The organism is Streptomyces sp. NPDC001709, assembly GCF_053596375.1.
The window spans coordinates 1-55,970 of the sequence record NZ_JBSFGB010000016.1 but is presented as its reverse complement, the minus strand read 5'-3'; the positions used below and the strand labels follow the sequence as shown (position 1 = coordinate 55,970).

The window sequence follows — 55,970 nt, the reverse complement described above, 5'->3', positions numbered from 1 at the left end:
GGCGCAAGCTGAGGAGTACAGGCATGTTCGGATACCGCGTTCCCGCTCCCGACGAGGCGATGCTGATCTCGGGCGGCAGGCGGGGACTGGGGGGCGCTCCGTTCCGCGTGGTCACGGGCCACGGGAAGTTCGTGCTTCCGGTCTTTCGCAAGGTCCGCTTCCTCACCCTGTCGATGTGTGAGGCCGAGGTCACCGAGACCTGCGTGACCAAGCAGGGCATCTCGCTGCACGTCCGCGCGGTCATCGCGTTCAAGGTCGGCAACGACCACGAGAGCATCATCAACGCCGGTCAGCGCTTCCTCTCCGACCAGGAGCAGATGTCGGTGCTCACCGGCCGGATCTTCGCCGGCCACCTGCGGGCCATCATCGGCTCGATGACGGTCGAGGAGATCGTCACCGAGCGGCAGAAGCTCGCCGCCGAGGTCCTCGACACCTCGAAGGTGGAGATGGCCAAGATCGGCCTGATCGTCGACTCGCTCCAGATCCAGTCGATCGACGACGGCGACACCGGCTACATCGCCGCGATGTCCGCCCCGCACAAGGCGGCCATCCAGCGCCAGGCCCAGATCGCCCAGGCACAGGCCACCCAGGCCGCGGTCGAGAAGGAGCAGGAGGCGGCCCGTAAGCAGGCCGAGTACGCCCGGCAGACCGCCATCGTCAAGGCCGAGTACTCCGCCGAGGTGGACCGCGCCCAGGCGCAGGCCGCGCAGGCCGGTCCGCTGGCGCAGGCCCACGCCCAGAAGGAGGTGCTGGCCGCCCAGACGGAGCTGGCCCAGCGCCAGGCCGAACTGCGTCAGAAGCAGCTGGTGGCCGAGGTCGTGAAGCCCGCCGAGGCCGAGGCCGAGCGGGTGCGGATCCTCGCCGCCGCCGAGGCCCAGCGGATGAAGATCCAGGCGGAGGCCGCGGCCTCCTACGACCGGGTCGCGCTCGACCGGATGCTGATCGACCAGCTCCCGCAGATCGTGAAGGAGGCCGCGGGCGGCCTGTCCGGCGCCAACGTCAACGTCCTGAACGGCGCGGACGGCCTCGGCGAGATCGCCGCCGGCCTGGTCTCCCAGGGCCTGACGATCCTCGACTCGGTCCGGCAGAACCTGGGCGGCCAGGACAAGGACACCAAGGACGGCGACAGGGGGCTGCTCCAGCTGCACCCGGGCAGCAAGGACGGGAAGTCGGACGACGGTCCCGTCGACCTGGACTAGTCGCTCCGCGGGCTCGGCAGGGGGTGCCGCGGCCGGCTTTCGTCCGCGGCTCCGTCGTGGCTGGTCACGCCGTTCCCCGCGCCCCTTCGGGGCGCTGGTGTACGACCGTGATGTGAGGGTCAGGGCCGGGACGCTCCAGCTCGTCCAGCGCCGCGGCTGCCAGGTCCTCGGCGCTGATCCATGACCGGCCGTCGGCATCCGTCAGCAAAGTGTCGGTGCCGCGCCGGTAGCGGCCGGTCCGTGCGCCGGGTTCCAGTACGGCCGGTGGGCTCAGGTAGACCCAGTCGGCAGCGGCGTGGGCCCGGCAGGCACGGAGCTGGGCGACGCCGGCGGTCGCCACGGCCCGGTGTTCGGCCGGTACGTAGACGGGGTTGTAGGCGACCGGCAGGTCCGGGTCGCCGGGGCTGCGCAGGGCGCCGGCGCCGCCGATCACGAGGACGCGGATCCCGAGCCGGGCGGCGGCGTCCAGCACGGTGCGGGTGGCGGTGACCAGGAACTCATGGTCGGCCGGGACGGTCCGCACGGTCAGGACGACGGCGTCGGAGCCGGTCAGCGCCTCCGGTACGGCGTGCGGGTCGGTCACGTCCACAGCGACCGGCGTCACCTCAGGGTCGTCGCTCGCCGGTGGCTTCCGGGACAGCGCCAGCACGCGGTGTCCGCGCACTCTCGCCTCGCCGGCCACCCGGGCGCCGACCATCCCGGTGGCCCCGAGCACGGCGATCGTCATCGATCCTGTCCTCATCGAGATTCGCTTCCTTCGTTAGGGGTCCCGTGGGACCGAGTTGCGCCGCCACCAGCGCGGTCAGCGCCAGGGCGAAGCCCAGGGTCTGCGGCAGGCTCAGCGACTCGCCCTGGGCGGTGCCGATGACGGTCGCGACCAGCGGGGACAGCAGCACCAGCGGTGCGGTCGCGGCGACCGGCAGCCTGCCGATCCCGCGGAACCACAGCGTGTAGGCGATCAGCCCGCCCATGCTGCCGAGCCACAGATAGCCGCCGGCGGCGCCCGCGTCGATCCGCTGCGGCACCCCCTCGGCCGCCAGGGTGAGCGGGAGCAACAGCAGCCCGCCGACGGTCAGTTGCCAGCCCGCCAGGGTCAGCGGGCCCACGCCCGCCGGGCGGCCCCAGCGCTTGGTGAGGACGACCCCGGCGGCCATGGTGACCGTGTGACCGAGGCCTGCCAGCACGCCGACGGCGTCCAGCCGGGCCCGCGGTCCGAGGACGACGAGGCCGACGCCGAGTACGCCGAGCGTGCCCCAGGCCAGCCGCCAGGCCGTGGGCCGGTCGTGGAGCAGGGCCAGGCCGAGCACGGCGACGAGCAGCGGCTGGGTGGCGCCGAGGGTGCCGGCGACACCGCCGGGGAGCCGTTCGGCGGCCACGAACAGCAGGGGCATGGCGCCGATGTTGAGGACGCCGAGGACCACGGTCTTCCACCACCACTCCCCGCGCGGCAGCACCCGGGTGATCGCCAGCGCGAGCAGCCCGGCGGGCAGGGCACGCATCAGGCCCGCGAACATCGGGTGCCCGGGCGGGAGCAGCCGCGTGGTGACCACGTAGGTGGTGCCCCAGGACGCGGGGGCGAGGGCAGTCAGCAGGACGGTGGTCGCCTGCGCCTTGTACCGATGCATGAGGGAAGTCTCGGCCGGGCGCATGCATGATTCCAAAGCATGGTTGTCATCACAGCGATGACGGATCACGATGGATCGATGGACCTTCAGCAGCTGCGCTACGTCGTCGCCGTCGCCGACACCCTCAACTTCACCCGTGCCGCGGAGCGCTGTCAGGTGGTGCAGTCCGCGCTGAGCCACCGGATCGCCGCGCTGGAGCGGGAGTTGGGGGTCCGGCTGTTCGCCAGGTCGAGCCGCCGGGTCGAACTGACCGGCGCCGGTGCGGCGTTCCTCGCCGGGGCGCGCGAGTGCCTGGCCGCCGCCGACCGTGCGGTGGCCGACGCCGCCGCCGCGACCGGCGTGGTGCGCGGGCGGCTCGCCGTCGGCGTGATCGTGACCACGGCCGCCGTGGACGTACCCGAACTGCTGCAGCGGTACCGGGCGCAGCACCCGGACGTCCGGGTCGTGCTGCGGTCCGGGCGCAGTGACGAGCTGGCGGCGGCGATCCGCGCCGGGGAGCTGGACATCGCCTTCCTCGGCCTGCCGGAGGGTGAGCGGCCGGCCGGTCTGGAGACCGTCGTGCTCGATCACGACGAACACGTACTGGTGGTACCGGCCGGGCACCGGCTGGCAGGCGCCTCGCGGGTCACGCTGGCGGAGATCGCCGGGGAGACGTTCGTGGACTTCGTGGCCGGGACGCCCGCCCGCGCCCAGTCCGACCGGGCGTTCGCCGCCGCGGGTCTGGCCCGCGACGTCGCGTACGAGGCGGGTGTCGTGGAGCTGATCACCCGGCTGATCGCGCGGGGTCTCGGTGTCGCGCTGCTGCCGTCGGCGTTCATCCGGCCGCTCGCCGCCGGCGATCCCGGCCTGGCCCTGGTCCCGGTGGTCGACGGGCCGCGCCGGCTGGAGTACCTGGCGTGGAGCCGGTTCAACCCGAGCCCGGCCACCCGGGCGATGCTCGACGTCCTCGGGGTCAGAGAGCCCTCGACACGGTCCTGAGGTCCGCCGTACTGGCCGCCAGCAGGCGCAGGGCGGCGTCGGACGGGGAGCCGGGCTCGGCCGTGTAGGCGATCAGGCGCTGGCCCGAGGTTCCGGGCAGGTCGAGGTTCTCGAAGCTCAGCTCCAGGGCGCCGACCGCCGGGTGGTGCAGGGACTTGGCCCCCGAGGTGCAGGTGCGGACCGGGTGCCGGGCCCAGAGGGCGCTGAACTCGCCGCTGTGGATGGAGAGTTGGCCGATCAGTTCGGCCAGGGCGCGGTCGTCGGGGTGGCGGCCGGCGACCAGCCGCAGGGAGGCGACCGCGAGCAGGGCCTCCTCCTTCCGGTCGGCGTACAGGTCCTGGTACCGCTCGTCCAGGAACAGCATCCGGATCAGGTTGGGGCGCTGTCCGGGCGTGTCCGGGGCCTGCCGGGGCAGGTGGGCGGCGAGCAGCGCGTGGCCGAGCGGGTTCCAGGCGAGGACGTCGCCGCGCCGGTCCAGGATGAGCGCGGGTACGTCGGCCATGGCCGCGAGCAGCTGGCGGGCCGACGCGGTCGCCCGTTCCGCGCGGGGTACGGCGGTGCGGCGGGCGCCGACGGGGCGGGCCAGGTCCTTGAGGTGGGCGGTCTCGTCCTCGGTGAGCCGCAGGGTGCGGGCGATCGCCTCCAGCACGGAGTCCGAGACACCGGCCGCGCGGCCCTGTTCGAGGCGGGTGTAGTGGGTGATGCTCACGCCGGCGAGCAGGGCCAGCTCCTCGCGGCGCAGGCCGGCGACCCGGCGGCGGGTCGGCGGGGCCGCGAGCCCGACGTCCTCGGGCCGCAGCGCGGCCCGCCGGGACTTGAGGAAGTCTCCCAGTTCGGACGGGGCGTCCATCGGTGCCTCCTGGATGTCGGGTGTCCCTGGTCGCGGGGCGGCCGTCGTCCATCATGCCCGCCGGGCCGTACGACCGGGAGCCGTGAGGGTGGTCATGCGATGACCACCCTCACGGCGGCCCGTCAGCGGACGGTTCTGGCTGGGCCGCCCGGACCGGACGAGCCTCTTTCTCCACAACCCCCTGCCGGAGAAAGGAACCACCGTCATGTCCATCCTCGCCGAGCGGCAAGCCGGCACCACCCTCACGCCCCGCCTCCGCCTGGTGCTGCTGGTACTGCTCGCGGCCCAGTTCATGCTGGCCGTGGACTTCTCGATCCTGAACGTGGCGCTGCCGGTGATCGGCGCCGGCCTGGGCTTCTCACTGGCCCACCTGCAGTGGATCGGCACCGCGTTCGCGCTGTGCGCGGCCGGGTTCACCCTGCTGTTCGGGCGGGTCGCCGACCTGTTCGGCCGCCGTCGGCTGTTCCTCGGCGGGCTGGTGGTCCTCGGCGCGGCCTCGCTGGCGGGCGGGCTGGCGCAGAGCCCGGAGCTGCTGATCGCCGCCCGCGTGTTCCAGGGCCTGGCCACCGCCGCCGTGACCCCCGCGGGCCTGTCCCTGCTGACGACCTCCTTCCCCGAGGGGCCGCTCAGGGAGAAGGCGCTCGGTCTCAACGGGGCACTGATGTCGGCCGGGTTCACCACCGGCGCGATCCTCGGCGGCCTGCTGACGGACCTGCTGTCCTGGCGGTGGTCGTTCTTCATCAACGTGCCGGTCGCCCTGGCCGTCCTGTTCGTCGCGCCCGCCGTCGTCGCCGAGTCCCGGCCCGAGGAGCGGCCGAAGCTGGACGTGCCGGGCGCGGTCACCGTCACGCTCGGCCTGCTGGCCGTCGTCCTCGGTCTCACCCAGGCCGGCGAACACGGCTGGGACTCGCCCGCGGCCCTGCTGCCGCTGGCCGCCGGAGTCCTGCTGCTCCTCGCCTTCCGGGCCGTCGAACGCCGGGTGGCGGAGCCGCTGGTGCCGCTCGGCGTGCTCGGGCGGCGGACGGTGGCCTGGGGCAATCTCGCCGGTCTGATCGCCTTCGTCACCGAGACGTCCCTGGTGTTCCTGCTGACCCTCTACCTCCAGGAGGTGCTCGGCTTCTCCCCACTGGCCGCCGGGCTGTCCTTCGGGGTGCTGGGCATCGGCACGGTCGTCGGCGGCACGATCGCCCCGCGGGTCATCGGCCGCGCCGGTGCCACGCCGGCCCTCGTCGCCGGCGGTCTCGTCCAGACCGTGTTCACGGCGGCCCTGCTCGGCCTCGGCACCGGCCACGCCTCACTCTGGCTGCTGCTCGGCGCCACCTTCGCCGGGGGCGTGGGCAACATGCTGGTGATCGTCGGCTTCATGGTCACCGCGACGTCCGGCCTGGCCGACGGTGAGCAGGGTCTGGCCACCGGGTTGGCCACGATGACCCAGCAGATCGGGATCACCATGGGTACGCCGGTGATGAGTGCGGTCGCTACGGCGGCGATGACCGGTGCCGGCGCGGCGGGGGTCCTGGCCGGACTGAAGACGGCGATCGGGGTGAACGCGGCGCTGGTACTGCTCGGTACGTTCGCCAGTGCGGTGTTCCTTGGGCGGCAGCCGTCTCGGGGGGTGCGGCAGTAGCCCGGCTGCGGGTGCGTCGTGGCTGGTCGCGCAGTTCCCCGCGCCCCTGGGGAACTGCAGTGCCCCGCCCGCCACAGAACCCCGCTCAGTCCAGCTCGAGCCGGTCCGCCAGGCCCGCCTTCTCGAACGCCGTCACCACGTCCTGCCGCGTCTCGGTGAAGTGGGCCCAGCTGTCGCAGTGGGCCGGGATCACCCGGCGGGCGGCGAGGAGGCGGGCGGCGGTGGCCGTGCCCTCACCGTCGAGGACGAGGAGGGCGTCGTCGAGGACGGGCATCCGGGGCGCGCCGGCGAAGAGGACGGCGGTGTCGACGGGGCCGTACCGGTCGGCGATCTCCTGGACCAGTTCCAGGGAGGCGTTGTCGCCGCTGACGTAGACGCTGGGCAGGTCGGCGGAGGTCAGCAGAAAGCCGGTGACCTCGCCGACGAGCGGCTCGGAGCCCTCGGGGCCGTGCAGGGCCGGCGCGGCGGTGACGGTGACCGTGCCGCCGTCGGGACGGGCCAGCTCGACGGACTGCCACGGGGTGAGCGGCTCGGTGGTGCCGCCGAGCCGGCCCGCCGCGGCCGGTGTGGTGAGGGTGCGCGGGGCCGCCTCGAGCAGGGCCCGACCGGAGTGGTCGAGGTTGTCGGCGTGCTGGTCGTGCGAGAGCAGGACGACGTCCACCGGGCCGAGTTCGGCGGCGCTCGTGCGGGGCGGGGCGGTCTTGGTCAGGATGCGGCCGCTGGGCGAGGGGTAGTCGCCGGGGTCGTCGAAGGTGGGGTCGGTGAGGAAGCGGAGTCCGCCGTACTCGATGAGGACGGTGGGGCCGCCGAGGACGCGGACCGGCACGCGCTCTTCGGCCTTGGCAATGGGGGACGGCGTTGCGGTCATGTGGGCTCACCTCACGGATAGAAGGAGTTCATCCGTGAGAGACAGTAGAGCCTTCTCACGGATGCGCGCAAGACGTACCATGAGACTCGTGACAGAGAGCGTGCGCGGGAGCGGCCGGCCCGCCCCGTACCCCCCGGCGCCGGGCGCGGAGCAGTACCCCGCCCTGGACCTCGCCAACAGCGCTGTCGCCCTGCCCGGCGGACAGCGCGTCGACCTGCTCGACACGCCCGCCGCCGCCCAGGACTGGCTCGTGCACCACAGCCTCGCCCCCGCCGACGCCGATCTGCGCGAGACCTGCGCGACCCGGCTGCGCTCCCTGCGCGAACAGATCCGCGCCCTGCTCGCCGCCCGGGTCGAGGCCCGCCCCGCCCCCGCCGACGCGCTGGACGCGGTCAACACCGCCCTCACCCGCGCCCCCGCCGCCTCCCTGCTGCACTGGTCCGCCGACCGCGGCCTGTACCGGGCGGCGACCCACCCGACCACCCAGATCGTCGAACACGCCCTGGCCGCCCTCGCCGCCGACGCCGCCGACCTGCTCACCGGCCCCGACGCCGACCGCCTCACCGCCTGCGGCTCCACCCCCTGCAACCGCTACCTGCTGCGCCACGGCCGCCGCCACTGGTGCTCCACCCGCTGCGGCGACCGCGCCCGAGCGGCCCGCGCCTATGCCCGCCGCACGACACGGGCAGGGGGCGACTGAGCCCGACGCGTCCCATGCCGTCAGCTCCGCGCACACCGCGTCGTCACCCGGAAGTGACAGCCGACACACAGCGCGACGTCGGCCGGCGGGGCCTGCCGCCAGCGCGCCCGTACGGCCGCGTTCGCGTCCTCGGCCATCATGGAGCGTCCGCGCTCGCAGTCCCGGCCGCCCGGCCGGGCGGGCGTCCTCGGCGCCGGTCCAGCCGACCCTACGTATTGTAGGTTCCCAACCGCCAGCGGCCGCAGGGCTGTTCATTCGTCTGTTCACCGGGGGATCCATGCAGGACACGGAAACGGAGGCCGGCGGGGAGCTCTGTGCGCGCACCCTGGCGCCGACACTGGCCCTGCTGGTCGTCAGCCTCCTCATCGCCGCCGTCGGCGTGTACGAGCTGTGCGGCTTCGGGCTGCACAGCCTCGACCGGCGCCCACACCTGTTCAGCGACGGCCTCGCGACCGGCGGGGTGATCGTCGCCGCGGTCGCGGCCGGTGCGGCGGTCGGCAACCTGGCCTGGCACCTGGTGACGGCCCGGCGTGGCGGGGAAAGACCGGGTAAGGCCGGATAAGGCCAGGTAAGAGGCGCGGCACAGAAAGCACTCAGGAAGACCGGATGCCGGTACGCTCCTCTCCCGAAGACCAGCCAGTCGCACTACCCTACAGACTGTAGGGTCAGGATGCCTCGTCCGGGATCACACCGTCCGGGGCTGCCCCGTCCCCCTCTCTCAAGGTGACCAGTCACCATGCCCGCACAGCAGTCGACCGTTACCTCCCCGCAGGTCCCCGCCCAGCGCGGCCCGCGCCGCGCACCGCAGCTGCCGCTGCCCGGCCCCCGCCTGCGTGCGCGGGCGGCCGCGGCCACCGTGTGGTACCTCCGGCTGATCGCAGTCTTCAACATCATCGCGGTGATGTCGCTGCCGTTCCGCAAAGAAGTCCAGGAGCACAACGACGGCAAGCTCTTCACCGCCCGCCACGTACACGCGCACGTCCACCACGCCGGCCAGTTCTTCACCCCGTACCTGGCCACCGCGGGCCTGGCCTCGGCCGCCGCGGCGATCTTCCTGGCGCTGGTGATGCGGCGCGGCAAGCGAGCCGCGTGGCTGGTCAACATGCTGCTCGCCGGGCCCCTGTTCGCGCTCTACGTCCTCGCGCTCACCCAGCACCCGTTCCGCGACCACGCCTTCAACTGGGTCTCCACCGCCCTCACCGGCCTCTTCGTGGCCGCGCTGCTGATCGGCCGCCGTGAGTTCAACGCCATCGGCGACCCCGCCAACCCGAAGCTCGCGCTGGCCGTCGGCGCCGGCGGCGTCCTGCTGACCGGCGGTCTCGGCACCCTGCTCGTGCACGCCACGAACAAGCTGACCGGCGCCACCTGGTACGACGAGCTGGCCTACAGCCTGCTGCGCGGCATCAGCGTCGGCCCGCTGGCCGACCGGGTCGACTCCGTGCACGCGCCCCGCTGGGTCGACATCATCATCAACATCCTGCTCGCCGCCGCCTTCTGCCTGGTCCTGTACGCCTGCTTCCGCTCCCCGCGCGGCCGCCGCCTGCTCACCCCGGACGACGAGGAGCAACTGCGCGCACTGCTCGACAAGCACGGCGCCCGCGACTCCCTCGGCTACTTCGCGCTGCGCCGCGACAAGGCCGCCATCTTCTCCCCCACCGGCAAGGCGGCCGTCACCTACCGTGTCGTCGGCGCCGTCTCCCTCGCCTCCGGCGACCCGATCGGCGACCCCGAGGCCTGGCCCGGCGCCATCGACGCCTGGCTCACCGAGGCCCGGCGGCACGCCTGGACCCCGGCCGTCATGGGCGCGAGCGAGGAGGCCGGCACGATCTACGCCCGCCACGGCCTGGACGCCCTCGAACTGGGCGACGAGGCGATCGTCGACATCGCCGACTTCACCCTCGACGGCCGCGCCATGCGCGTGGTCCGCCAGGCCCACAACCGGGTCAAGCGGGCCGGCTACACCGTCCGCATCCGCCGCCACGAGGACATCCCCGCCGACGAGATGGCCCTGCTCATCGACCGCGCCGACCACTGGCGCGACGGGGCCACCGAACGCGGCTTCTCCATGGCCCTCGGTCGCCTCGGCGACCCGGCGGACAGCCGCTGCGTCATGCTGGAATGCCGCGACGCGAACGACGAACCGCGCGCCCTGCTCAGCTTCGTCCCCTGGGGCGAGCACGGCCTCTCCCTGGACCTGATGCGCCGCGACCGGGACTGCGAGAACGGCCTGATGGAGTACATGGTCGTGGAACTCCTCCTGCACGCGAAGGAGCTGGGCATCCAGCGGGTGTCGCTGAACTTCGCGATGTTCCGCTCGGTCTTCGAACGCGGCGCCCGCCTCGGCGCCGGCCCCGTCCTGCGCCTGTGGCGCTCCACCCTCACCTTCTTCTCCCGCTGGTGGCAGATCGAGTCCCTCTACCGCGCCAACGCCAAGTACCGGCCGGTGTGGGAGCCGCGGTTCCTGCTGTTCGCCAAGTCCAGCGACATTCCACGGATCGGCTTGGCGTCCGCCCGGGCGGAGGGGTTTCTCACCTTGCCGGGGATGGGCGGCCGGTCGGAGTCGTAGGGGCCGCCCCAGGCGAGTCGTCCTCGGGCTCCATGACGAGTCCGGGGACGTGGGGGAGGGCGGTGCGGATGGTTTGGGCCACGCGCGGGAGGTCCACGCCCAGGCGGGTCAGGCGGGGGAGGAGTTCCGTCAGGGGGAGGCCGGAGTCGCGGGTGATCTGCAGGAAGTCCTCGACAGGGTTGCGCAGGGCCAGAGGCAGTTCCTCGCGATTCGGGCCGAAGCCCTCCCGGCACAGGCTCAGGTCGGTCTCGTCCAGGCCCTCCAGTTCCCGCACGGGGACCTCGAACCCGAACTCGATGAGACGGCGCGTGACCTCCTCTCGCTCCATCAGCAGCCTGTGCGGCACCTTGACGAGATGGAACAGCGGCACCGCCCCGCCCCAGCCCGTAGAGCCTTCCACCGTGAAATCGACCAGGTCCTTGTCATGCCTGCTCGGCTTCACAGGCGCCATGGCATGGGACGTGCGCACCCCATAGCGATGCAGACAGTCGATGACGGCCTGCGGTGACAGCCGGAAGTCGTCCGCCGCCCGAAGAATCGTCAGCATGGGCACGGTATCGACCGTCAGGTCGTCCGCACCCAGCGGCAACAGGCCGAAGATCCCGGTGATCACCTGCTCGTCTTCCGGCTCCATGCGCTCGGGGAGCGTGACGTACCGCGGCAGCAGTCCGTAGGCGCGCATCCGCTCAGCCGCTTCCCTCGGCGGCAGCCCGCTGGCCTCGGCGCGCTCGACCAGCCGCATCAGGGAGACCTCGCGTGACGTACCGGAAGGGTCGGAAACGTCCAGGAGAGCGAGGTCTGCGTCCGCGACTCGCTCCGGCAGGCTGCCGGTGGTCAATCCCAGCGTGCCCAGCCGGTGCGCGATGTCGGAAAGCGCGGCGCCCGAACGGACAGCCGCCTGGGCCAGAAGGGCGGGAGGCACAGGGGAACGTACATCGAGCTGCCGCAGCGCGTGGTCCGGCCACCCCCAGGCGTCGCTCAGTCGCAGCAGCTCCCCCGCCGACCCCTCGGACAGTGCCCCCAGGTCGGGACGCAACCCGTAGTCGGCAAGCCGCCCGACGACCTCGTCCAGGGAGCGGTCCAGTACACGCACGGCCCGCACCAGGTGGCCGGCGAGGACCGGCCCGGACCGGTCAAGCCAGGGGTCCGATCCGTCCAGTCCGGAGCTGAGCAGGCGTATCACCCATTCCGCGGGCGTCTCGGTGCGCATGTTCTCGTCGGGCACACGGAAGCCCAACTTCCTCAGCCGGTCGAGCGCCTCGTCGATGCCGATGTTCAGCACCAAGTGCGCCTTGACCAAGTGCCCCGGTGGCACCGGGTCCGCGACAGGGAGCCAGCGGTCCGCGCTGAAGTACTCGCCGACTCCCCGAAGTGACCGGTCCAGCAACATGACAGTCGTGGCGTCGACGGGCACCTCGGCACGGGGCCGGTCCGGCGTCGGCAGGCCGAGGCGTTCCATGCGGTCCAAGACCTCGTCGTACGACATCCCGCAGACCATGGCCGCCGAGACGACATCCCCGGGATGCACGGGCTGGTCGTCCTGCGCCCGCCTGATCCACTGCCGCCTGATCCCCCGTCCGGTGGTCCTCGTGCGCATCCACACGTCCGACGGCAGCGCCGGCAGCACGGCCCGGACCCGCGACAACTCCGGTACGACGGCGGTCAGTGCCTCAAGTTCGGCGTTCGGCCGGTGCGCGAGCAACCGCCACAGCAATGAGGTTTCGTCCGGCACCATTCTTCTGAACCGAAGCGACTCGGCTCGCTGCGCGGCCGGGCCGGCCAAGTGGACGTGGAACACGTCGTCGGCAAAGAACCCCACCGTCCGCACTCTCGCGGCATGCCCGTTCACATCGAGCGAGACACCCGCCTCACCCGCCGCCTCGGTCACGATATCCGCGAGCCGAGGACTGTCCTGGGCCACCTCCGCCAGCCACTCCCCCGTAAGCAACGGCGGATCGGCAGCGAACAAGGCGGGCAGCGCAGCCCGGATCAACTCCTCGACCACCCTGTCCACATCCGGATCCAGGATCTCCGCCCGGTCCACGGACAGGTCCTTGGGCCGGGTCTTGCCCGTCAGGTTCACCACGACGCCGCGTAGCCGGCCGCCCTCCTCCGGTCCGGCCAGCACCCCGCGTCGTACCCGGGGCTCGATGAAGATGCCGTCGGCGAGGATGCCGCCCCCGTGCTCGCACCAGACCACCTGGCCGTCGACGCGCCGGCCGTCCTCGGGCCAGGAGACCGTGCGCCCATGGGCGACGAAGCCGTTCGCCGGGCCGCCCACCACTTCCCTGGGCTGCAGCGCCCCCGGTGCCCACGTCGCCTCCTGCGTCGTGCCGTGGATGGCCGTTGTGCGGAACTCCGCGATGCCCAGGAGGCGGCGCAGCTCCCTGACACATGAGGGCGCCATGTCCTCGTCGCGGAGATAGAGCCGGACCGTGGTGCCGACCGGCCCCCACTGTCCGGTGCGCGACACCCGGAAGTAGTGGCCGGGGCCAGTGATCAGCACCGTCAGCTGCTCCGGCCGGCCCGTGCCCGTGTGCTCGGGGCAGGTGGTGACCCGGATCTCGTCCGCGAGCATGAAGTAGCTGAGCACGCCGATGCCGAACCTGCTGTTCGGATGGACCGTGACCGCGCCGTCCCGCGCCTGCCACGGCATCTCCCGGAAGCGGGAGTGATCGCTGAAGCGGACCCCGGCCCGGGAGAACACCTCGGCCAGCACGGTCTCGTCCATCCCGATGCCGTTGTCCTCGCATTCGAGGAAGTACCGCTGCTCGACGGGGTCGTACCCCTGCCGGAAGGTGATCTTCCCCTGGTAGGTGTCCTGTCGGTCGCGCGCGAACCGGGAGGCGCGCAGGTACCGGCAGGCGTCCAGGGCGTTCTGGTACAGCTCGCGGATGGCGAGGCTGCGGTCGCGGTACAGGTTCTCGCCCATGAGGAGTTCCTGGATCCGCTCCTCGTCCAGCCGGAACCGGATCACCTCTCCGGCCTGCCGGGGCTCGCCCCACTCGTCCACCTCGCGCACCCCGTCGGCGTGCGCGTACACCGGCAGCGAACCGATCTCCTCGGTGGGCCGGGTGCGGCGCGCCTCGCGCAGCAACGCGTCCACGTACTGGGCGTGTTCGGTCAGCGCGGCCACGGCGGCGGGATGGTCGCACTCGGCGTCGAGGGCCAGGGCGTCCCCGAGCGGGCTCCACTGGGCGTCGTCCAGCCGCCTCAGCAACTGCCCCGGATCGACGGGGTCCGGGATCCCCACGTGCTTGACGACGGTCGACGGCAGGTCCGTCACCTCGATCGCCATGGCGTGGGCGATCGCGAACAGGGGGCCCACGAGACACTCGCGCACCGTCTGCGCGTCACACCCGTCGAAGTCCACGGGGAACGGGGTCTCCCACGGTCCGTCCGGTTTCCCGCCGAAGAGCTTGCGTGGTCCCAGGTGGGCGCAGGACAGCAGCCGGCCGAGCAGGGCGGGGTCCAGTACGGCCCCCATGTCGTCCACGACCACGCCCATGGCGTCCAGCACGTCGTCCAGCCGCCCCGCCTGCGTCTTCACCCACTGGTGGAACAGCCACCAGCCGATCTCCGGGCGCCCGTCGCTGCGGTCCGGGAGCGTCTGCGCGCGCAGCGCCTGGCGGATGAGCCGTTTGTGGTCGCGCAGTACACGGTTGTAGCTCTGCCGGCCCGCACCGCCCTGCGTCCGGTCGTCCAGGTTCGTCGGGTCCACGTGGCGCAGGACGGTGAGCGTCCACGCGCTGTGCACGTCGTACAGGAACGGCAGGAGCACGAGCAGAGCGGCCTCTGCGGGTGCCAGGGTCTGTTTGCCGAGGCGGGACTTGATGTCGGCCAGCCGCAGGTTGGTCCAGCGGGCCGTGCGGCGGGCGAGAGCGGGGTCGTACCAGGGGTCCTGGAGGAGCAGGTCCCGTTCCGCCTCGTGCAGTTCCGCGAGCCGGCTCACCGCCTCCAGGGTCAGTGCCCTGAGCGGTTCGACCTGGTCCGCGGCGGCGGGAGCGACGAGTGTCCAGGCCTTGGATCCCTCCGCCGCGCTCAGCCAGTCGCGCTGCACACCGCTGTCGCAGACGGCCGACGAGCGCACCGGGCGGCGGCCCTGGCGGCGCCGGCGTGCCTCGTCCCTCAGGCGGTCCCAGGCGTCGGGCCGGGGCGACGGCAGCGGCACGCGGCTGCGCTGGCGCGCCAAGGACTCCAGCGTCTCCAGGAACACCCGCACCCTGCGTCCCCGCCGGGGTACGACCCGGCCGGCGAGCCAGTCGTCGAGCCGCTGTTCCGCAACGCCCACCCTGTCGCTCAGCGACTGGGCAGAGGGTTCCCCCGCCGCCTCCCACAGCCGCCGCAGATGCTCCTCGTACTGCAGTGCCCCCGCCATCGCGCCCGTGCCCTCCCCGCCCCGTTCACTTCACCCCGGCCGTCCGCATCAACGTAACCACCAATGCCCGGGCCACACCCACCACTTCGCGCACCGACACACACGCGCGGGGGTCGTGCGCCACCGGAGGCCTCCCGGAACAGCCCGCGGACGCCGGTCAGCGCGTGGAGGACGGGGCGAGGACGGGCACGGTCAAGGAGTGGGCGGCGGAGTCGGGGAAGTAGGGCTCCGCGTCACTCGGCTGCCACCCGGGGTCGTAGGCGCAGGGCACGGTGGCACCGGCCGCGAAGTACTGCCGGTCCGCGTACCAGTCGAAGGACATCAGCTGCTCCCCGCCGTCCCGCTGGACGTAGAGCTTCCCGTCCCTGCCCTTGCCGCCCTCGCGGTACGACGAGACCTCCCAGCCCTCGTCCTCCAGACGCCGGTGCAGTCGGCGCAGGCCGGAGACCGCCTGGCTCTCGGGCACGTGGTCCAGCGCCCACTCGTGACTGAGCCGGTAGGCGGCGTCGACGGTCTTGTCCTCCATCCCCGTCCAGCCGCCGTCGTAGCAGTAGGCGGCGCTGAAGGTGTTCTCCGTACTGACGCCGACCTTCTCGACCCCCGGCCGGACAGCGCGCCTGAACCCCATGACGTCGTACGCCTCCTGGGAGTACCGGAAGACATCGCTCGCCCGCTCCTCGGGCGCGACGCGCGGGTAGTCCGTCGACCCCGCGTTGCAGACGAGCAGGGCGAGCACGACGAGTACGACGGCGAGCGCGACGCCCCCGCATCCCAGGCAGCCGATGCCCAGGGCGCGGCCCACGGAAGCGGCCGGGGCCGGTGCGGGGGCGGGGGTGTCGGTCGGTGGGGTGGTCTTCTCGGGCATACGGGGACCGTAGGACGGCGAGGGGGCCCGGCGGATGCGGGCGGGTACCCGGCTGGGCTGAGTACAGCTACTCAATCGTCACGCGGACCGCGCCCCGATGGGGCGCGGGGAACTGCGCGAGCAACCCCCGACGGAGCCGCACCCGGGAACGGAGAAGTACTCCCTGGCGCTATCCGCCCACCGTGAAACCGATCACCGCTCCCCCGCCCTCCCGCCGGAAGGCGAACGGCGCCCCGCCATGTGCCATGGCAACCTCCCGCACGATGGACAGCCCCAGGCCGGACCCCGGCAGGGACCTCGCGTCCGCCGCCCGGTAGAAGCGGTCGAAGATGCGGATCAGGTCGCCGTCGGCGATCCCCGGCCCCCGGTCCAGCACCTCCACCCGCACGGTCCCCGGCCGCGCCGGCCCGGTGATGTGGACCTCGATCGGCGACTTGCCGTTCCGGTCGAACTTGGCCGCGTTCTCCACCAGGTTGGACATGGCCCGCTGCAGCATCCCGGGCCGCCCGTCGGTCGTCGTGTCGCCGCTCGTGCGCAGCACGATCTCGCGTCCGGTACGGCGTTTGGCCAGCCCCACGACGTCCTCGGCGATGTCGGCCAGGTCCACCCGCTGCGGCGGCTCGGTGTCGGACTGCCCCGCGGCGAGGTCGACCAGCTCGTTGACCAGGTCGGTCAGTTCCCGCGCCTCCTGGGTGAGGTCGGCGACCAGTTCCTCCCGGGTGGCGGGGGGCAGCTCGTCGATGCGCCGGAGCAGCGAGATGTTCGTACGCAGGGACGTCAGCGGGGTGCGCAGCTCGTGTCCCGCGTCCTGGACCAGCCGCCGCTGGTCCTCCTCGGACTGGGCGAGGCGGCCCAGCATCCGGTCGAAGGAGCGGCCGAGGCGCCCCACCTCGTCCAGCCCGGCCACCGGCACCTCGATGCCGAGCTGACGGGTGCGGGCCACGTCCTCCGCCGCGGAGGTCAGAATCACCAGCCGCCGGGTGATACGGCGGGCCAGCCACCAGCCGAACAGACCGGCCGCCACCACGACCGCCGCCATCAGGATCAGCGTCCGCTGCTGCAGTGTCCGCAGCAGATCCTCGGTGTCGCTGAACTCCTGCGCGACCTGGACCGCGCCCCGCCCGTCGCCCAGCGAGACGGTGGCGATGCGGAACAGGTCCGAGTCCACCGGCACGTCCTTGTGCTGGACCACCCTCCCGGCCGTCTGCGCGAGCGCCATGGCCTTGTCACGGGAGGTGACGGGCAGGCTCGGGTTGCCGCGGTCCAGGATCTCGCCCTGCGCACCCAGCACCTGCACATCGGTGCGGGCGGGCCGGACCAGGTCGTGCCCGGGGCGGGAGGAGGAGAAGTCCTCGGGGACCATCTCGTGCTGCCGCACCTCGCTCTGGACGTCCTGCACGACCTGCGTGAACACCGACTGCTGGTCGACCCGGACCAGCCGCGCGGCGCTGCCGTACGACAGGATGCCGACGAGGATCGTGACGGCGGCGGTGACGGCCGCGAAGGACACGGCGAAGGTGGTGCGCAGGGAGACCAGCTTGGGCCGGCCCGGGGCCAGCAGCCGCCGCAGGCGGCCCACCTAGTCCTCCCGGAGCACGTAACCCACGCCCCGCACGGTGTGGATCAGCTGCGGGGCGCCGGGTTCGTCCAGCTTGCGGCGCAGGTAGCCGACGTACACGGCGAGGTTCTTCGAGCCGGGCCCGAAGTCGTAGCCCCAGATCCGGTCGTAGATCGTCGAGTGGTCGAGCACGATGCCCGCGTTGCGCACGAGCAGTTCCAGCAGCTCGAACTCGGTGCGGGTCAGTTCCAGCTCGCGCTTGCCGCGCCAGGCCCGGCGGGCCTGGAGGTCCATGCGGATGCCGGCGGCCTCCACCTGCCGGTCGGAGAGCTGGGCCTCCCGGCCGCCGCTGTCCGCGCCGCTCCCGGCGCCGCTGCCGGCGGGCACCGGGCTGGTACGGCGCAGCAGGGCGCGCAGCCGTGCGAAGACCTCTTCCACGTCGAACGGCTTGACCACGTAGTCGTCGGCGCCGGCGTCGAGGCCCGCGATGCGGTCGGCGGTCTCCACGAGGGCGGTGAGCATGAGGATCGGGGTGCGGTCGCCCTCGGCGCGCAGCACCCGGCAGACCTGGAGCCCGTCGATCCCCGGCATCATCACGTCCAGCACGAGGACGTCCGGCGGCGTCTTGTGGGCCTGTGCCAGCGCTTCCACGCCGTCGGCCACCGCCATCACCTCGTACCCTTCCAGGGTCAGGGCACGCTCCAGGGCATGGCGGATGGCACGGTCGTCTTCAGCGAGCAGCACAGTCTGGGGCACGCACCCAGTTTGCCAAGGTCTCCGGCGGTTCGGCCGGGACGAGCGGACCTACGATCACCCTTTTTACCGCCCTCTCACCGTCACACGGGCAACCCGACCCAGCGCCCTACCGTCTTCTCACCGCACTACTGCCGAGCCGGCACCGCCCGCCCGACCGGCCAGGGCCGCGGCGCGGCGAGCCGCTCGGCAACGGCCACCACATCCGGCCCCTCCCACAGCCACCGCACACCCAGCCCCGTCAGACCGCGAGCACGAGCCACTACGCGCGCCCCAAGCCCCTCAAGCCCCTCAGGCCACGGACCCCGGCCACCGCACGCCCCAAGCCCCTGAGGCCATAGACCCCACTCACCGCGCACCCCCAACCCCCTCGAGGCCACGGACCCAGCCACCGCACCCCCCGCCCCTCAAGGCACCAGCACCACCCGCCCCCGTACCCCGCCCTCCGCCAGCCGTGCGTGTGCCTTGGCCGCCTCCTCCAAGGGGTACGTCTCCGCCACCCGCAGGGTCAGCACCCCCTCGTCCACCAGCCGGGCCAGCCCCGCGAGCTGCGCCCCGTCGGCCCGCACCCAGACGTTCTCCAGGCGCACCCCCCGTTCCGCCTCGGGCAGCACCCCGTCACGGACCGCGACGAACGCGCCCCCGTCCCGCACCCACGCCAACGCCGGCGCCCCGAGCACCGCGGCGTCCAGCACCGCGTCCACGCTCCCCGGCTCCACCCCGTCGGCCGTGAAGTGCGCGGCACCGAGCGAACGCACCAGCTCCTCGTCGCCCGCCCGGGCGTGCCCGGTCACCTCGATCCCCCGGTGCGCGGCCAGCTGCACCGCGAACCCGCCGACCGCCCCCGCCGCGCCGGTCACCAGCAGCCTGCCGCCCGGCGCGAGATCCAGCAGGTCCAGGGCCTGCACCGCGGTCAGGCCGTTCAGCGGCAGGGTGCCCGCGTGCACCGCGTCCACCGAGGCGGGCGCCCCGGCCACCGTGTCCGCGTCCACGACGACGTACTCGGCGTGCGCCCCCAGCGGATCGGCCACGCCCGGCACCAGCGCCACCACCGGGTCACCGACCTGCCAGGCGGCGGGGGCACCCACCGCGTCCACGGTCCCGGTCACGTCCCAGCCGAGCCCCAGGGTCTTGCCGGCCCCGCCGAAGACGCCCGCACGCACGGCCGCGTCCACCGGGTTCAGCGCACCCGCGGCCACCTTGATCCGCACCTGCCGCGTCCCCGGCTCCGGCACCGGAACCTCCGCGATCTCCACGCTCTCCGGCCCGCCGAACGTCCTCACCACAGCAGCACGCATGTCAACTCCCCATGAGATCGAGGTACTTGATGGTTCCCGCGGCACCTTTCCGGCCGCACCACCAACCGTAGGAGAGCTACTATCGATTCGTAAGTAGTTACCTGAGAGTGCGTAGCCGACCCAGAGGTGAGAGCCCATGCCAACCACGACCGCCGCCCAGCGGCGCGAACAGGCCCGCGCCGACTACGACGCCTTCCTGCGCGAGTGCCCCACCAACCAGCTCCTCGGGCGACTCAGCGACAAGTGGGTCAGCCTCGTCGTCGCCGCCCTGGCCACCGGCCCCCAGCGCTACAGCGACATCGGCCGCAAGGTCGCGGGCGTCAGCCCCAAGATGCTCACCCAGACCCTGCGCACCCTCGAACGGGACGGCATCGTCAGTCGCACGGTCACCCCGTCCGTCCCGGTCCGCGTCGACTACGAACTCACCCCGCTCGGCGCCAGCCTCGCCGGCCTGCTGACCGCCGTGAAGGAATGGGCCGAGACCCACTTCGAGGAGGTACGAGGAGCCCGCGAGCGCTACGACGCACAGCACCCCGCCTGACCGGCAACGCCTCAGAACGCGTACGGGTCCCCGGTGTCCAGCAGGAGCACACTCAGCATGTCGTTCGTGTGGTCCTTGTCCACCGCGCCGCCGTCCCACACCGTGTCGATCTCCAGCGTGACCTCCCCCGGCTTCTCCTTCAGCCGCACCGGCACATCCAGCTGCTCGCCCACCCCCTTCGCGTCCAGCGCGCCCGTCCCGCACACCACCGTCCGCTCGCTCTCCCGGACACACCGCGCGGGCAGCTGCTGCACCTCGGCCAGCGCCACCGACCAGCGCAGCCGCACGGTCGCGTCCGGCACGGCGGCGGGCCCGTTGTCGCGCGGCGTCAGCTTCACCTCAACCGTGTCGCCGTTCATCACCGCCGTCCCGTGAAACGCCAGGTCGGCCTCGGTCCCGGGCGCCGGATCGGCCACGGCGCCGCCCGCCCCCAGCACCACACCGCCCAGGGCCCCTGCCACACCCCACGCCCACGCCCACGTCCACACCCGCACGCCGCTCACCACTCTCGCGATCCGACCGCCGTACGGATGTATGCCACGCAGAGCACCGCGCAGGCGCCGTCCAACAGGTGACAAGGGGCTCACGAGGGCCGACGGCAAAGACCCCCGCGAAGGCCGGTCGCGCCCCGTGCCAAGCTGCTGCCCATGTCGATCCTGCGCTCCGCCGCCCTGTTCGTCGTCGCCGCCCTCTTCGAGATCGGCGGCGCCTGGCTGATCTGGCAGGGCGTGCGTGAGCACCGGGGCTGGCTGTGGATGACCGGTGGAGTCCTGGCCCTCGGCGCGTACGGCTTCGTCGCCACCTTCCAGCCGGACGCCCACTTCGGCCGCATCCTCGCGGCGTACGGCGGCATCTTCGTGGCGGGCTCGCTCCTGTGGGGCGTGGTGGCGGACGGCTACCGCCCCGACCGCTGGGACATCACCGGGGCGCTGATCTGCCTCGCCGGAATGGCCGTGATCATGTGGGTGCCGAGGAACGGCGCCTGAGCCTCACTTAGGCTGGACGAAGACCGTCGTCACCACCCTCGAGGAGCTGCTCATGCCCCCCGCCTCCCGCATCGCCGTAGTCACCGGTGCGAGCAGCGGCATCGGCGCCGCCACGGCCCGGCAGCTCGCGGAGGCCGGCTACCGCGTCGTCCTCACCGCCCGCCGCAAGGACCGCATCGAGGCCCTGGCGGAGGAGCTGACGAAGGCGGGCCACTCCGCGGTGGCCTACCAGCTGGACGTGACCGACCGCGCGGCGGTGGACGAGTTCGCGACGGCCTTCCAGAACGTCGGCGTCCTGGTCAACAACGCGGGCGGCGCCCTCGGCGCGGACCCGGTGGCCACCGGCGACCCGGCGGACTGGCGCACGATGTACGAGACGAACGTCATCGGCACCCTGAACGTCACCCAGGCCCTGCTGCCGAAGCTGGTGGCCGGCGGCGACGGCGTGATCGTGGTCGTGTCCTCCACCGCCGGCCACGGCACCTACGAGGGCGGCGCGGGCTATGTCGCCGCCAAGCACGGCACCCACGTCCTCGCCGAGACCCTCCGCCTGGAGATCGTCGGCCAGCCGGTCCGCGTGATCGAGATCGCCCCCGGCATGGTGAAGACGGACGAGTTCGCCCTGACCCGCTTCGCCGGCGACGAGGCGAAGGCGGCCAAGGTCTACGAGGGCGTCCCCGACCCCCTCACGGCGGACGACGTGGCGGAAACGATCACCTGGGCGGTCACCCGCCCCAGCCACGTCAACGTGGACCTCCTCGTCCTGCGCCCCCGCGCCCAGGCGTCCAACACCAAGGTCCACCGGGAGCTGTGATGCCGGAAGAAAACACGGAGGCCGCCGATACCCTGGAAAAGGCCCGCCTGGCCCAGGAGACCAGGGACGAACGCAAGGTCTGGTACTTCCTCGGCTACTTCCTCTTCGGCATCCACATCGTGGCCTTCGTGATGATCTACGCGGTCCGCCACGCAAAGTGACCCACGATTAGCCCAAACGGGCGAACCTCATCGATCACCCGATCGCCGGACGAACTGGCGTCCTAGGCTCGCGCCACACGATCAATGAGACGGCCCTCGGCCGGGACGGCCATCCCAACCGAGGGCCTCACCAGCATGGAAGTGGAGGCTTCCTGTGGCTGAATGCGAGCCTAGCGCCCACCGGTTCATGGACCTCACGGTGCCCGAGTACGCGTACATGTTCGGCTTCTTGCAGGCGGATGGGCATCTCCAGCAAGGCACCGGGAGAAAGGGCAAGTTGACCGTCGAGCTCAGCGCACGAGACATCGACCTCCTGAGGGCCTTCCAGAAGTTAGCGCCGTACAACAGCAGCATCACCCAACGCACCCGGTCCACGAACTTCGCCGAGACACACTCCGCCGCCGTCTGGAGCCTGTGTTCGCTGGAAGCCAGAACCAGGATCAACGAACTCGGCCTGCCCTACGGACGCAAGTCAAAGACGATTGCGCCGCCCCACGTCGAATTCTCCCGCCCTGACTACCTGCGAGGCCTGATCGATGCCGACGGCTCGGTCGGCTTCACCACTCAGGGCTACCCGTTCCTCTCCCTGACCACAGCCAGTACGACCATCGCCGCCTACCTGTGCGTCTACGTAGGGGGGATTACGGGCACCAAGCGCACGCCTCGGCGCAACCAACGCGATGACATCTACAACATCACCTACATCACCGAGACGGCCAAGACCCTGAGCGTGCATCTCTACTATCCCGGCTGCCTGTCCCTGCATCGCAAGCGGGCGGCCGCCGACCTCGTGGCCAACTGGGTTCGTTCCGCAGGATCAAAACCCAGGCCTCCCCGCATCGAGTGGACGAGTGAAATGGACCGAGTCCTGCTCGCGGCTCCGAAGATCGCGCACGCCGCAGCCCAACTCGGCTACTCCCAGAGCGCCTGCCAAGTACGCCGCTGGAAACTGCTGCACGGCGTAGTTCCGCTGCCCGACTGAGCAGCCACCCGGGCGCGGCGAACGTTCGCCGCGCCCGTCACCGTCACTACCCCTTCACGCAGACGACCTGCTTCAGCTTGGCCACGACCTGCACCAAGTCCCGCTGCTGGTCGATGACCTGGTCGATGGACTTGTAGGCGCCCGGGATCTCGTCCACGACGCCGGAGTCCTTGCGGCACTCCACGCCACGGGTCTGCTCCTCCAGATCCTTCGCAGAGAAGCGCTTCTTTGCCGCGTTACGGCTCATCCGCCGACCCGCGCCGTGCGAAGCGGAGTTGAAGGCCTTCTCGTTGCCGAGGCCCTTCACGATGTACGACCCCGTGCCCATGGAGCCCGGGATGATCCCGTACTCGCCGGAGCCGGCCCGGATCGCTCCCTTGCGGGTCACGAGCAGGTCCATGCCGTCGTACCGCTCCTCCGAAACGTAGTTGTGGTGGCAGGAGATCTCCGGCTCGAAGGTCGGTTTCGCCTTCTTGAACTCCTTCCGGATCACGTCCTTCAGGAGCGCCATCATGAGCGTGCGGTTGTACTTGGCGTACTCCTGCGCCCAGAACAGGTCGTTGCGGTAGGCCGCCATCTGCGGGGTGTCCGAGACGAAGACCGCCAAGTCACGGTCTATCAGGCCCTGGTTGTGCGGGAGCTTCTGGGCCACGCCGATGTGGTGCTCGGCGAGTTCCTTGCCAATGTTGCGGGAACCGGAGTGGAGCATGAGCCACACCGAATCGGACACATCAATGCAAACCTCGACAAAGTGATTCCCTTGGCCAAGGGTTCCCATTTGCGTAATCGCCCGCCCCCGCCGGAACTTCACAGCATCGGCGACCCGGTCGAACCGCCCCCAAAAGTCCTCCCACCCAGCCGTAGCCAGCCCATGGAAGTCCCCCGGCTCCACGGGATCGTCATGCATCCCCCGCCCCACCGGAATCGCCTGCTCGATCTTCGAGCGCAGTCGCGACAGGTCACCCGGCAGGTCGTTCGCCGTGAGCGACGTCTTCACGGCGGACATCCCGCACCCGATGTCCACCCCGACCGCCGCCGGGCACACCGCGCCCTGCATGGCGATGACGGAGCCGACCGTCGCGCCCTTGCCGTAGTGGACGTCCGGCATCACGGCCAGGCCCTTGATCCACGGCAGGGTCGCCACGTTCTGGAGCTGGCGCAGGGCCACGTCCTCGACGGTCGCGGGGTCCGTCCACATCCGGATCGGGACCTTCGCGCCCGGCATCTCCACGTACGACATACGTTCCTCATTCCCCCGAAAACGACAACAAATGACTTAAAAGGCTTATAGGCAACAAAAAGGAAATTGGCGCCAAGGCCATCGAAAGCGGACAAGGGACCGGCGGCCACAGCAGCGCGTGCGATACACATTGTCTCCAGGGGGCGCCCCGCCGCGGCAAGCGAATAACCAGCGGGGACACTGGAGCAGCAACCGAGCGCACGACCCGAGAGGAGCCCGACCGTGCAGCGGAAGGCGTATGTAACCGGCACCGCCGCCCTCCTCGCGGCGCTGCTGGCCGGCTGCACGAGCGGCTCGGGGAGCGACGGTTCGACGGACAACGCCAACCCCGGCGACGCCGGCACGGCCACCGTCACCGCCCAGCCCGGCAAGTACCGCACGCTCCCCGAACCCTGCGGCGCGGTCGGCCACGACACCCTGGACTCGATGTTGCCCGGCATCAAGCAGATCGCCGACCCCGACCAGCGGAACAAGGCCTACCAGGGCGAGGCCTCGCTGACCTACGACACCGATCGCAAGGTCGGCTGCCGGTGGAAGGTGGAGTCCGCCGACGCCACCGACCGCCTCTCGGTCGACTTCGAGCGCGTGGTGTCGTACGACAACGCGGTCAGTGACGACGATCAGGCGCAGACGCTGTTCGAGGGCAAGGAGGCGGCCGCCGACCTCCCGGAGCCGAGCGGCTCCGCGACGGCCACGACGACGGCGACGACCGGGGCGCCGACGCCCACTTCCTCGCCCGCCTCCTCTTCCTCACCCTCGCCCTCGCCCTCGTCCAGTGGCAGCCCCTCGGCCTCCGAGAGCGGCGGCGCCTCCCCCTCCGGCTCGGGCTCGCCCTCCGACTCCGCCTCCGCGGCCGATCTGCAGCCGCGGGTGTTGTCGGATCTCGGTGACGAGGCGTATATCGACGACCAGCTCGGTTCGTCCGGTTCGACGGCCGAGCCCCGGACGGTGACTGTGGTGTTCCGCACGTCCAATGTCGTCGTCACCATCGAGTACGAGGAGCAGCCGACGGCCATGGGAACGGTCCCCGACAGCAAGGAAATGCAGGACAGGGCCCGTAATCTGGCCTCTCAACTGGACGATGCACTGGGCGGTTGACGGCATCCGGGGCCGCTTGCCGCGTCGTACGCGAAGCGCCCGAACGGAAACCGCACAGCTCCTTCACCGCGTACCGTGGGCCCCCGCAGGAACCCGCACGACCACCGAGCGTCATGAGTGAAGGAACCATGCAGCGAGCAGCCCAGCGAGATGACCGTGCCCAGCAGAAGGTGCGTGGCAAGCGCCTGAGCCGTGTTCTTGTCTGCGCGGCAGCCGTTCCGGCGGTGCTGATCACCGCCGCCTGTTCGTCGGACTCGGGTGATTCCAAGGGCAAGGGCGCCGGCAGCGGTGCGCAGCAGTCCGCGAGCGGCAGCACGCAGCCGTCGGCGAGCGCGTCCCCGACGGTGCGGGCGGCCGCGTACACGAAGCTGCCCGACCCGTGTGCGGTGCTGTCGAAGAACACCCTCTCCGATCTGGTACCGAAGGGTGCTTCGTCGGGCAAGAAGGGCAGTTCGGACGACCCGTCGTCGCGTGCCTCCTGCTCGTGGAGCAGCCTGGACAACAACGGCGTCAAGGGCTCGCAGTTCCGCTGGCTGAACGTCTCCCTGCTGCGCTTCGACTCGGACACCACGCGCGGTGCCGGTGACACGCAGGCGCACACGTACTTCGGTCAGCAGGTCAAGGACGCCGCGGCGGTGGACGGCGCGAAGAACACCAAGGAGATCCCGCTGTCCGGTACGGGCGCGGAGGCGACGGCGGTGCGCTACGACCTGAAGAAGAAGGAAGGTCTGTTCAAGCAGCAGACGGTGGTCGCGCGGGTCGAGAACGTGGTCATCACGCTCGACTACAACGGCGCCGGTCTCGCGGGCGAGGACACCCCGGACGCCGACGATCTGACGAAGGCCGCCCAGAAGGCGATCAAGGAGGCGGTGGGGTCGGTGTCGTCCGCGAACAGCTCGTCCTCGTCGTCCGGTTCGGGTACGTCTTCCTCGGCGTCCCCGTCGGGGCAGGCTTCCAAGTCGCCGTCCAAGTCGGCCTCTTCCAGCGCTTCTCCGTCCAAGTCGGCCGCGAAGAAGGACTGACCTCGGGGACGTAAGCCCCGACCGGTACCACGTTCGCCGTACGCGTGTGCCACCCTGTTGCGCGCAACAACAGGCAATGGGAGGGGAGTACGAGTGGCCGCGCCACTGCAGCTGACTCGGATGCACCGCGTTCTCATCGGCGTGGTCGTGACCGGCGCCTTGATCATCGCCGGGATCGGCTTCGCCGGCTCGTACGCGGCCGTCCGGGCGCTGGCCGTCAAGAAGGGCTTCGGGAACTTCTCGTACGTGTTCCCGGTGGGTATCGACGCGGGTATCTGTGTCCTGCTGTCCCTGGATCTGCTCCTGACCTGGATTCGTATCCCCTTCCCGCTGCTGCGCCAGACGGCGTGGCTGCTGACGGCGGCGACGATCGCGTTCAACGGCGCAGCCGCCTGGCCGGACCCGCTGGGTGTCGGTATGCACGCGGTGATCCCGGTCCTGTTCGTGGTCGCGGTGGAGGCGGCCCGGCACGCGATCGGCCGGATAGCCGACATCACGGCGGACAAGCACATGGAGGGTGTCCGCCTGACCCGCTGGATCCTGTCCCCCCTCCCCACCTTCCTGCTCTGGCGCCGCATGAAGCTGTGGGAGCTGCGCTCCTACGACCAGGTCATCAAGCTGGAGCAGGAACGTCTCGTCTACCAGGCGAGGCTCCGCAGCCGCTTCGGCCGGGCGTGGCGCAGGAAGGCTCCGGTGGAGTCCCTGATGCCGCTGCGCCTGGCGAGGTACGGGGTTCCTCTTGCGGAGACCGCTCCCGCGGGCTTGGCGGCGGCGGGCATAGAACCGGTCCTGCTGCCGCCCGCCCCGCAACAGCCGCAGCTGGCAGCGGTTCCCGGACCCTCCGCCGTATCCGCGGGCAGTCGTGCCGCCGGGGTGGCGCCCGTCCCGAGGCAGGCGGCACCTCCCGACGAGCAGCGCCCGGAGGGGCCCCCGGTGGACGACCAGAGCCCCTGGTTCCAGGCCCAGCAGCAGATCGAGTACCACGGCGGCTACGACCCCGCCTTCAACCCGGCTCCCGAACCCCAGTACCTCCCCGAGGAGCAGTACGAGGAGTGGTACGAGGAGCAGCCCCCGGAGCAGTTCCAGCAGCCTTCCCCGGAGGAGACCGGCAGTTTCCCCATCCCGGTGGGCCCGAACCGCACCCGCGAGCTGGGTGAGGGGGGCGGCAGCCCGGAGCCGGAGCCGACCGAGGAGGACTTGTACCAGGTCTTCCGCAAGTCGATCGACGGCAGTTACCCGACCGGCGCCCAGTTCAGGGACGACGTCGAGGCGACCTTCGGCATCTCCCTCCAGCCGAACGATGCCAACCGCATGGTCAACCGCTTCGCCAACCGCCACACCGCGGAACTGGAAGAAGACCACATCGCATAGGGCGAAGAGGACAGGAAGAAGGACGGGAAGAAGGACATGGAGAAGGGGCCCTCCGGCGACGGGGGCCCCTTCTTCTTACGCGGTTTCCAACGGGTTCTTACTCCCCGAGCAGGTGCCGCACCCGCTCCTGTCCCACCGCGAGCAGCAGCGTGGGCAGCCGAGGCCCGGTGTCGCGCCCGACGAGCAGGTGGTACAGCAGGGCGAAGAAGGTCCGCTGGGCCGTCTTGATCTCGGCCGGCAGCTCCTTCGGCGTGGCGTCGGCGGAGAACCCGGCCTGCACCTTGGGCACGCCGTACACGAGGTGGGTCAGGCCGTCGAGCGACCAGTGCTCGGCGAGGCCGTCGAGCAGCAGCCGTACGGACTGCTGGGATGCCTCGTCGAGGGACTTCAGCAGCTCGGCGTCGGGTTCGTCGCGCACGATGGTCCGCTGGTCGGCGGGCACGTGCGTGTTGATCCAGGCCTCGGCCCTGTCGTACCGGGGCCGGGCCTCGTCCAGGGAGGCCAGCGGCTGCTCCGGGTCCAGCTCGGAGAGGATCCGCAGCGCCTGGTCCTCGTGTCCGGCGGTGATGTCGGCGACGGAGGCGAGCGTGCGGTACGGCAGCGGGCGCGGCGTCTTGGGCAGCTCACCGGCGGCCGTACCGACCGCGCGGGTGTACGCGGCGATGTCGGCGGGCAGTGCGGAGCCGTCCGTGACCTTCCCGGCGAGCTTGTCCCACTCGTCGTAGAGTCGCTGGATCTCCTGGTCGAAGGCGATCTTGAAGGACTGGTTGGGCCTGCGGCGGGCGTAGAGCCAGCGCAGGATCTGCGGCTCCATGATCTTCAGCGCGTCGGCGGGGGTCGGGACCCCGCCCCGCGAGGAGGACATCTTCGCCATGCCGCTGATACCCACGAAGGCGTACATGGGACCGATCGGCTGCCGGCCGCCGAAGATCGGTGCGATCTGCCCACCGACCTGGAAGGACGACCCGGGAGACGAGTGGTCGACGCCGCTGGGCTCGAAGACGACGCCCTCGTACGCCCAGCGCATCGGCCAGTCGACCTTCCAGACCAGCTTGCCGCGGTTGAACTCGCTGAGCCGGACGGTCTCGGCGAAGCCGCACTCGTTGCAGGTGTAGGCGAGTTCGGTGGAGTCGTCGTCGTAGGACGTGACGGTCGTCAGGTCCTTCTCGCAGTTGCCGCAGTACGGCTTGTACGGGAAGTACCCGGCGGAGCCGGAGCTGCCGTCGTCCTCGGACGCGGCGCCCGAGCCCTCCTCGGCCTCCAGCTCGGCCTCGTCGACGGCCTTCTGCTGCTGCTTCTTCGGAGCCTTCTTCGTGCGGTACTGGGCGAGGATCGCGTCGATGTCGCCGCGGTGCTTCATGGCGTGCAGGATCTGCTCGCGGTAGGTACCGGAGGTGTACTGCGCGGTCTGGCTGATCCCGTCGAACTCGACGCCCAGCTCGGCGAGCGAGGCGATCATGGCGGCCTTGAAGTGCTCGGCCCAGTTCGGATGCGACGACCCCTGGGGCGCCGGCACCGAGGTCAGCGGCTTGCCGATGTGCTCGGCCCAGGACTCGTCGACGCCCGCGATGCCCGCCGGGACCTTGCGGTAGCGGTCGTAGTCGTCCCAGGAGATCAGGTGCCGGACCTGGTACCCACGGCGGCGGATCTCGTCGGCGACCAGGTGCGGGGTCATGACCTCGCGGAGGTTGCCCAGGTGGATCGGGCCGGAGGGGGAGAGTCCGGACGCGACGACGACCGGTTTGCCCGGGGCCCGGCGCTCCGACTCTTCGATGACCTCATCCGCGAAACGGGAGACCCAGTCGGTGGTCTCGGTGCTCTGAGCCACGATCGGCACGTCCTTCTTTCTGAATGGGGTGGCACTCCATCTGAACGGGGTGACACTCCATTCTCACAGACCGGCTCGCGCCCGCGAAAACGGCTTTACCTGCCGTGGGATACTGGCTGGGACTATCCATCCCCACGAGGAGAACGGCACCCATTCCTATGGCCTCGGTCACGTCCCTCAGCGACAACGTCCAGCAGCACCTCGCGTCCGCCCTCTCGGCCACCCTGCCCGAGGCCGCCGGCGCGGACCCGCTGCTGCGACGAAGCGACCGGGCCGACTTCCAGGCCAACGGCATCCTGGCGCTGGCCAAGAAGGCGAAGGCGAACCCGAGGGAGCTGGCGACCCAGGTCGTCTCCCAGGTGGTCACGGGTGACGAGCTGATCAAGGACGTCGAGGTCTCCGGCCCCGGCTTCCTGAACATCACGATCACGGACAGGGCGATCACCGGGAACCTGGCCGCGCGCTACGCGGACGAGACGGGCCGCCTCGGCGTGCCGACCGCCGCGCAGCCGGGCACGACGGTGATCGACTACGCGCAGCCGAACGTGGCGAAGGAGATGCACGTCGGCCACCTGCGCTCGGCCGTGATCGGCGACTCGGTCGTCCAGCTCCTCGAATTCACGGGTGAGAACGTGATCCGGCGCCACCACATCGGCGACTGGGGCACCCAGTTCGGCATGCTCATCCAGTACCTGGACGAGCACCCGCACGAGCTGGACCACAAGGCGTCCGCCGAGGACACGGCCGCCTCCGGCGAGGAGGCGATGTCGAACCTGGACCGCCTCTACAAGGCCGCGCGGAAGTTCTTCGACTCCGACGAGGAGTTCAAGACGCGGGCCCGGCGCAGGGTGGTCGACCTCCAGGCCGGCGACCCGCGCACCCTGGCCACGTGGCAGAAGTTCGTGGACGAGTCGAAGATCTACTTCTTCTCCGTCTTCGAGAAGCTGGACATGGAGATCCGGGACCCCGACATCGTCGGCGAGTCCGGCTACAACGACATGCTGGCCGAGACCTGCCGCCTGCTGGAGGAGTCGGGCGTCGCGGTCCGCAGCGAGGGCGCCCTGTGTGTCTTCTTCGACGACGTCAAGGGCCCGGACGGCAACCCGGTCCCGCTGATCGTCCAGAAGTCGGACGGTGGTTACGGCTACGCGGCCACGGACCTCTCGGCGATCCGCGACCGCGTCTTCAACCTGAAGGCGAACACCCTCCTCTACGTGGTGGACGCCCGCCAGGCCCTGCACTTCAAGATGGTCTTCGAGACGGCGCGCAGGGCCGGCTGGCTCAACGAGGACGTGTCGGCGACGCAGCTGGCGTTCGGCACGGTGCTGGGCAAGGACGGCAAGCCGTTCAAGACGCGTGAGGGCGAGACGGTCCGCCTGGTCGACCTCCTCGACGAGGCGATCGACCGCGCCTCGGCCGTGGTCCGCGAGAAGGCCCAGGACCTCTCCGAGGAGGAGATCGCCGAGCGGGGTGCCCAGGTGGGCATCGGCGCGGTGAAGTACGCGGACCTGTCGACGTCGGCGAACCGGGACTACAAGTTCGACCTGGACCAGATGGTGTCCCTGAACGGCGACACGTCCGTCTATCTCCAGTACGCGTACGCCCGTATCCAGTCCATCCTCCGCAAGGCCGGCGAGACCCGTCCGGCCGCGCACCCGGAGCTGGAACTGGCGGAGGCGGAGCGCGCGCTGGGCCTGCACGCAGACGCCTTCGCGGAGACGGTCCGGGAGGCGGCGTCGGAATACGCCCCGCACAAGCTGGCGGCGTACCTCTACCAGCTGGCGTCGCTCTACACGTCCTTCTACGACAAGTGCCCGGTCCTGAAGGCCGAGACGCCCCAGCAGGTCGAGAACCGCCTGTTCCTGTGCGACATCACGGCGCGCACGCTGCACCAGGGGATGGCGCTGCTGGGGATCCGGACGCCGGAGAAGCTCTGACGCACCCCCCTTCGGGTCTGCCCTGAGCGTTCTCCTCGGCCAGCTCCCGGGCGCGGCGTGCCAGGGCCTGTCGTACGGCGTCCGGGGTGAGGACTCGCAGGGGTGTGCCCAGGCCGAGGAGGTAGCGGGCGAGGCCGTCCGGGTCGGGGCCGCCCACGTCGACGAGGGTGGCGCCGGGGCCGTCGGGGCGGTGGGTGCCGATGGTCGGGGGGATGAGCCGTAGGGCTGCCGGCAGGGGGAGGGGGAGGCGGACGGTCGCCGAGAGGGGATAGGGACCGTTCGCGATGTTGCGGGAGACCAGCTGGGCCGGGTCCGGTGGGTCGGTGAGGTCCGCCGGGTGGGCGGTCGGCTGGAGGCGGTCGACCCGGTCGGCGCGGAAGGTGCGCCATTGGCCCCGGGCCACGTCCCGCGCGACGAAGTACCAGCGGCGGCCCGTGTGGACGAGGCGGTACGGGTCCACGTCCCGGGTCGTGGCCCGCCCCTCTGCGTCGGTGTACGACAGCCGGGCCCGGCGGCCCTGCCGGCAGGCCACTGCCAGCTCCAGCAGCAGACCGGGCCGGACGTGTGCCCCGTCGGCCCCTGGGAGGCGTACGAAGGCCTCGTCCAGCTCACCGAGACGGTCCGCGATGCGCCGTGGGAGCACCTGGCGCAGCTTGAGCAGTGCGGACAGGGCCGCCTGGTCGCCGCCGAGGGCGTCGTTCAGCGCGGCCTCGCGCAGGCCGACGGCCACGGCCAGCGCCTCCTCGTCGTCGAGGATCAGCGGCGGCACGCGGGAGCCGGCGCGGAGGCGGTAGCCGCCCCAGGGGCCGGCCTCGGAGTCGACGGAGTAGCCGAGGTCCCTGAGCCTCGCTATGTCCCGGCGGACCGTGCGGTCGGTGACCTCCATGCGCTCGGCCAGTTCGGCGCAGGTCCAGGAGGGACGGGAGGACAGCAGGGACAGCAGGCGCAGAAGGCGGGCGGACGAGCTGAGCACGGCCGAAGTGTGGCACGGATCCGGCATGACCAGGACCGGAACTGTCCTGGTCGCGTCCTAGTGTCGTCCCCATGACCACGCAGACCTCTTCCGCACCCGCGTTCCGCTATGCCGCCGTCACCTTCGACTGCGCCGACCCCGCCGAAATGGCCCGCTTCTACGGCGAGTTGCTCGGCATGTCGGTGCTCTTCTCCACCGACGACTTCGTCCTGCTCGGCAAGGAGGGCGCGACCGGCCTCGGTTTCAACCGGCTCACCGACTACCGCCGGCCCACCTGGCCGGACCCGGCCCAGGAGAAGCAGGCGCACATCGAGCTGGGCGTGGACGACCTGGACGTCGCCGAGAAGCGGCTGCTGGAACTGGGCGCCGAAAAGCCGGAGTTCCAGCCGGGTGGGGAGCGGTGGCGGGTGCTGCTGGACCCGGCCGGGCACCCGTTCTGCATCACCACGCTCGTCTAGGACGGGAACATCGGCGGCAAGGGACATCGGCGGCAAGGGACATCGGCGGCAGCCGGCGCGGGAGGCCGGCTCCCTCACCCCTTCGTTGCGGTGAGCGTCGGTTCGCGCCGGCGTGGCCGTCGGCCCCGGCCGCCGCGTGGTGCCCGTTGGGGCCAGAGCAGGACGTACGCCGCCGAGCCGAGGCAGAAGGCGAGGCGGATGAAGCCCCGGGTGGAGTCCGACGGGATCACCAGGGCGCTGCCGTAGAGGGATATCAGCGCTATCCAGCTGACCCACGGGACCAGGCGGCGTTGGCCGATGGAGTCCCAGATCAACGTGCCCAGGAGAACCGAGGCGTTGTAGTACGTGTACACGCTCGGGTCGAGGAGGATGCGGGCGTCGGCGGCCAGGAAGACCACCGCCGGCCAGCGGCCCCGTCGTACCGCCAGCGCGCCCAGGCCCATGCCCAGCGCCATCTGGGTGGGGCGGTCCCACCACGGGGTCGCGGGGTCGTTCACGCCGAACCAGCGCAGTGAGGACGCCGGTTGGTTGGGGATGGTGAAGCGGGCCGCGTGCAGGGTCTCCAGGTGCGTCAGGTAGAAGGGGAGCCAGGCCACCGCCACCAGGCCGAAGGTCCAGGCCGCCGCGCGCAGGCGGGTCGGGCGGGGCAGGGCCAGCAGCAACGGCAGGAAGCCGACCGCCCAGGGTTTGGAGTCGACCGCCAGGGCCAGGAACACGCCCACCGCCGTCGCGTTGCCGCGGACCAGTGCGCGGACCGCGAGCGTGGTGAAGAACAGCGCCAGGACGTCGTCCAGGTGGGCGAAGCGGACGGAGACCTCGACCCACATGGGGATGAAGGCCGCTCCGGCGATCAGGACGCGCTGTTGGAGGCGTCTGTGGTTGAGGCCGGTGCCGAGGTTGTGGTCGGCGGCCGCGCGGCCTATCAGGACGAGCATGTACAGGCCGAGGCCGGACATGAAGGCGTCCGCGAGTTTCTCACCCACGTCGGCGGGGAACGGCGCGAAGAGTCCGGCGACGATGAAGCTGACGGGGCCTATCTGCAGGTCGGGGTGGTTGGCGTAGAGGGCCAGGCCACCGCCGCTCTCCTGGTGGAAGAGCAGTCGCTGGCCGGTTACCAGGTAATGCCAGGAGATCGCGGCGTGCCGTTCGGCCACGATGAACCACAGGGCCGTCCAGAGGGTGAGCAGCACGATGTGCCACCGCACCGGGTAACGCCCGATCCGCACGTCCCGCCCTTCCGTCCCGCCTGCGACCGTGTCCTTCCCGTTATCGCATCCCTCGGTAAGAGGGGTTGCGGCGGGTGCTGGTTCATCGGGCAGGCAGGCCAACGGCGTTGTCAGTGGCGGCCCGTACAGTCTCGGGCATGGCGACTCTTCCCAATCCGCTGCCCAAGCTGGCCACCGACCCCAGCGGGCGTTCCCTGGGGCTGCGGCTTCCTCCCGGCCGGCTCGTCGACATGACGGACGACGGGCCCTGGCACGAACCGCTGCTGTGGCACGCGGAGAAGCCCGCCGCGCCGGGCACCTGGAAGGCGCTGGGAGCGCCGGGTGCCCGGGTCGGTCTGCTGCCGGTGCTCGTGGATACCGGCGGTTCCGGCGGCGGCCTCGAGGACTGGGGGCTGCTGCCCGGTGAGACGTCGTATCCGGGCGATCACGACGCCGAGGAGGTCCTCGCGGAGTACTGGGAGGAGGAGACGGAGGACGGCGAGATCGCCGAGGAGATCGAGCCGTTCGGGGACGAGTGGCCCGGCCTCGCATCCTCCGCCCCTCTCTGCGCCGACCCGGACACCCGTGCCGCCCAGGTCGCCGACGCGCTGGTGCACGCTCCGGATTCGGTCGTCGAGGAGGCACACCTCGCCCTCGTTCCGGCCCGCCGGTCCGCCGACATCCCGGCGGTGATCGGCTGGACCGGCCCCATGAACTACGAGGGTGACGTCGCCCGGATATGCGCGGTGCTGCGCTCCTGGGAGGACCGCTTCGGCATACGGGTCGTGGCCCTCGGCCCGGACACCCTGGTCCTGTCCGTCGCGGCCCCGCCGACCACGCAGGAGGACGCCGAGGCGGTGGCGGGCGAGCACTTCGCACTCTGCCCGGACAACGTCCTCCAGGGCGATCAGGACACCCTCCGCGCGTACGCGAAGCACTTGATCGGCGCGCCCAGCTGGACCTTCTGGTGGGACTGAGCCACTTCCGCCGTCAGCCCCCGAGGCCGCCGAGCCCCCGCCCCAGCCTGCGCAGCCCCTCCGCGATCTCCTCCGGGGTCTGGGTGACGAAGCACAGGCGGAGGGCGGCGGGGTCGGGGGCGCCGGCGTAGAAGGGCGCGCCGGGCACGTAGGCCACGTTCTGCTCGACCACGTGGGGCAGCAGGGCGAGGGTGTCGTACGACTCCGGCAGCCGCACCCAGAGGAACATGCCGCCCTCGGGCCGGTTCCACCGCGAGCCGGGCGGGAGGGCGGTCGGCAGGCCGGCGAGCATGGCGTCCCGGCGTTCGCCGTACACGGCGCGCACCCGTTCCACATGGGCGTCCAGGACGTCGAGGTAGCGGGCGGCGGCGAGTTGGTTGAGCGTCGGGGTGTGCAGGTCCGCCGCCTGCTTGGCCACCGCGCACGCCCGGCGCAGTTCGGCGGGCGCGCGCAGCCAGCCGAGGCGCAGGCCGGGGGCCATCACCTTGGAGAACGAGCCGAGCAGGACGGTCCGGTCCTCGGCGCCGGGGAGGGAGGCGATCCAGGGAACGGGCTCGCCGTCGTAACGGAGTTCGCCGTACGGGTCGTCCTCGATGATCCACAGGCCTGCGCGGGCGGCGACGGCGGCGATCTCCGCGCGGCGCGGTGCGGGCATCGTACGGCCGGTGGGGTTCTGGAAGGTGGGGACCAGGTAGACCAGCTTGGGGCGCTCGCGGCGGACCGCCTCCTCCAGCGCCGCCGGGTCCACTCCGTCCGCGTCGCCCGGCACGGCCACCACGCGCGCGCCCGCGAGGCCGAAGACCTGAAGTGCCGCCAGATAGCAGGGGTTTTCCACCAGGACCGTGTCGCCGGGTTCGAGCAGGGCCGTCGCCAGGAGGGACAGGGCCTGCTGGGAGCCGGTGGTGATGAGCAGGTCGTCGGGGGTGGTGGGCAGGCCCCGCGCGGCGATGCGTCCGGCCAGGCCCGCCCGCAGCGCCGGCTCGCCCTCGGTCGTCGAGTACTGCAGCGCCTGCGCCGGAGTATGCGCCAGCACCTCCTCGAACGCCGCCGCTATGCCCTCCCGGTCGAAGAGTTCCGGTGCCGGCAGCCCGCCCGCGAAGTTGATCACCTCGGGCCGCGCGGTGACCGCGAGGATGTCCCGCACGGGCGAGCCGCCGACGCTGCGGGCACGCGCGGCGAGCGGCGGGACGGGGGCGCGGGTCGAGGCCGCCGGTGCCGGGGTCGGCCCGACGACGGCCGTATCCCGGCCCTGGGCAGGCTCGGCGAGCGTCGTGGCGGCGTGGCTCGGGGCGGCGGGCTCGGCGGTGGTCATGGCGCGGCTCTCCTTCGGCTCTGGGACCGCCAGGCTAGAGAGGTACGTGCCGCCTACACCGGTAATTCCGCGATCCGGACGGTCAGTTCGCGCTCACGCCCGGCACCGCTCCCCCGTCGACGGGTTCGCCGACGTCAGCGCAGCTTCTGCGCCGCCTCGGTCGCCCAGTACGTGAGGATGGTGCGCGCCCCGGCCCGCTTGATGCCGGTCAGGGTTTCGAAGATGGCGCGGTCGCGGTCGACCCAGCCCTTCTCGGCGGCGGCCTCGATCATCGAGTACTCGCCGGAGATCTGGTAGGCGGCGACGGGCACGTCCACGGCGTCCGCGACCCGGGCGAGGATGTCGAGGTACGGCCCGGCCGGCTTGACCATGACCATGTCCGCGCCCTCTTCCAGATCGAGGGCCAGCTCCCGCAGGGACTCGCGCCAGTTGGCCGGGTCCTGCTGGTAGGTCTTGCGGTCGCCCTGGAGCGAGGAGGCGACGGCCTCGCGGAAGGGGCCGTAGAACGCGGAGGAGTACTTGGCGGTGTAGGCGAGGATCGCCACGTCCTCGCGGCCGATCTGGTCGAGCGCGTCGCGGACGACGCCGATCTGGCCGTCCATCATCCCGCTGGGGCCGACGACATGGGCGCCGGCGTCGGCCTGCACCTGGGCCATCTCCGCGTACCGCTCCAGGGTCGCGTCGTTGTCGACCCGGCCCTCGGCGTCCAGGACCCCGCAGTGCCCGTGGTCGGTGGTCTCGTCCAGGCACAGGTCGGACATGACGAGCAGGTCGTCGCCGACCTCGGCGCGTACGTCCCGGATGGCGACCTGGAGGATCCCGTCCGGGTCGGTGCCCGGCGTCCCGAGGGCGTCCTTCTTGCTCTCCTCCGGCACGCCGAACAGCATGATCCCGGAGATGCCGGCCTCCACGGCCTCCAGCGCGGCCTTCTTCAGGCTGTCGCGGGTGTGCTGGACGACACCAGGCATGGCGGCGATCGGCACGGGCTCGCTCACGCCTTCCCGGACGAACGCCGGGAGGATGAAGTCGGCCGGGTGCAGCCGCGTCTCGGCGACCATCCGGCGCATGACGGGCGAGGTCCGCAGCCGCCGGGGACGCGTACCGGGAAACGATCCGTACTTCGTCATGTCCTCTACGCTACGCCCGCCCGGCCCCCGCCTTTGCCAACACCCTGTCGGCCCGGTGACGGGCTCACAGACCGGCCGACAGACCCGCTCACAGGCAGCCCACAGACAGCCCATTCACGCCATTCGCGGGCATAGCGGCGCCGGCATACGAAGTTTTTGCGCTCTCCTGGCGATCCCTGGATCCGCTCGCCTCCCCAGCGTTCTACGCGCGTGGTGTCATGCCCGCGCCACCTCCCACGGCACGACCTCCACGTTCCCTGCCTCCTACAGGAGTCACGCATGCTGCGGAAGGTCCTCACCCGCGCGGCCATCGCCCTGACCGCCGGCACCGCCGTCGTCGCCACGGCCCTCCCCGCGAACGCCGCGAGCTACTCGGCGTTCGCCTTCTCCCAGACCGGCAGCCAGCCCACGATCTACGACTTCGTCAACTCGGCCACCACCACGCTCGACATGACGATGTACGAGCTGGAGGACACGACGGCCGTCAACGACCTCATAGCCCTGAAGAACAAGGGCGTCACGGTCCGCGTGATCCTCGACCGCCAGCACCAGAGCGCCAACAACTCGGCGTACACGTCCCTGAGGAACGCGGGCGTGGGCGTCGTCTGGTCCTCCTCCGCCTACGTCTACACCCACCAGAAGACGATCACGGTCGACGGCGTGAAGTCCCTGATCATGACGGGGAACCTGACCTCGCAGTACTACACGACCAGCCGCGACTACGGCGTCTTCACCGACGACACCCGCGATGTCGCCGCCATCGAGAAGGTCTTCAACGCCGACTACACGGCGACGTCCGTCACCCCCACCGACGGCGACCACCTGCTGTGGTCCCCCACCGACTCCCGCAACCGCCTGGTGTCCTTCATCAACTCCGCCACCAAGAGCCTCGACGTGGAGGAGCTGGAGTTCAGCGACAGCACGGTCGTCAACGCGATCGTGGCCCGCGCCAAGGCGGGCGTGAAGGTCCGCGTGGTCCTGGAGAATCCTTCCAGCTACTCCACCCAGGTCTCCGCCGTGAAGGCGGCCGGCGGCACGGTCGTCGGCTACTCCGACCCGAGCGGCTTCTACATCCACGCCAAGGCGATGGTCGCCGACTACGGCCAATCCACCCAGGAGGTCGAGGCCGGCTCCATGAACCTCAGCAGCAACTCCCTCAGCAACAACCGGGAGCTGGGCATCATCCTGACCGGCACGGGCGTGGCCCAGCCGGTGGCGCAGACCATCGAGACGACGTTCAACAGCGACTACGCGGGCGGCACGGCGGCGTAGCGGGCGCGCACAGACGAAAGGCGGGTGCCTTACGGCACCCGCCTTTTCTCACGTGGTCGTACGGCGCCTGCGCGCCCCCGGCCGCCGCTCGCTCGGCCGCGTCACCGGGTCCCCGTTCTCCAGGGCGGCGGCGCGGCGCTTCAGGCCGAAGTCGGCCAGCGCCTCCGCCAGCTTGTGCACCGACGGCTCCGGGGCCATGACGTCGACCCGCAGGCCGTGTTCCTCGGCCGTCTTGGCCGTGGCCGGGCCGATGCAGGCGATCACCGTCACGTTGTGCGGCTTGCCCGCGATGCCGACCAGGTTCCGGACCGTCGAGGAGGACGTGAAGAGCACCGCGTCGAAGCCACCGCCCTTGATGGCCTCGCGGGTCTCCGCCGGCGGCGGCGAGGCCCGGACCGTCCGGTAGGCCGTGACGTCGTCGACCTCCCAGCCCAGCTCGATGAGGCCGGCGACCAGCGTCTCCGTGGCGATGTCCGCCCGGGGCAGGAAGACGCGGTCGATCGGGTCGAACACCGGGTCGTACGGCGGCCAGTCCTCCAGCAGACCCGCCGCCGACTGCTCACCGCTCGGCACCAGGTCCGGCTTCACACCGAAGGCGACCAGCGCCTTGGCCGTCTGCTCGCCCACGGCCGCGACCTTGATGCCCGCGAAGGCGCGCGCGTCGAGGCCGTACTCCTCGAACTTCTCCCGTACCGCCTTCACCGCGTTGACCGACGTGAAGGCGATCCACTCGTAGCGCCCCGTCACCAGGCCCTTGACCGCGCGCTCCATCTGCTGCGGGGTGCGCGGCGGCTCCACCGCGATCGTCGGGACCTCGTGCGGCACCGCGCCGTAGGACCGCAGCTGGTCGGAGAGCGACGCCGCCTGCTCCTTCGTACGCGGCACGAGCACCTTCCAGCCGAACAGCGGCTTGGACTCGAACCACGACAGCTGGTCACGCTGGGCGGCGGCGGAACGCTCACCGACCACGGCTATCACCGGCCGGCCGCCATCGGGGGACGGCAGCACCTTCGCCTGCTTCAGGGTCTGCGCGATCGTGCCGAGCGTCGCCGACCAGGTGCGCTGGCGGGTCGTCGTACCGGCGACCGTCACCGTCAGCGGGGTGTCCGGCTTGCGGCCCGCCGACACCAGCTCACCGGCCGCCGCGGCCACCGAGTCCAGGGTCGTGGACACGACGACCGTGCCGTCCGACGCGCCCACCTCCGTCCAGCAGCGGTCCGACGCCGTACGGGCATCCACGAACCGGACGTCCGTGCCCTGCGCGTCCCGCAGCGGGACACCGGCGTACGCGGGCACGCCGACCGCCGCCGCGACGCCCGGGACCACCTCGAAGGGCACCCCGGCAGCGGCGCAGGCGAGCATTTCCTCGGCCGCGTACGTATCAAGTCCCGGGTCCCCGGACACCGCACGGACGACCCGCCTGCCGCCCCGCGCAGCCTCCATGACAAGATGAGCGGCATCCCGGGCGGAAGCCGGGACAGCGGCGGTTGTTGACGTGCCGTCAACGACCGTCAGCTGGGGCGTGCCCGGGCCCGGCGGCGAGACCGAGGAATGGTCTGCGTCCGTCTGCAGCACGGAGACGCCCTGTCGGGCGTGCGTCCGGATCACGTCGAGCACCTCGTGCTCGGCGATCAGGACGTCCGCGTTCGACAGCGCCTCCACGGCGCGCAGAGTCAGCAGTCCCGGATCTCCGGGTCCGGCACCGAGGAAGGTGACGTGCCCGTGTTCCGGACCGGCGGCAGGAAGGGCGGTGGGGCTCAATGTGCTCGCTCCCCCATCAGACCGGCCGCGCCCTGGGCGAGCATCTCGGTGGCGAGGTCGCGACCGAGTGCCAACGCCTGTTCGTGCGTCTGGGGCACGGGACCGGTGGTGGACAGCTGCACCATGCGGGTGCCGTCGGTCGTGCCGACGACGCCCCGCAGGCGCATTTCCTTGACAATCTGCCCGTCGGCCAGGAGGTCGGCCAGCGCGCCCACAGGGGCGCTGCAACCGGCCTCCAGGGCGGCGAGCAGTGACCGTTCGGCGGTCACGGCGGCCCGCGTGAACGGGTCGTCGAGCTCGCCGAGTGCCGCGATGAGGTCCGCGTTGTCCGCGGCACACTCGATCGCCAAGGCCCCCTGGCCGGGGGCGGGCAGAACCGTGTCGACCGACAGGAAGTCGGTCACCTCGTCGATCCGGCCGATCCGGTGCAGTCCGGCGGCGGCCAGCACGACGGCGTCCAGTTCGCCGTCGCGGACGTACCGGATGCGGGTGTCCACGTTGCCGCGGATCGGGACCGTCTCTATGTCCAGGCCGTGGGCGCGGGCGTACGCGTTCAGCTGCGCCATGCGGCGCGGCGCACCGGTGCCGATGCGCGCCCCGCTGGGCAGGTCGGTGAACTTGAGGGCGTCGCGCGCGACGATCACGTCCCGCGGGTCCTCGCGCACCGGTATGGCGGCCAGGACCAGTTCCTCGGGCTGCGTGGTCGGCAGGTCCTTGAGCGAATGAACCGCGAAGTCGATCTCGCCCTTCAGCAGCGCGTCACGCAGCGCGGTGACGAACACACCGGTGCCGCCGATCTGCGCGAGGTGCTCGCGGGAGACGTCGCCGTACGTGGTGATCTCGACCAGCTCGACGGGCCGCCCGGTCACCTGGCGGACGGCCTCCGCGACCTGTCCGGACTGGGCCATGGCGAGCTTGCTCCGCCTGGTCCCCAGCCTCAGTGGGTTCTCACTCATGCCGGTCGGTCCTTCTTGTCTGTGCTGTCCCCGGCCCGGGAGACGGCGGCGACCGTCTCGGGGTCGAGGTCGAACAGGGTGCGTAGCGCGTCTGCGTACCCGGCGCCGCCGGGCTCGGCCGCGAGCTGCTTGACCCGTACGGTCGGCGCGTGCAGCAGCTTGTCGACGACCCGGTGCACGGCCTGCCGGATCTCGCCGCGCTGGCGTTCGTCCAGGTCGGGCAGGCGGCCGTCGAGCCGCGCGATCTCACCGGCGACGACGTCGGCGGCCATGGTGCGCAGCGCGACCACGGTCGGCGTGATGTGCGCCGCCCGCTGTGCCGCGCCGAAGGCCGCGACCTCGTCGGAGACGATACGCCGGACCTGGTCCACATCGGCCGCCATCGGCGCGTCGGCGGAGGCTTCCGCCAGCGACTCGATGTCGACCAGGCGCACCCCGGCCAGCCGGTGCACGGCCGCGTCGATGTCGCGGGGCATGGCCAGGTCGAGGAGGAAGAAGAAGGGCGCCGGGCGCTCGGCCGGCGGCTCCGGCTTGCGCCGCTCGGGGATCCGGCCGACGGTGGCGGCGGTCGCGGCGAGCGCGGTGATCAGCTCGGCGTCCGCCTCGGGCGTACGGCGGTCCCGGCGGTCGATCGTGCCGCCCGCGACCCAGGCCGCGTGCTGCTCCAGGGTGGCCGCGTCCATACCGGCGACGGCGGCCTCGCCCATGAGGGAGAAGCCGGGCTGTACGGCGGCCAGGTCCAGCGGGCAGTTGTCGTCGGTGCCGGCGCTGGTGGGCGGCAGCGGAGCCTTCGTGTTCACCGCGGTGACCGCGGTGAACACGGTGTCGGCGACGGCAGGCTGCCCGGTGCGGCCCTCGACCGCCTGCGCGACCGACTCCGCCGTGAGCACCAGGCCCGTCGCCCCGGTACAGGAGACCACGACGTCGGCACGTGTCAGCTCGTCCGGCACGGCGTCCATCCGTACCGCACGGGCGGTCACCGCGTTGTCGTCGGCCTCGGTCAGTATCTGCGCGAGCCGCTCGGCGCGCTCGAAGGTGCGGTTGGCGACGACGACCTCGGCGACCCCGGCCCGCGCGAGCGTGGCCGCAGCCAGGGAGGACATCGACCCGGCGCCGATGACGAGCGCCTTGCGGCCGGACGCCCATTGCGGTACGTCACCGCCCGCGGCCAGCTGCTCCAGGCCGAAGGTGACCAGGGACTGGCCGGCGCGGTCGATGCCGGTCTCGGAGTGGGCGCGCTTGCCGACCCTGAGGGCCTGCTGGAACAGGTCGTTCAGCAGCTTGCCCGCGGTGTGCAGCTCCTGCGCCGTGGCCAGCGAGTCCTTGATCTGGCCGAGGATCTGGCCCTCACCGACGACCATCGAGTCCAGGCCGCAGGCCACCGAGAACAGGTGGTGGACGGCCCGGTCCTCGTAGTGCACGTACAGATAGGGGGTCAGTTCCTCCAGGCCGACGCCGCTGTGCCGGGCGAGCAGCGTGGACAGCTCGGCGACACCGGCGTGGAACTTGTCCACGTCGGCGTACAGCTCGATGCGGTTGCAGGTGGCGAGCACCGCGGCCTCGGTGGCCGGCTCGGCGGCGACCGTGTCCTGCAGCAGCTTGATCTGGGCGTCCGCGCTCAGCGCGGCCCGCTCCAGCACGCTCACCGGTGCGCTGCGGTGGCTCAGCCCTACGACGAGGAGACTCATGCCGGCATCACGGCGGGTACGTCCCCGTCGGGCCCCTGGTCGGTGGAGTCGTCGGCGGCTACGCCGTGGGGAGCGGTGGCGGGCAGCGAGCCGACGTCACCGGCCGCGGTCTCCTCGCCGGCCTTGCGCTGCTCGTGGAAGGCGAGGATCTGGAGTTCGATCGAGAGGTCGACCTTGCGTACGTCGACCCCGTCCGGGACGGACAGCACGGTCGGCGCGAAGTTCAGGATGGAGGTGACCCCGGCGGCCACGAGCCGGTCGCAGACCTGCTGGGCGGCACCGGCGGGGGTGGCGATGACACCGATGGACACCCCGTTGTCCCGGATGATCTTCTCCAGGTCATCCGTGTGCTGCACCGGGATGCCGGCGACGGGCTTTCCGGCCATCGCGGGATCGGCGTCGATGAGGGCCGCGACCCGGAACCCACGGGAGGCGAACCCGCCGTAATTGGCCAGGGCGGCGCCGAGGTTACCGATACCGACGATCACAACCGGCCAGTCCTGGGTCAGGCCGAGTTCACGGGAGATCTGGTAGACGAGATACTCCACGTCGTAGCCGACACCGCGCGTTCCGTAGGAGCCCAGGTAGGAGAAGTCCTTGCGCAGCTTGGCGGAGTTGACCCCCGCCGCGGCCGCGAGCTCCTCGGAGGAGACCGTGGGTACCGAGCGCTCCGACAGCGCGGTCAGGGCTCGGAGGTACAGCGGAAGCCTGGCGACGGTGGCCTCGGGAATCCCTCGGCTGCGGGTCGCCGGTCGGTGTGTTCGGCCAGTTGCCACGGTGCTCCTGCGGGTAGAGCGGGGCTGCGGGCGGTCATACGTCCCCAGACCGCCCCGTCGACAGCAGGCTATGTCTTTGTGAACGCGTGCACAAAGATGGTGTCCGATTTGCCCGGCAGAAGTGACCGGGGTCACGCAACCGGGGCGCCCTCGTCGGGAACCGGCGCATACGCACCGACGTTCCTTCGTTACTGGGGGCAAAACCGCACACTCTCCTCACGAATCCCGCCCCCGAGATCGAACCACCGTCGATCCTAAGCGACGTTGGGACCGGTTTGGACTAGTCGGTCAGTGCCCGGCGCAGTCGCTCCTCGTTCACGCGCCAGAAGGTGTGCTGTTCACCATCGATCAATACGACCGGGATCTGCTCCCAGTACTGATCATGGAGCGACCGGTCCTCGGTGATGTCCTTGCGCTCCCAGGTCACCCCGAGTTCCCCGCAGACCTTTTCGATCACGACCTGTGCGTCGTCGCAGAGGTGACAGCCGGGCTTGCGGATGAGGGTGACGAGCCGGTCGCGAGGATCGGCCTTGCGTCGGAAGAGGGGGCTCATACCGGCCATTCTCGCGCGTGCGCCGCACGCTTCCGATCAGCCCTTTAACGGACCGGTCGCGGAGAGTTCACACGCAGCCAACCTCTCGAGTCCGGAAGCACCGAACAAACTGGCTATGCTCACGACATGGCCGCTCTCGGATGGCTCACCCCCCGTAGGCGCTCCGCCACGGCTCGCAGCGTGCTGGCAGGCGAGGCCTCGGCAGAGGCTGCCCGCAAGTCCTCGCAGGAGGCGCAGGAAACTCCGCAGGTCACGGCCGCGGAACCGGAGTTCCCGGTGCGGGGCGACGACAAGGCGGCCGCCTTCTTCGACCTCGACAACACCGTGATGCAGGGCGCCGCGCTGTTCCACTTCGGCCGGGGCCTGTACAAGCGGAAGTTCTTCGAGACCCGCGATCTCGCCAGATTCGCCTGGCAGCAGGCGTGGTTCCGGCTGGCCGGCGTCGAGGACCCGGAGCACATGCAGGACGCCCGCGACTCCGCGCTGTCCATCGTCAAGGGCCACCGCGTCGCCGAACTGGAGACCATCGGCGAGGAGATCTACGACGAGTACATGGCCGACCGCATCTGGCCCGGCACCCGCGCCCTGGCCCAGGCCCACCTGGACGCCGGCCAGAAGGTGTGGCTGGTCACGGCGGCGCCGGTGGAGATCGCCCAGGTGATCGCCCGCCGCCTGGGCCTCACCGGCGCGCTGGGAACGGTGGCGGAGTCCGTCGACGGCGTCTACACCGGCAAGCTGGTGGGCGAGCCGCTGCACGGCCCGGCGAAGGCGGAGGCGGTGCGCGCGCTGACCGCGGCCGAGGGGCTCGACCTCTCCCGCTGCGCGGCCTACAGCGACAGCCACAACGACATCCCGATGCTGTCCCTGGTCGGCCACCCCTACGCCATCAACCCCGACGCCAAGCTCCGCAAACACGCCCGGGACAAGGACTGGCGCCTGCGGGACTACCGCACCGGCCGGAAGGCGGCGAAGGTGGGCATTCCGGCGGCGGCGGGCGTCGGAGCGGTCGCCGGTGGCACCGCGGCGGCGATCGCTTTGAGCCGACGGCGCCGATAAGCCCTGGTTGGCGCGCACGGCTCAGCGCCGTAGCGGTACACGGCGGCCGCCGACCGCGGGTGCCTCGTGGCCGGTCGCGCCCCCGCGGCGGAGCCGCATATCGATACAGCCCCGCGCCCCTGGCGGGCGCCTCGCGCCCGGATTATGCCGCGGCCACTTCAACACGCCCCGTACCTTGCCGAAAGACGCCTCATTCCGATCAACAACCGATCAGGCTAGGGCACTTGATAAGCCGCCAATCGGCAACAGAAGCGACGCAATCGATGATTTGAGCAACTCGGTGTAGCAGTGCCTGCACGAAGCGTTATTCTCCTCAGACGCAAACCGGTACCCCTCCGTCGCTACGACGGGTGAACGGTCCCGCACTGCACGTGATGGAAGCTCTGCCTCTGGGAGTCCCGTGTACCCACACGTCGGGGTTGACGCCTCGGGCCTGGCTACGCTGCGCGCAACAGTCTCAACGGTCAAAGAGACGCTGCGCGGCCTCGTCCCCACCGCGTACGCCGTCCCCGCCTTCGCCGCCGCCGCGCCCGCCGGCCCGTGCTACGCACTGGCCGAGAGCAGCGCGGCCGTCGGCAGACGAGGGCGCTCGGCCGGTGCCGGCGCCGCCACCGCCCGCCGTCCGGCCGCCGACAGCGACAGCGCCCGGATGATGGACCTGGTCGAGCGCGCCCAGGCCGGCGAGGCCGAGGCCTTCGGCCGGCTCTACGACCAGTACAGCGACACGGTCTACCGGTACATCTACTACCGCGTCGGCGGCCGGGCCACCGCCGAGGACCTCACCAGCGAGACCTTTCTGCGCGCGCTGCGCAGGATCGGCACCTTCACCTGGCAGGGCCGCGACTTCGGCGCCTGGCTGGTGACGATCGCCCGGAATCTCGTCGCCGACCACTTCAAGTCCAGCCGCTTCCGCCTGGAGGTCACCACCGGCGAGATGCTGGACGCCAACGAGGTCGAGCGCTCCCCGGAGGACTCCGTCCTGGAGTCCCTGTCGAACGCCGCGCTGCTGGACGCCGTACGCCGGCTCAACCCGCAGCAGCAGGAGTGTGTGACGCTCCGCTTCCTCCAGGGCCTCTCGGTGGCCGAGACCGCCCGCGTCATGGGCAAGAACGAGGGCGCCATCAAGACCCTCCAGTACCGCGCCGTACGCACCCTCGCCCGGCTCCTGCCGGACGACGCACGCTGAAGCCGCCACGACTCTGGGCGACAGCCAACTCACGCTCCGTGAAAGCCCGTTGCCTTTCCGATCCGCTCATCCGCCGTCCGTAACCCAAGTGCCGCGCCAGTCGTTGTGCGGGATACAGGCTCCCTGTGGTCACGTCCTGGCCGACCCTGATCGCTCGATCGAGTGGAAGTGGTCGCGGGCGTGCAACCCTCAGGACCCCCTGGGGAGTCGACCGTCATGACGAGAGGAGGTGCCGCCAGTGATCGCGAACGTATCGGCCCACCGGCGGGCGAACGCCTTCGCCCAGGCCCTGGAGGAGCATTCCGACCGGGACACGGCGGCCGAGCAGTCCGTAGGCCAGGCGGGTTCCCCGCCGGCTACCGAGGAACAGTCCGAGCAGGGCGAGTTGCTGGCCCTCACGGCGGATCTCGGTGCGCTGCCCAAGCCGCAGCTCGACCCCGAGGTGAAGGTCGTACAGCGCGCCCAGCTGGTGGCCGCGATGGAGGCCATGCTTCAGGAGGGCACGGGGGCGGCGGACGTGCCGGTACCGGAACAGCGCTCGCACCACCGGGGCGCGCACCGGGCGAGTCCGCTGGGCAAACTCCGCCCGCGTTCCCGACTGACGAAGGGGCTCGCCGCGGGCGGGCTCAGCGTTGGCGTGGCCGCGGGAGCCTTCGGCGGCGTCGCCGCCGCCAGCTCGGACGCCCTGCCCGGCGACTCCCTCTACGGCCTCAAGCGCGGCATCGAGGACTTCAAGCTCAACTACCTGACCACCGGCGACGACCAGCGCGGCCAGACCTATCTCGACCAGGCCTCCACCCGGCTCGGCGAGGCCCGGCGGCTGATGGAGCGCGGTCGCGGCGGCCAGCTCGACCACGAATCCATCGGCGAGATCCGGCGCACGCTCTCCGGTATGCAGCACGACGTCACCGAGGGCCACCGCCTGCTCCACGAGGCCTACGAAGCCGACCCCGGCTCCCTCGGCCCCATCCAGGCCCTGTCCACCTTCTCCCGCGCCCACCGCGAGGCCTGGAGCGCGCTCAGCGACAAGCTGCCCGTGCAGCTCGGGGACGTCAAACAGCAGGTGTCGTCGGTGTTCGACGCCATAGACCAAGAGGTCGCCCCGCTGCAGTCCCTGCTCCCGCAGCCACCCGCCCGCGGCGGCGACGGCAAGCGGCAAGGCTCCGGCCCGGCATCCACCGGCTCCTCCGGCGGCCACGGATCCACCCCGCCCAGCTCCGCCGGCCACACCCCGGCCTCCGGCAAGCACGCGAGCACCGGCGACCCGAGCGGCTCGGCCACCGGCACCACCGGCGTGGGCCTGATCGGCGGCGACACGGGCGGCCTGCTCCAGCCACCGAAGACCGGCACGGGCAGCAGCACCCCGCCCACCACCAAACCCCCGATGACCACCCCCGACGTCACCCTCCCCCCGCTCCTCCCCGGCCTCCTCCCCGGCCTGGGCATCGAGGGCGAGGACACGCACTGACGCCGTTACGGCTACGGCAACGGGGGCGCCCTTCCCGAGCGGGGCGCCCCCGGTCAGAAGAAGACCGACCGCCGCTGCACGAGCAACTTGTACAGCGTGTGCTGGATCTGCTCCCGCACCTGATCGGTCAGGTTGAACATCAGCATCGGATCCTCCGCCGCCTCCGGCGGATACCCGTCCGTCGGAATCGGCTCCCCGAACTGAATCGTCCACTTCGTCGGCAGCGGAACCGCGCCGAGCGGCCCCAGCCACGGAAACGTCGGCGTCAGCGGGAAGTACGGGAACCCCAGCAACCGCGCCAGCGTCTTCGCGTTGCCGATCATCGGGTAGATCTCCTCCGCCCCCACGATCGAGCACGGGATGATCGGCGCCCCCTGCCGCAGCGCGGTCGACACAAAGCCGCCCCGCCCGAACCGCTGCAGCTTGTACCGCTCGCTGAAAGGTTTCCCGATCCCCTTGAAGCCCTCCGGCATCACCCCGACGACCTCGCCTTGAGCCAGCAGCCGCTCCGCGTCCTGCGCGCACGCCAGGGTGTGCCCCAGCTTGCGGGCCAGCTCGTTGACCACTGGCAGCACGAAGACCAAGTCGGCCGCCAGCAGCCGTAGATGACGGCCGGCCGGATGGTGGTCGTGCACGGCGACCTGCATCATCAGCCCGTCCAGCGGCAGCGTCCCGGAGTGGTTGGCGACGATCAGCGCCCCACCCTTGGCCGGGATGTTCTCGATGCCCTTCACCTCGACCCGGAAGTACTTCTCGTACACCGGCCGCAGCAGTGACATCAGGACCTGGTCGGTCAACTCCTCGTCGTAACCGAAGTCGTCGACGTCGTAGTCCCCGGTCAGCCGGCGCCGCAGAAAGGCCAGCCCGGCCGCCACACGCCGCTCCAGGCCGCCGCCGAGCCCACCGGCCCCCGACGGCTCCGGTGCCTCCTCCGGCTCCTTCTCACGGCTCACAGGCCCATCTTCCCGCGCCCGGCCCCGGCCCGGCAGCGGCTGGACCTCACCCAGCTCACCGGGCCCGGCCCCGGCCTCGCCGAGGGCGCCGCGTCGGGTGCCCCCGCTCCGGCGCCGCGCCGGGCGCTGCGCGGCGCTCCCGCGGGACCGGTCGTCGTCGAACGGAATGACCTTGGCGTCCGCCATCGTTGCCGCTCTCCTCAGTTGGCGCTGTCGGCGCTGTGCGTCGTGGGCCGGCCGCCGCCCCTCGCGGCGAGCGCGGCGATCCGGTCGACGGCCCCCGCGAGGGCTTCCGGCGGCACCAGCCCGGGGCCCTGGCCGCGGGCGAAGTCCGCGAACGTCTCCGCCGTCGTGTACCTGGGCGTGAAGCCCAGCGTGTCGCGCATCTGGACGGTGTCCACCACTCGCCCGTGCGTGAGCAGCCGGATCTGCTCCGGCGAGAAGTCCGTCATACCGAGCGTACGCACCAGCGAACCCGCCCAGGTGACCGCGGGCAGCAGCAGCGGCACCGTCGGCCGCCCGAGCCGCCGGGAGCACTGCGAGAGGAGCAGCACCCCGTCGCCGGCGATGTTGAACGTGCCACTGTTGAGGGTGCCCCGGCGCGGCTCGTGCGAGGCGATCCTGAGCACCTCGACGACGTCGTCCTCGTGCACGAACTGCAGCCGGGGGTCGTAGCCGAACACGGTCGGCAGCACGGGCAGCGCGAAGTAGGAGGCGAGCGGGGTGTCGGCGGCCGGCCCGAGGATGTTGGCGAACCGCAGCACGCACACGGCGACGTCCGGCCGCCGCCGGGCGAACCCGCGCACATACCCCTCGACCTCGACGGTGTCCTTCGCGAAGCCACCACTCGGCAGCGACTTCGGCGGGGTCGTCTCGGTGAAAACGGCCGGATCGCGCGGCGCCGACCCGTAGACGTTCGTGCTGGACTTCACGACCAGCCGCTTCACCGTCGGCGACTTCTGGCAGGCGCCGAGCAGCTGCATGGTGCCGATGACGTTGGTCTCCTTGACCGTGGCCCGGCTGCCGCTGCCCAGCGGCGTGCCCGTCACATCCATGTGGACCACCGTGTCGGCGCCCGTCTCGGCGAGCACCCGGGCGATCGTCGGCTGCCGGATGTCGGCCTGGATGAAGTCCGCCCCGCCCAGGTGGTGCGCCGGTGGCACCGCGTCCACGGCGATCACCCGGTCGACCTCCGGATCCCGCTGGATCCGCCGTACGAACCGGCCGCCCAGTTGCCGGGCCACTCCGGTGACGAGCACGACCTTCCCCAAGATCAGCGCCTTCCTTCGCGCGTTACGGCTAGGGCCAACCTAGCGGGTTGATGTTGCGCTGTGATGACCACCCGATGCACGAGGTGACGGAAATTCACTCATCGGAATATGCCCCCACGGCGAGAGCCGGGTACCCGGATATGCCTGTGGCCCCCCACCAGTACTGATGGGGGGCCACAGATACGCGCTGACACGCTCTCGCGCGTCGCCTACTTCTTGTTGCGACGCTGAACGCGCGTGCGCTTGAGCAGCTTGCGGTGCTTCTTCTTGGCCATCCGCTTGCGCCGCTTCTTGATAACAGAGCCCACGACTACCCTCGCTCACTTCTCATCACTCGGTTGTTTGGGCGCCATGGGCCCACACGACCTACGAGGGGCTAGCCTACCCAACCGAGCGCCCAGGTCGTAATCGAGGGGGTATCCCCAGGTCACTCGCGGTCACCCGGGGGTCGCCGTCAAGCCGTCTCCACCCCCACATAGCTGTCACGGAGGTACTCGTGTACCGCTTGTTCCGGGACGCGGAAGGACCGCCCCACCCGGATCGCGGGCAGATGACCGCTGTGCACCAGGCGGTACACGGTCATCTTCGACACTCGCATCACCGAGGCGACCTCCGCCACGGTAAGGAACTGAACCTCGTTCAGAGGCCTCTCGCCAGCTGCAGCCATGACACACCTGAACCTTCCGCACTCGACGGGCACCGGCTTCCCCTTCCGGTGACTCTTCGTCGTTGCGTGCTCACTCCCCAATGTAGGGGCGGGTGATGCAAGTGGGGAAGAGGTGCACCCATCGCAGGCCTACTGTGACAGACACGCTCGTTTGAGTACGTAGCGGGTAAGCGGCCGGTAGTGAGCAGACCGCACGCCGTCATCAACCGGAACGGCGACGGACACGCGCCCCTCGGCCTCCCCCACGAACAGCGCCGGATCATCCGTGTCGGCGAGACCGATGGCCTCGAACCCCAGCTGACCAGCACCGCAGACCCATCCGTGGTCCCCGACGACCAGCTCGGGCAGCGGCCCGCCGCTCTCCGCCGCGGCCTCCAGCACGACCCGAACCGGGAGCGGCGAATGGCAGTGCACGCCGGGCTCACAACCGGGGCGCCCGTCGTCGATTTCCCGCACCAACCCGACCCTGCGTGCGTAGCCGAGGTGATACGTACGTAGACCGAACCGGGTCAATATGTCGACACAGCGACCCTGCGCCGGGGTGAGCACGTCACACCCCGCCGCCGAGAGCGCGTCCGCCAAGCCTGCGTAGAACCCGAGCAGCCGCTGCGGATGCCCGGTCCCGAACAGCACGGGCGCACCGCGTCTCGCGACGGCACGGATCCGCCCGGCGAAGGCGTCCAGTGCGGCCAGGGTCCGCTCCGGATCGATCACATCCGGTCCCGAAGTGTGCCGGGGATCGGCTGAGACCCCGCACTTCTCCGCCATCAGCCCCAGCAGATCCCGTTGTCCCCAGACCCCTTCGGGATCAATCCCGATCAGCACCCGAGGATCCCGGGCAGCGAACAGCCGATAGCTGCGCAGACTGTCCTCCCGAGAGGTCCCCACCTCCCCGGCCAGCCGAACAGCCAGCAAATGCGCACGCAGAGCTCCGCTGGTCAACACGGGTGCGATGGTGACGCATCAGGGGTGGGGAGGGGACGGGAACAGGGGAATTGGGCACGGTTGGCCTAACGGGCGGCAACACAGCCGTGGCTGCGGGCAGTCGTGGCTGCGGGCAGTCGTGCCGCCGGGGCGGCGCTAAGGCAACAGCCCCCGCAACGGGAACACCGCCCGCCGAGTCGCCAGCACGGCCTGATCCAAGCGGTCAGCGGGGTCGTACCCCGACTCCCAGGACGCCCAACTCACCGGCCACCGCCCATCGGTCATCCGCTGCGGCCCCAACTGCCGAGTCCGAGCGAACACCTCCCGCCGCCACTCCTCGGGGATCCCCGCCTCCGGCGCCACCGGACTCCCCGCCGCGATCCCCACCAGATGCGTCCACGACCGCGGCACGACATCCACCACCGCATACCCGCCACCACCGAGCGCGACCCACTTCCCCCCGGCGTACTCGTGCGCCAGCTCATGACACGCCACCTGCACAGCCCGCTGCGCATCCAGCGACACCGCAAGATGCGCCAGCGGATCCTCGAAGTGCGTATCCGCGCCGTGCTGTGACACGAGCACCTGGGGCCTGAACTCGGCGAGCAGCTCCGGCACCACCGCGTGAAACGCCCGCAGCCACCCCGCATCCCCGGTCCCGGCCGGCAGGGCGACGTTCACGGCCGCCCCCTCCCCCGCCCCGGCCCCGGTCTCCTCCGGCCACCCGGTCTGCGGGAACAACGTCCGCGGATGCTCGTGCAACGAGATCGTCAGAACCCGCGGATCCTCCCAGAACGCCGCCTGCACCCCGTCCCCGTGATGCACGTCGACGTCCACATAGGCGACCCGCTCGGCCCCCAGCTCCAGCAACCGGGCGATGGCCAGCGAGGCGTCGTTGTAGATACAGAACCCCGAGGCCCCACCCGGCATCGCGTGATGCAGCCCGCCGGCGAAGTTCACGGCGTGCTCGGCGTCCCCCCGCCACACCGCCTCCGCCGCCCCCACCGACTGCCCGGCGATCAGCGCGGACACCTCGTGCATCCCGGCGAAGGCGGGATCATCCATCGTCCCCAGCCCGTACGACCCGTCCGCCCCCGCCGGATCGGCCGACGCGGCCTTCACCGCGTCGATGTAGTCCTCCCGGTGGACCAGCCGCAGCGTCGACTCCCCGGCCGGCTTGGCCGCGACGACCTCCACCTCCCGGTCGAGCCCGAAGGCGCCCACCAGTTTCCGGGTCAGTGCCAGCCGGACCGGATCCATCGGATGGTCCGGGCCGAAGTCATAGCCCGTTACTGCCTCGTCCCACATCAGCTGTGCGCGGCCGCTCATGCCCGCCACCGTATCGGTCCGGTTGAGCGGCGAACGACCTGGCGTACACCAACGTCACCAGCACCAACACCATCGGCACCAGCATGGCCCCCCGGTAGCTCCACGCATCGCCCAGCGCCCCCACCAACGGCGAACCGACCAGAAAACCCACGTAATTGAAAATATTGAGACGCGCGACGGCCGCATCCGAAGCCCCCGGAAACAGCCTCCCCGCCGCCGCGAACGTCTGCGGCACCAGCACGCACAGCCCCAGACCCAACAGCGTGAACCCGAGCATCCCGACCCAGGCCCCGGGCGCCGAGGCCACCACCGCGAACCCCCCGGCCGCCACCAGCGCCCCGAGCCGTACGACCGCCACGGCACCGAACCGCCGTACCCCGAAGTCCCCGATGGCCCGCCCCAGCAGCGTGGTCACCATGTACACGTTGTACGGCACCGTCGCCAGCTGCTCCGAACTGCCCAGCACGTCCTTCAGGTACTTCGCACTCCAGTTGGAGACGGTCGAGTCCCCGATGTAGGCGAAGGTCATCACCAGGCAGAGCGGCAGCAGCAGCTTGAAGACGACACCGCCGCCCTGGCCCTGTTCCTCCCCCAGGGGCGCCGGAACCCCGTCGACGTACCACCGGCTCCCCACGAGCGTCGCCGGCAGCAGCACGGCCACCACCGGGAGGTACGACACCCACAGCGCGAGATGCCAGTGCGCCCCGACCCACGCCAGCGAGGCACCCAGGATCCCGCCCAGGCTGTACGCGGCGTGGAAGCTGAGCATGATGCTGCGGCCATACGACCGCTGCAGGCTCACCCCGAGCATGTTCATGGACGCGTCCAGCGCGCCCACGGCCAGCCCGAACGCGCCCAGTGCCAGCGCCAGCTCCGCGATGTGCCCGCCGGCCCCGGCGCCGAGCAGGGCCAGCAGCACCACCGGCTGGGACCAGCGCAGCAGCCGGCTGGGCCGTATCCGCTTCACCAGCTGCTCGGTGGTCACACTGCCGACACCGGCGAGGATCGGCACGGCGGCCAGGAAGGCCGGCAGCAACGCGTCGGAGACGCCGTACCAGTCCTGGATGGCCGGAATGCGCGTCACCAGCAGGGCGAAGGTGGCGCCTTGAGCGAAGAAGCCGAACGCCAGCGAGGCCCTACCGCGCCGCAGCACATCAGTCATGGCGGCGAGCGTAGGGCCCCGGGCTACCTGTGGGTAGATCCAGCCAAAGATGAATTTCCTTCAGCTTTACCGAGCGGCGGATCGGGCGGCGATGCCGAGTCCCGGCTGCTCGGTCCGGTCGGCCTCGACCTCCGCCTCGACCTCGGCGGCCAGCATCTTCTTCATCGGCACGACCGCCAGGCCGCCGCCGACCACCATGCCGATCACGATCGCACCGATCACGAAGACGGTGCCGAGCCACACCATGGTGTCCACGGGGATGGTGTACGCACCCACAACCCGCCCGACGCACTCGGCGAGCAATGCCAGTCCCCAGACGACGGAGAACGCCTTCTCCTTCCGGAGGAAGCCCGCGGACCCGGCCGCCTCACCGGACACCAGCCGTTCCCAGGCTGCCTCCTTCGCCGCGTCACCCTCGACGAGGAAGGGCTTCATACCAGCGGTCATCATCGGCTTGCCCAGCCAGACGGAGACGAGGATCCCCACGGCGACCGTGCTGCTGACCCCGCTGTCCTTGGCGAGCATCAGCCGCGGATCCCCGGAGACGAAGCTGAGCAGCAGCGAGACGACGTTGACGGCCAGGATGAGACCGGCCAGACCGTTGGTCTTCCGCTCCTTCACCAGGCTCCACAGGGTCCGCACCGCCGGCACCACACTGCTCCAGACGAGTGCGGCGAAAGTGCTCAGCCCGAAGGCGTCCTTGAAGAGGTAGTACGAGCCGAGCGGCACCGCCACGTCCAAGAGCAGCGGCTTGAAGTTGTGGATCCCCGTGTTCTTCGTCATGCCCTCAGCTTCGCCGCCGCAGGGTGTCCGCCAGTAGAAACGAACATCCGGATGTCCGCGTGACAAATGTCAGGCACCAGGCGATGGCTTCCGTCAGACCAGCAGGTCAGCCAACTCGCCCATGGTGGAGAAGAGTTGGTCGGCATCCGCCAGCTTCGCCGCCGGCGTCATCGCGGTGAACCCGTAGACGGTCATCCCGGCCGCCCGGGCCGCCTGTACGCCCAGCGGAGAGTCCTCCACCACCAGGCACCGCTCCGGCGCCACCCCCATGCGCTGCGCGGCGTACAGGAAGAGATCGGGCGCCGGCTTCCCGCGCCCCACGTCCTCGGAGCTGAAGATGCGCTCCTCCGCGAACCACCGGTCGAGCCCCGTTGTCCGATGCCCGACCCGGATCCGCGCATGACTCCCGGAGGAGGCCACACAGTACGGCACCCCGTCCGCGGCCAGCTTCTCCAGTACGACGTCCACGCCGGCCACGGGTCGCAACTCCCGCTCGAACGCGGCGAACACACGCGCGTGGAAGACGTCGTCGAAGTCGTCCGGCAGCCGCTGCCCGGTCCGCTCCAGCACGAGCTCATGGATCCGATGCATCGCCGAGCCCATGTAGTCCCGGATGGAGTCCTCGTACGAGGTCGGGTGGCCCAACTCGGTCAGATAGGCGGCCAGATGCCGATTGGAAATGGGCTCACTGTCGACGAGCACCCCATCGTTGTCAAAGATCACCAAGTCACAGCGCATGCACTTGAGCATAAACGCAGAAAGGCCCACGCCTACGGCGTGGGCCTTTCCCAAGAATTGTTCGGCGGCGTCCTACTCTCCCACAGGGTCCCCCCTGCAGTACCATCGGCGCTGTGAGGCTTAGCTTCCG

At 71.1% G+C, this 55,970-nt stretch carries 52 protein-coding genes and 1 rRNA gene (1 of these 53 running past the window's edge); 22 read left to right on the top strand and 31 right to left on the bottom strand.

Translation table 11 applies throughout. The features are described from left to right. Together ACWC0C_RS23455 and ACWC0C_RS23450 are read left to right on the top strand one after the other, a co-directional pair. A protein-coding gene (locus tag ACWC0C_RS23455) for a hypothetical protein (RefSeq protein ID WP_449201342.1) crosses the window boundary here: on the top strand, positions 1–12 show its end. It extends 240 nt beyond the left edge of the window; 12 of the gene's 252 nt are visible here — the last part of the coding sequence; its start codon lies off the left edge, out of view; the stop codon is at positions 10–12. Positions 13–23: 11 nt separating this feature from the next. Continuing rightward, the gene (locus ACWC0C_RS23450) at positions 24–1,199 is read left to right on the top strand and encodes an SPFH domain-containing protein (RefSeq protein WP_449201341.1); all 1,176 of its coding nucleotides are present in this window, start codon (positions 24–26) and stop codon (positions 1,197–1,199) included. A gap of 64 nt (positions 1,200–1,263) precedes the next feature. Here the strand turns inward: ACWC0C_RS23450 and ACWC0C_RS23445 are convergent, their stop codons facing one another. Together ACWC0C_RS23445 and ACWC0C_RS23440 are read right to left on the bottom strand one after the other, a co-directional pair. Further along, the gene (locus tag ACWC0C_RS23445) at positions 1,264–1,896 is read right to left on the bottom strand and encodes an NAD(P)-dependent oxidoreductase (protein ID WP_450865808.1); all 633 of its coding nucleotides are present in this window, start codon (positions 1,894–1,896) and stop codon (positions 1,264–1,266) included. Continuing rightward, positions 1,805–2,824 (bottom strand): EamA family transporter, encoded by a 1,020-nt coding sequence (locus ACWC0C_RS23440; RefSeq protein ID WP_450865630.1) that lies wholly within the window; start codon positions 2,822–2,824, stop codon positions 1,805–1,807. The genes ACWC0C_RS23445 and ACWC0C_RS23440 overlap by 92 nt, the downstream gene beginning before the upstream one ends. Positions 2,825–2,902: 78 nt before the next feature. On the opposite strand from ACWC0C_RS23440, the gene ACWC0C_RS23435 reads away from it, so the two are divergent. Further along, the gene (locus ACWC0C_RS23435) at positions 2,903–3,802 is read left to right on the top strand and encodes a LysR family transcriptional regulator (RefSeq protein ID WP_450865628.1); all 900 of its coding nucleotides are present in this window, start codon (positions 2,903–2,905) and stop codon (positions 3,800–3,802) included. Here the strand turns inward: ACWC0C_RS23435 and ACWC0C_RS23430 are convergent. After that, positions 3,777–4,652, bottom strand: coding sequence for a helix-turn-helix transcriptional regulator (locus tag ACWC0C_RS23430; protein WP_450865626.1), 876 nt, complete (start codon positions 4,650–4,652; stop codon positions 3,777–3,779). The two genes, ACWC0C_RS23435 and ACWC0C_RS23430, sit on opposite strands and share 26 nt — an antisense overlap. Before the next feature lie 205 nt (positions 4,653–4,857). Here ACWC0C_RS23430 and ACWC0C_RS23425 point away from each other — a divergent pair, with 205 nt between their 5' ends. After that, entirely contained in the window at positions 4,858–6,279 is a 1,422-nt protein-coding gene (locus tag ACWC0C_RS23425) for an MFS transporter (protein ID WP_450865625.1), read from the top strand. 85 nt (positions 6,280–6,364) lie between these two features. On the opposite strand, the gene ACWC0C_RS23420 is transcribed toward ACWC0C_RS23425, so the two are convergent. Beyond that, the gene (locus ACWC0C_RS23420; protein ID WP_450865623.1) at positions 6,365–7,147 is read right to left on the bottom strand and encodes an MBL fold metallo-hydrolase; all 783 of its coding nucleotides are present in this window, start codon (positions 7,145–7,147) and stop codon (positions 6,365–6,367) included. Positions 7,148–7,235: 88 nt separating this feature from the next. Here ACWC0C_RS23420 and ACWC0C_RS23415 point away from each other — a divergent pair, with 88 nt between their 5' ends. The 3 genes from ACWC0C_RS23415 to ACWC0C_RS23405 all read left to right on the top strand — a co-directional run bounded on the left by ACWC0C_RS23415 (position 7,236) and on the right by ACWC0C_RS23405 (position 10,413). Then, the gene (locus tag ACWC0C_RS23415; RefSeq protein ID WP_450865622.1) at positions 7,236–7,847 is read left to right on the top strand and encodes a CGNR zinc finger domain-containing protein; all 612 of its coding nucleotides are present in this window, start codon (positions 7,236–7,238) and stop codon (positions 7,845–7,847) included. Between the two features lie 277 nt (positions 7,848–8,124). Continuing rightward, complete coding sequence (locus ACWC0C_RS23410) at positions 8,125–8,409, top strand: hypothetical protein (protein WP_449201334.1); 285 nt, start codon at positions 8,125–8,127, stop codon at positions 8,407–8,409. A gap of 174 nt (positions 8,410–8,583) precedes the next feature. Further along, entirely contained in the window at positions 8,584–10,413 is a 1,830-nt protein-coding gene (locus ACWC0C_RS23405) for a phosphatidylglycerol lysyltransferase domain-containing protein (RefSeq protein WP_449201333.1), read from the top strand. Here the strand turns inward: ACWC0C_RS23405 and ACWC0C_RS23400 are convergent. The 5 genes from ACWC0C_RS23400 to ACWC0C_RS23380 all read right to left on the bottom strand — a co-directional run bounded on the left by ACWC0C_RS23400 (position 10,376) and on the right by ACWC0C_RS23380 (position 19,265). Continuing rightward, positions 10,376–14,791, bottom strand: coding sequence for a wHTH domain-containing protein (locus tag ACWC0C_RS23400; protein WP_450865619.1), 4,416 nt, complete (start codon positions 14,789–14,791; stop codon positions 10,376–10,378). The genes ACWC0C_RS23405 and ACWC0C_RS23400 overlap by 38 nt on opposite strands. Positions 14,792–14,948: 157 nt before the next feature. After that, positions 14,949–15,656 (bottom strand): hypothetical protein, encoded by a 708-nt coding sequence (locus ACWC0C_RS23395; protein WP_450865617.1) that lies wholly within the window; start codon positions 15,654–15,656, stop codon positions 14,949–14,951. Between the two features lie 169 nt (positions 15,657–15,825). After that, a complete protein-coding gene (locus ACWC0C_RS23390; RefSeq protein ID WP_450865615.1) occupies positions 15,826–17,235 on the bottom strand; it encodes a HAMP domain-containing sensor histidine kinase in 1,410 nt (469 codons plus the stop codon). Beyond that, positions 17,236–17,970 (bottom strand): response regulator transcription factor, encoded by a 735-nt coding sequence (locus ACWC0C_RS23385; RefSeq protein WP_449201329.1) that lies wholly within the window; start codon positions 17,968–17,970, stop codon positions 17,236–17,238. 404 nt (positions 17,971–18,374) lie between these two features. Then, positions 18,375–19,265, bottom strand: a complete 891-nt coding sequence (locus ACWC0C_RS23380; RefSeq protein ID WP_450865612.1) for an NADP-dependent oxidoreductase — start codon at positions 19,263–19,265, stop codon at positions 18,375–18,377. A gap of 136 nt (positions 19,266–19,401) precedes the next feature. On the opposite strand from ACWC0C_RS23380, the gene ACWC0C_RS23375 reads away from it, so the two are divergent. Continuing rightward, positions 19,402–19,806 (top strand): winged helix-turn-helix transcriptional regulator, encoded by a 405-nt coding sequence (locus tag ACWC0C_RS23375; RefSeq protein WP_450865610.1) that lies wholly within the window; start codon positions 19,402–19,404, stop codon positions 19,804–19,806. A gap of 11 nt (positions 19,807–19,817) precedes the next feature. Here the strand turns inward: ACWC0C_RS23375 and ACWC0C_RS23370 are convergent, their stop codons facing one another. Further along, positions 19,818–20,300 carry a hypothetical protein gene (locus ACWC0C_RS23370; protein ID WP_450865608.1) on the bottom strand — a complete coding sequence of 161 codons (483 nt, stop codon included), beginning with the start codon at positions 20,298–20,300 and terminating at the stop codon, positions 19,818–19,820. Positions 20,301–20,453: 153 nt separating this feature from the next. On the opposite strand from ACWC0C_RS23370, the gene ACWC0C_RS23365 reads away from it, so the two are divergent. The 4 genes from ACWC0C_RS23365 to ACWC0C_RS23350 all read left to right on the top strand — a co-directional run bounded on the left by ACWC0C_RS23365 (position 20,454) and on the right by ACWC0C_RS23350 (position 22,749). Further along, positions 20,454–20,792: a YnfA family protein gene (locus ACWC0C_RS23365; protein WP_450865606.1), complete on the top strand. Its 339-nt coding sequence runs from the start codon at positions 20,454–20,456 to the stop codon at positions 20,790–20,792. 52 nt (positions 20,793–20,844) lie between these two features. Continuing rightward, positions 20,845–21,606: an SDR family NAD(P)-dependent oxidoreductase gene (locus tag ACWC0C_RS23360; RefSeq protein WP_450865604.1), complete on the top strand. Its 762-nt coding sequence runs from the start codon at positions 20,845–20,847 to the stop codon at positions 21,604–21,606. Beyond that, positions 21,606–21,767 carry a hypothetical protein gene (locus tag ACWC0C_RS23355; protein WP_450865602.1) on the top strand — a complete coding sequence of 54 codons (162 nt, stop codon included), beginning with the start codon at positions 21,606–21,608 and terminating at the stop codon, positions 21,765–21,767. Before ACWC0C_RS23360 ends, ACWC0C_RS23355 begins: the two co-directional genes overlap by 1 nt. 187 nt (positions 21,768–21,954) lie before the next feature. Then, entirely contained in the window at positions 21,955–22,749 is a 795-nt protein-coding gene (locus ACWC0C_RS23350) for a hypothetical protein (RefSeq protein ID WP_450865600.1), read from the top strand. Between the two features lie 46 nt (positions 22,750–22,795). Here ACWC0C_RS23350 and ACWC0C_RS23345 read toward each other — a convergent pair whose 3' ends face one another. Beyond that, positions 22,796–23,989, bottom strand: coding sequence for an RtcB family protein (locus tag ACWC0C_RS23345; RefSeq protein ID WP_450865599.1), 1,194 nt, complete (start codon positions 23,987–23,989; stop codon positions 22,796–22,798). Between the two features lie 222 nt (positions 23,990–24,211). Here ACWC0C_RS23345 and ACWC0C_RS23340 point away from each other — a divergent pair, with 222 nt between their 5' ends. The 3 genes from ACWC0C_RS23340 to ACWC0C_RS23330 all read left to right on the top strand — a co-directional run bounded on the left by ACWC0C_RS23340 (position 24,212) and on the right by ACWC0C_RS23330 (position 27,480). After that, positions 24,212–25,087 (top strand): DUF3558 domain-containing protein, encoded by an 876-nt coding sequence (locus tag ACWC0C_RS23340; RefSeq protein WP_450865597.1) that lies wholly within the window; start codon positions 24,212–24,214, stop codon positions 25,085–25,087. 128 nt (positions 25,088–25,215) lie between these two features. Beyond that, on the top strand, positions 25,216–26,109 hold the full coding sequence (locus ACWC0C_RS23335) for a DUF3558 family protein (RefSeq protein WP_450865595.1): 894 nt from the start codon (positions 25,216–25,218) through the stop codon (positions 26,107–26,109). A 120-nt stretch (positions 26,110–26,229) separates the two neighbouring features. Further along, on the top strand, positions 26,230–27,480 hold the full coding sequence (locus ACWC0C_RS23330) for a DUF2637 domain-containing protein (RefSeq protein WP_450865807.1): 1,251 nt from the start codon (positions 26,230–26,232) through the stop codon (positions 27,478–27,480). 97 nt (positions 27,481–27,577) lie between these two features. On the opposite strand, the gene lysS is transcribed toward ACWC0C_RS23330, so the two are convergent. Next, positions 27,578–29,317: a lysine--tRNA ligase gene (gene lysS, locus ACWC0C_RS23325; protein WP_450865593.1), complete on the bottom strand. Its 1,740-nt coding sequence runs from the start codon at positions 29,315–29,317 to the stop codon at positions 27,578–27,580. 149 nt (positions 29,318–29,466) lie between these two features. Between lysS and argS the strand changes: the two genes are divergently transcribed. Then, positions 29,467–31,245, top strand: a complete 1,779-nt coding sequence (argS, locus tag ACWC0C_RS23320; RefSeq protein WP_450865591.1) for an arginine--tRNA ligase — start codon at positions 29,467–29,469, stop codon at positions 31,243–31,245. On the opposite strand, the gene ACWC0C_RS23315 is transcribed toward argS, so the two are convergent. Next, positions 31,181–32,218, bottom strand: a complete 1,038-nt coding sequence (locus tag ACWC0C_RS23315) for a helix-turn-helix transcriptional regulator (RefSeq protein WP_450865590.1) — start codon at positions 32,216–32,218, stop codon at positions 31,181–31,183. The two genes, argS and ACWC0C_RS23315, sit on opposite strands and share 65 nt — an antisense overlap. A gap of 71 nt (positions 32,219–32,289) precedes the next feature. Between ACWC0C_RS23315 and ACWC0C_RS23310 the strand changes: the two genes are divergently transcribed. Next, entirely contained in the window at positions 32,290–32,676 is a 387-nt protein-coding gene (locus ACWC0C_RS23310; protein WP_450865588.1) for a VOC family protein, read from the top strand. 74 nt (positions 32,677–32,750) lie between these two features. On the opposite strand, the gene ACWC0C_RS23305 is transcribed toward ACWC0C_RS23310, so the two are convergent. Then, positions 32,751–33,902 (bottom strand): hypothetical protein, encoded by a 1,152-nt coding sequence (locus tag ACWC0C_RS23305; RefSeq protein WP_450865586.1) that lies wholly within the window; start codon positions 33,900–33,902, stop codon positions 32,751–32,753. 137 nt (positions 33,903–34,039) lie between these two features. Between ACWC0C_RS23305 and ACWC0C_RS23300 the strand changes: the two genes are divergently transcribed. Further along, on the top strand, positions 34,040–34,858 hold the full coding sequence (locus ACWC0C_RS23300; protein ID WP_450865584.1) for a DUF4253 domain-containing protein: 819 nt from the start codon (positions 34,040–34,042) through the stop codon (positions 34,856–34,858). Between the two features lie 13 nt (positions 34,859–34,871). Here ACWC0C_RS23300 and ACWC0C_RS23295 read toward each other — a convergent pair whose 3' ends face one another. Further along, entirely contained in the window at positions 34,872–36,170 is a 1,299-nt protein-coding gene (locus ACWC0C_RS23295; protein ID WP_450865583.1) for an aminotransferase-like domain-containing protein, read from the bottom strand. A 134-nt stretch (positions 36,171–36,304) separates the two neighbouring features. Next, positions 36,305–37,297, bottom strand: a complete 993-nt coding sequence (gene hemB / locus ACWC0C_RS23290; protein ID WP_449201309.1) for a porphobilinogen synthase — start codon at positions 37,295–37,297, stop codon at positions 36,305–36,307. A gap of 279 nt (positions 37,298–37,576) precedes the next feature. On the opposite strand from hemB, the gene ACWC0C_RS23285 reads away from it, so the two are divergent. Then, entirely contained in the window at positions 37,577–38,569 is a 993-nt protein-coding gene (locus ACWC0C_RS23285) for a phospholipase D-like domain-containing protein (RefSeq protein ID WP_450865580.1), read from the top strand. A 48-nt stretch (positions 38,570–38,617) separates the two neighbouring features. Here the strand turns inward: ACWC0C_RS23285 and ACWC0C_RS23280 are convergent, their stop codons facing one another. From ACWC0C_RS23280 to ACWC0C_RS23260, 5 genes are all read right to left on the bottom strand, one after another. After that, positions 38,618–40,330, bottom strand: coding sequence for a uroporphyrinogen-III synthase (locus ACWC0C_RS23280; RefSeq protein ID WP_449201307.1), 1,713 nt, complete (start codon positions 40,328–40,330; stop codon positions 38,618–38,620). Further along, entirely contained in the window at positions 40,327–41,286 is a 960-nt protein-coding gene (gene hemC / locus ACWC0C_RS23275; RefSeq protein WP_449201306.1) for a hydroxymethylbilane synthase, read from the bottom strand. The genes ACWC0C_RS23280 and hemC overlap by 4 nt, the downstream gene beginning before the upstream one ends. Next, positions 41,283–42,974 carry a glutamyl-tRNA reductase gene (locus ACWC0C_RS23270; RefSeq protein ID WP_449201305.1) on the bottom strand — a complete coding sequence of 564 codons (1,692 nt, stop codon included), beginning with the start codon at positions 42,972–42,974 and terminating at the stop codon, positions 41,283–41,285. The genes hemC and ACWC0C_RS23270 overlap by 4 nt, the downstream gene beginning before the upstream one ends. Then, on the bottom strand, positions 42,971–43,750 hold the full coding sequence (locus tag ACWC0C_RS23265; RefSeq protein ID WP_449201304.1) for a redox-sensing transcriptional repressor Rex: 780 nt from the start codon (positions 43,748–43,750) through the stop codon (positions 42,971–42,973). Before ACWC0C_RS23265 ends, ACWC0C_RS23270 begins: the two co-directional genes overlap by 4 nt. A 280-nt stretch (positions 43,751–44,030) precedes the next feature. Then, positions 44,031–44,303, bottom strand: a complete 273-nt coding sequence (locus ACWC0C_RS23260; protein WP_449201303.1) for a glutaredoxin family protein — start codon at positions 44,301–44,303, stop codon at positions 44,031–44,033. Positions 44,304–44,429: 126 nt separating this feature from the next. Here ACWC0C_RS23260 and ACWC0C_RS23255 point away from each other — a divergent pair, with 126 nt between their 5' ends. The 3 genes from ACWC0C_RS23255 to ACWC0C_RS23245 all read left to right on the top strand — a co-directional run bounded on the left by ACWC0C_RS23255 (position 44,430) and on the right by ACWC0C_RS23245 (position 48,013). Further along, complete coding sequence (locus ACWC0C_RS23255; RefSeq protein WP_449201302.1) at positions 44,430–45,359, top strand: HAD family hydrolase; 930 nt, start codon at positions 44,430–44,432, stop codon at positions 45,357–45,359. A 400-nt stretch (positions 45,360–45,759) separates the two neighbouring features. Next, the gene (locus tag ACWC0C_RS23250; RefSeq protein WP_449201301.1) at positions 45,760–46,545 is read left to right on the top strand and encodes an ECF subfamily RNA polymerase sigma factor, BldN family; all 786 of its coding nucleotides are present in this window, start codon (positions 45,760–45,762) and stop codon (positions 46,543–46,545) included. A gap of 238 nt (positions 46,546–46,783) precedes the next feature. Next, on the top strand, positions 46,784–48,013 hold the full coding sequence (locus ACWC0C_RS23245) for a DUF5667 domain-containing protein (RefSeq protein WP_450865576.1): 1,230 nt from the start codon (positions 46,784–46,786) through the stop codon (positions 48,011–48,013). A 53-nt stretch (positions 48,014–48,066) separates the two neighbouring features. Here the strand turns inward: ACWC0C_RS23245 and ACWC0C_RS23240 are convergent, their stop codons facing one another. The 10 genes from ACWC0C_RS23240 to rrf all read right to left on the bottom strand — a co-directional run. After that, complete coding sequence (locus tag ACWC0C_RS23240) at positions 48,067–49,152, bottom strand: lysophospholipid acyltransferase family protein (RefSeq protein ID WP_450865574.1); 1,086 nt, start codon at positions 49,150–49,152, stop codon at positions 48,067–48,069. Between the two features lie 14 nt (positions 49,153–49,166). Beyond that, positions 49,167–50,237 carry an NAD-dependent epimerase/dehydratase family protein gene (locus ACWC0C_RS23235; protein WP_450865572.1) on the bottom strand — a complete coding sequence of 357 codons (1,071 nt, stop codon included), beginning with the start codon at positions 50,235–50,237 and terminating at the stop codon, positions 49,167–49,169. A gap of 209 nt (positions 50,238–50,446) precedes the next feature. Next, positions 50,447–50,545 carry a 30S ribosomal protein bS22 gene (locus tag ACWC0C_RS23230; RefSeq protein ID WP_003948845.1) on the bottom strand — a complete coding sequence of 33 codons (99 nt, stop codon included), beginning with the start codon at positions 50,543–50,545 and terminating at the stop codon, positions 50,447–50,449. 146 nt (positions 50,546–50,691) lie between these two features. After that, positions 50,692–50,904, bottom strand: coding sequence for a helix-turn-helix domain-containing protein (locus ACWC0C_RS23225; protein ID WP_121791081.1), 213 nt, complete (start codon positions 50,902–50,904; stop codon positions 50,692–50,694). Between the two features lie 129 nt (positions 50,905–51,033). Further along, positions 51,034–51,849, bottom strand: coding sequence for a phosphatase (locus ACWC0C_RS23220; protein ID WP_449201297.1), 816 nt, complete (start codon positions 51,847–51,849; stop codon positions 51,034–51,036). 135 nt (positions 51,850–51,984) lie between these two features. Further along, positions 51,985–53,157: an acetoin utilization protein AcuC gene (locus ACWC0C_RS23215; protein WP_450865571.1), complete on the bottom strand. Its 1,173-nt coding sequence runs from the start codon at positions 53,155–53,157 to the stop codon at positions 51,985–51,987. Further along, complete coding sequence (locus ACWC0C_RS23210) at positions 53,108–54,319, bottom strand: MFS transporter (RefSeq protein ID WP_450865569.1); 1,212 nt, start codon at positions 54,317–54,319, stop codon at positions 53,108–53,110. The genes ACWC0C_RS23215 and ACWC0C_RS23210 overlap by 50 nt, the downstream gene beginning before the upstream one ends. 66 nt (positions 54,320–54,385) lie before the next feature. Further along, the gene (locus ACWC0C_RS23205) at positions 54,386–55,102 is read right to left on the bottom strand and encodes a VC0807 family protein (protein WP_450865567.1); all 717 of its coding nucleotides are present in this window, start codon (positions 55,100–55,102) and stop codon (positions 54,386–54,388) included. Between the two features lie 93 nt (positions 55,103–55,195). Continuing rightward, positions 55,196–55,840: an HAD family hydrolase gene (locus tag ACWC0C_RS23200; protein ID WP_450865565.1), complete on the bottom strand. Its 645-nt coding sequence runs from the start codon at positions 55,838–55,840 to the stop codon at positions 55,196–55,198. A 59-nt stretch (positions 55,841–55,899) separates the two neighbouring features. Further along, positions 55,900–55,970: ribosomal RNA gene (gene rrf, locus ACWC0C_RS23195) — 5S ribosomal RNA — on the bottom strand; the annotation flags it as partial.

Bases quoted from the DNA above. Each gene is read 5' to 3' on its own strand.
- ACWC0C_RS23450 (WP_449201341.1), top strand. From the start codon at position 24: ATGTTCGGATACCGCGTTCCCGCTCCCGACGAGGCGATGCTGATCTCG.
- ACWC0C_RS23445 (WP_450865808.1), bottom strand. From the start codon at position 1,896: ATGGTCGGCGCCCGGGTGGCCGGCGAGGCGAGAGTGCGCGGACACCGC.
- ACWC0C_RS23440 (WP_450865630.1), bottom strand. From the start codon at position 2,824: ATGCATCGGTACAAGGCGCAGGCGACCACCGTCCTGCTGACTGCCCTC.
- ACWC0C_RS23435 (WP_450865628.1), top strand. From the start codon at position 2,903: ATGGACCTTCAGCAGCTGCGCTACGTCGTCGCCGTCGCCGACACCCTC.
- ACWC0C_RS23430 (WP_450865626.1), bottom strand. From the start codon at position 4,652: ATGGACGCCCCGTCCGAACTGGGAGACTTCCTCAAGTCCCGGCGGGCC.
- ACWC0C_RS23425 (WP_450865625.1), top strand. From the start codon at position 4,858: ATGTCCATCCTCGCCGAGCGGCAAGCCGGCACCACCCTCACGCCCCGC.
- ACWC0C_RS23420 (WP_450865623.1), bottom strand. From the start codon at position 7,147: ATGACCGCAACGCCGTCCCCCATTGCCAAGGCCGAAGAGCGCGTGCCG.
- ACWC0C_RS23410 (WP_449201334.1), top strand. From the start codon at position 8,125: ATGCAGGACACGGAAACGGAGGCCGGCGGGGAGCTCTGTGCGCGCACC.
- ACWC0C_RS23405 (WP_449201333.1), top strand. From the start codon at position 8,584: ATGCCCGCACAGCAGTCGACCGTTACCTCCCCGCAGGTCCCCGCCCAG.
- ACWC0C_RS23400 (WP_450865619.1), bottom strand. From the start codon at position 14,791: ATGGCGGGGGCACTGCAGTACGAGGAGCATCTGCGGCGGCTGTGGGAG.
- ACWC0C_RS23395 (WP_450865617.1), bottom strand. From the start codon at position 15,656: ATGCCCGAGAAGACCACCCCACCGACCGACACCCCCGCCCCCGCACCG.
- ACWC0C_RS23380 (WP_450865612.1), bottom strand. From the start codon at position 19,265: ATGCGTGCTGCTGTGGTGAGGACGTTCGGCGGGCCGGAGAGCGTGGAG.
- ACWC0C_RS23375 (WP_450865610.1), top strand. From the start codon at position 19,402: ATGCCAACCACGACCGCCGCCCAGCGGCGCGAACAGGCCCGCGCCGAC.
- ACWC0C_RS23365 (WP_450865606.1), top strand. From the start codon at position 20,454: ATGTCGATCCTGCGCTCCGCCGCCCTGTTCGTCGTCGCCGCCCTCTTC.
- ACWC0C_RS23360 (WP_450865604.1), top strand. From the start codon at position 20,845: ATGCCCCCCGCCTCCCGCATCGCCGTAGTCACCGGTGCGAGCAGCGGC.
- ACWC0C_RS23355 (WP_450865602.1), top strand. From the start codon at position 21,606: ATGCCGGAAGAAAACACGGAGGCCGCCGATACCCTGGAAAAGGCCCGC.
- ACWC0C_RS23350 (WP_450865600.1), top strand. From the start codon at position 21,955: ATGGACCTCACGGTGCCCGAGTACGCGTACATGTTCGGCTTCTTGCAG.
- ACWC0C_RS23345 (WP_450865599.1), bottom strand. From the start codon at position 23,989: ATGTCGTACGTGGAGATGCCGGGCGCGAAGGTCCCGATCCGGATGTGG.
- ACWC0C_RS23335 (WP_450865595.1), top strand. From the start codon at position 25,216: ATGCAGCGAGCAGCCCAGCGAGATGACCGTGCCCAGCAGAAGGTGCGT.
- ACWC0C_RS23330 (WP_450865807.1), top strand. From the start codon at position 26,230: ATGCACCGCGTTCTCATCGGCGTGGTCGTGACCGGCGCCTTGATCATC.
- argS (WP_450865591.1), top strand. From the start codon at position 29,467: ATGGCCTCGGTCACGTCCCTCAGCGACAACGTCCAGCAGCACCTCGCG.
- ACWC0C_RS23310 (WP_450865588.1), top strand. From the start codon at position 32,290: ATGACCACGCAGACCTCTTCCGCACCCGCGTTCCGCTATGCCGCCGTC.
- ACWC0C_RS23300 (WP_450865584.1), top strand. From the start codon at position 34,040: ATGGCGACTCTTCCCAATCCGCTGCCCAAGCTGGCCACCGACCCCAGC.
- ACWC0C_RS23295 (WP_450865583.1), bottom strand. From the start codon at position 36,170: ATGACCACCGCCGAGCCCGCCGCCCCGAGCCACGCCGCCACGACGCTC.
- hemB (WP_449201309.1), bottom strand. From the start codon at position 37,297: ATGACGAAGTACGGATCGTTTCCCGGTACGCGTCCCCGGCGGCTGCGG.
- ACWC0C_RS23285 (WP_450865580.1), top strand. From the start codon at position 37,577: ATGCTGCGGAAGGTCCTCACCCGCGCGGCCATCGCCCTGACCGCCGGC.
- hemC (WP_449201306.1), bottom strand. From the start codon at position 41,286: ATGAGTGAGAACCCACTGAGGCTGGGGACCAGGCGGAGCAAGCTCGCC.
- ACWC0C_RS23270 (WP_449201305.1), bottom strand. From the start codon at position 42,974: ATGAGTCTCCTCGTCGTAGGGCTGAGCCACCGCAGCGCACCGGTGAGC.
- ACWC0C_RS23260 (WP_449201303.1), bottom strand. From the start codon at position 44,303: ATGAGCCCCCTCTTCCGACGCAAGGCCGATCCTCGCGACCGGCTCGTC.
- ACWC0C_RS23255 (WP_449201302.1), top strand. From the start codon at position 44,430: ATGGCCGCTCTCGGATGGCTCACCCCCCGTAGGCGCTCCGCCACGGCT.
- ACWC0C_RS23240 (WP_450865574.1), bottom strand. From the start codon at position 49,152: ATGGCGGACGCCAAGGTCATTCCGTTCGACGACGACCGGTCCCGCGGG.
- ACWC0C_RS23225 (WP_121791081.1), bottom strand. From the start codon at position 50,904: ATGGCTGCAGCTGGCGAGAGGCCTCTGAACGAGGTTCAGTTCCTTACC.
- ACWC0C_RS23215 (WP_450865571.1), bottom strand. From the start codon at position 53,157: ATGAGCGGCCGCGCACAGCTGATGTGGGACGAGGCAGTAACGGGCTAT.
- ACWC0C_RS23210 (WP_450865569.1), bottom strand. From the start codon at position 54,319: ATGACTGATGTGCTGCGGCGCGGTAGGGCCTCGCTGGCGTTCGGCTTC.
- ACWC0C_RS23205 (WP_450865567.1), bottom strand. From the start codon at position 55,102: ATGACGAAGAACACGGGGATCCACAACTTCAAGCCGCTGCTCTTGGAC.
- ACWC0C_RS23200 (WP_450865565.1), bottom strand. From the start codon at position 55,840: ATGCGCTGTGACTTGGTGATCTTTGACAACGATGGGGTGCTCGTCGAC.